Origin of the sequence: Trebonia sp. (assembly GCF_030042015.1) — a bacterium.
Classification (GTDB): Bacteria; Actinomycetota; Actinomycetes; order Streptosporangiales; family Streptosporangiaceae; genus Trebonia.
The window spans coordinates 1-41432 of the sequence record NZ_JASIAL010000348.1 but is presented as its reverse complement, the minus strand read 5'-3'; the positions used below and the strand labels follow the sequence as shown (position 1 = coordinate 41432).

The window sequence follows — 41432 nt, the reverse complement described above, 5'->3', positions numbered from 1 at the left end:
CACACGGGCACGAGTCCCGGCGGGACGAGCTCAAGGCCGTCGACGAGGCTGGCGACCTCCGGGCGGGACCGGTGGGTGACCTGCTGGCGCGAGAGGTGGTTCCACCGGCGCGCGGCCGCCCGCATCGCGGGGTGCAGGTCGCTGGCCTGGTGGTAGACGGCGATGTAGCTGCCGGACGGGACCGCAGTCACCAGCGCGGACACCTGGGCGGCGGCCGCCCCGGTGTCGGCGATGAACGACAGCGTGGACGTGGACAGCAGCAAGACCGCGACCGGCTGGCCGAAGTCCAGCGTCCGCCGGGCGCCGGCCACCACCGCTCGGGGGTCGCGAATGTGCGCGTCCACGCAGTCGATGGTGCCAGCCGGCGTGGACTTCGTCAGTGCCCTGGCATGGGTGAGCACCATCGGGTCGCTGCTCGCGTAGACGATGCGGCAGCGCGGGTCCACGGACTGCGCGACCTCGTGCGTGCGCCCCGACGTCGCCAGGCCCGGCCCGACGTCGAGGAACTGCCTGACCCCGGCCTCGTCGGCCAGGTACCGCACCGCGCGCTGGTGGAAGGCGCGCACGGCGGGCACGATCGCAGCGACGACTGGCGCGACCGCGATCATGGCCCGCATCGCCTTCCGGTCGGCCTCGAAGTTGTCCCGGCCGCCGCCCAGGTAGTTGGCGGCCCGCGCGATATTCGGCACCGTGGTGTCGATCAGCTCAGCCTTCGCCCGCCGTGTCGCCTCATCTCGCCAGTCATCGCTCACCTGGGTCCCCTTTGTGCTATGGGCTTTCTCGCGACCACGGCGTGCATCGGGATCACCTCTTCGAAATGCGGGTCGTGCCGTCCGTGGCGCCATTCGCCGATCGGCACCAGGCCGGGCGAGACCAGTTCCAGGCCCGCCACCAGGCTGGCGACCTCATCCTTGGAGCGGAGCGTGATCTGCTGCTCCGACATCTGGTTCCACCGGCGGGCGGCCATCTCAAGCGCGGGGTTCAGCTCGCTCGCTATGTGGTGGATCACCACGTGGCTGCCCGGCGGCAGCGCGCCTGCCAGCGAGGACACGATGCCCGCGGCCGTGGCGGTGTCCTCGATGAAGGCCAGGATGAACATCAGCATGACCGCGACCGGCTGGCCGAAGTCCAGCGTTTCCCTGGCGCCTGCCACGATCGCGCCCGGTTCGCTGACGTCAGCGTCGACGTAGCCGGTGGCGCCGTGTGGGGAGCCGGCGCCGCGGTCGGGCACGGGCCGCATGAGCGCCCGCGCATGAGCGAGCACCAGGGGGTCGTTGTCGGCGAACACGATGCGGCACCGCGGGTCAGCGGACCACACGATCTCGTTCGTGTCGTTCGACGCGGCCAGGCTCACGCCGACGTAGATGAACTGGCGCACGCCAGCCTCGCGTACCAGGTACCGCACCGCCCGCTGGTGAAAAGCGCGCCACGCGGGCGCGATCAGGCCGATGATGGGGGCCGCCGCGACCAGCGACCTGGCGGCCTTCCTGTCGGCCTCGAAGTTGTCCTTGCCGCCATCAAGGTAGTCCGCGACCCGGGCGGCGTTCGGCACCGTCGCGTCGACCAGCGCGGCCTCTTCCCTGCGTGCCTCATCGCGCCGCCAGTCAGCCGTCACGCGAGCGATCCCATCGCTGTCGGAAGGCACGCGCGGCGGGCAGCATCGCGGCGGCGCCGGTCGGCGCCGTGGTCGCCGATCAGCGCCGCCTTCGCCCGGCGCGTCCCGTCCTTCCTCCAGTCGTCTATCACCCGCATCACCCCCCGCATGGCTTCGCGTGCGGCTAGGGCGCAGCACGGGCCACCAGGGCGCCGTACAACGCCGGCACCGCGGCGCCCGCCGTGTTGCCTACGCAATCGCGGCATCACTCACAGATACCGCATGGGACCATTTTTATCACAGATCGGCTCGGGTGACACCGACTGAAGCGCCAGGGCCGTGCTAGCCGTGGAACTGCGCCCCGTTGACCTTGGCCGCGATCCCGGTCCGGTCCAGGTACGGCGTGATGCCGCCCAGGTGGAACGGCCAGCCCGCGCCGAGGATCATGCACAGGTCGATGTCCTCGGCCGCGGCGACCACGCCCTCGTCGAGCATGATCTTGATCTCCTGGGCCAGCCCCTCCAGCGCCCGCGCGAGAACCTCCGGGCCGGCCGACGGGTGCCCGCCGCCGGCGAGCAGTGCGAGCACGTCCGGGTCGACGGAGAAGTCCGGCCGGTAGACCGCGGTCTTGCCGGTCGCCACCAGCGCGCGCAGCTTCGGCGACACGGCGAAACGGTCGGGGAACGCGGCCGCCAGGGTCTCCGCCACGTGCAGCGCGACCGCGGGCCCGACGAGCTGCAGCAGCAGGAACGGGGTCATCGGCAGGCCGAGCGGGTCGGCGGCGTGCTCGGCGACCTCGAACGGGGTCCCCTCGTCGACCGCGGCGATGAACTCGCCGAGGAACCGGGTCAGCAGCCGGTTCACCACGAACGCCGGCCGGTCGGCGACGATCACGCAGTTCTTCTTCAGCGTGGCGCCGACCGCGAGCGCGGTCGCGACGGCCGCGTCGTCGGTCGAGGCGCCGCGGACGACCTCCACCAGCGGCAGCACCGCGACGGGGTTGAAGAAGTGGAAGCCGACCACCCGCCCGGGGTGGGCCAGGCCGGCGGCCATCGCGGTCACCGACAGCGACGACGTGTTGGTGGCGAGCACGCAGTCCGGCCGGACCACGGCCTCGAGTTCGGCGAACACCTGCTTCTTGACCGAAAGCTCCTCAAAGACCGCCTCGATGACGAAGTCGGCGTCGGCGAAGCCGTCCTTCGAGACCGAGCCGGTCACCAGCGCCTTCTGCCGGCTGGCCGCGTCGGGCGAGAGGCGCCCGCGGCTGAGCTGCCTGTCGATCTCCGCGTGCACGTACCCCACGCCGGAGTCCACCCGGGCCTGGTCCAGGTCGGTCAGCACCACGGGAACCTGCAGCCGCCGGACGAAAAGCAGCGCGATCTGCGCGGCCATCAGCCCGGCGCCCGCCACCCCCACCTTGGTGACAGGCCTGGCCAGCGAACGGTCCGGCGCCCCGGCCGGCCGCTTCGCCCGCTTCTGGACGAGGTCGAAGGCGTACAGCCCGGCGCGCAGCTCGTCGCTGAGCAGCAGGTCGGCCAGCGCCTCGTCCTCGGCCGCGAACCCCTCGTCGCGGGTCCTGGTCCGCGCCCCGGCGACCAGCTCAAGCGCCCGGTACGGCGCCGGGGCCGCGCCGTGCAGCTTGCCGTCGGTGAAGAACCGCGCGGCGGCAACCGCCGCGTCCCAGTCCGCCGCGGATGCCGGCGAGGAACGCGGCACCGTCGCCGACCCGGTGAGCACCCCGGCCGCCCAGCGCAGCGACTCCTCGAGGAAGTCCGCGGGCTCGAACATCGCGTCGGCGATGCCGAGCCCGAACGCCTCGGGGCCGCGCAGCATCTTGTTCTGCGACAGCGGGTTCTCGATGATCACCTTCAGCGCGGCGGCGGGCCCGATCAGCCGCGGCAGCAGGTAGGTGCCGCCCCAGCCGGGGACCAGGCCGAGGAAGCACTCGGGCAGGGCGACCATGCCGGCGCCCGAGGAGATCGTCCGGTAGGCGCAGTGCAGCGCGACCTCGAGCCCGCCGCCGAGCGCCACCCCGTTGATGAAGCAGAACGACGGCACGCCGAGCTCGCCGAGCCGGCGGAACACCGCGTGCCCGAGCCGTCCGATGGCCAGCGCCTTCTCCCGGGTGTCGGCCAGCGCCGCGCCGTCCAGGTCCGCGCCGGCGGCGAGGACGAACGGCTTGCCGGTGACGCCGACGGCGGCGATCTCGCCGCGCGCAGCGCGCGCGGCGAGATCGTCCAGGGCCGCGTTCAGCGACAGCAGGCCGCGGACCCCGAACGTGTTCGGCTTGGTGTGGTCGTGCCCGTTATCGAGCGTGACCAGCGCGAGCACGCCGGCGCCGGGCGCGACAGCGCCCAGGTCCACGTCGCGGACGATCGCCCGGGTGACCACCTCATCCGGGTAGTCGTTCTCCAGGAGGAGCAAGCCGGGACCGTTCGGGATCGTGGTCATTTCCTAGCTCCTCTCCCACAGCACCGTGCCGCCCATGCCAAGTCCCACGCACATCGTCGTCAGCCCGTACCTGACATCCGGGTGCTCGGCGAACTCGCGGGCGAGCTGGATCATCAGCCGGACCCCCGAGGAGGCGAGCGGGTGGCCGAGCGCGATCGCCCCGCCCCACGGGTTCACGCGCGGGTCGTCGCCGTCGATCTTGAAGTGGTCGAGGAAGGCGAGCACCTGCACGGCGAACGCCTCGTTGATCTCGATCAGCCCGATGTCGTCCATGGTCAGGTTGTTCCTGGCCAGCAGCGTCTCGGTGGCGGGCACCGGGCCGATGCCCATCACCTCGGGCCCGACGCCCGCGAACGAGAAGTCCACCAGCCGCATCTTCGCGGTCAGGCCAAGCTCACGGGCGACCTCCTCGGCCGCGATCACGCAGCCGGTGGCCCCGTCGTTGATCCCCGAGGAGTTGCCGGCGGTTACCCGGCCGTGGGGCCGGAATGGCGTCTTCAGCCCGGCCAGGGCCTGCGCCGTGGTGTCCGGGCGCGGCGGCTCGTCCGTCGTCGCCCAGCCCCAGCCGAGTTCCTGCTCGCCAGCACCAGCCGGCGTCCTGATCGCCATCGGCACCAGGTCGGGCTGGATCTTGCCCGCCGTGTAGGCCTGCGCGAGCTTGCGCTGGCTCGCGGCGGCGTACTCATCGGCGCGGGCCTTCGTGATCGCGGGGAACCGGTCGTGCAGGTTCTCCGCCGTCATGCCCATCGACAGCGCCGAGGAGTCGACGAGCTGCTCGGAGACGAACCGCGGGTTCGGGTCGACGCCCTCGCCCATCGGGTGCCTGCCCATGTGCTCGACGCCGCCCGCGATCGCGACGTCGACCGCGCCAAGCGCGACCTCCCCCGCCACGGCGGTCACCGCGGTCATCGCGCCCGCGCACATGCGGTCGATCGCGAAGCCGGGCACCGTCTGCGGCAGGCCCGCGAGGATCGCGGCGGTGCGCCCGATCGTCAGCCCCTGGTCGCCGATCTGCGTGGTGGCCGCGATCGCGACCTCGCCGATCCGGTCCTTGGGCAGGGTGGGATTGCGCCGCAGCAGTTCCCTGATCACCCGGACCACCAGGTCGTCGGCCCGTACGTGCGCGTAGATGCCCGTCGGCCCTGACTTGCCGAACGGCGTGCGTACGCCGTCGACGAAGACCACATCGCGTGCCCGCATCGGCTGCTCCTCCTGTGCGCCTGGCCTTATGCTACTCGTCAGTAACTATAACCGGCGCCCCTTGCGCAGGAATTCCAGCAGCCGCTCCAGCGGCCACGCGTTGATCACGTCGTCCGGGGTGAGCCAGCCGCGCTGGGCGGTCCCGACGCCGTACTTCATGTTGTCCAGGTGGGTGACCGAGTGCGCGTCCGTGTCGATCGCGAACTTGCATCCCGCGTCCCGAGCCGCCCTGATGTGCTCGCCTGGCAGGTCGAGCCGCTCCGGCGAGGCGTTGACCTCCAGGGCGGTGCCGGTGCGCGCGCACGCCAGGAACAGCTCGCCCACGTCCACGTCGACGGGCGGCCTGCGGCCGATCTTGCGGGTCAGCGGGTGGCCGATGACGTTCACGTACGGGTTCTCGCAGGCCGCGATCAACCGCCTGGTCATCTCCTTGCGGTCCTGGTCGAAGTGGGAGTGGACCGACGCGACGCAGATGTCGAAGCCCGCCAGGAAATCCGGCCCCCAGTCCACCGAGCCGTCCGGCGCGATATTCAGCTCCGTGCCGTGCAGCAGCGTCATACCTGAGCTGATCGCGGCCAGGCGCGCGCGCTGGGCCAGCATCTTCTCGTCGGTCATCCGCTGCATGACCAGGTTCGGCGCGTGGTCGGTGACCGCGTAATAGTCGTAGCCCTTTTTCTCCGCGGCCGCGATCATCTCTTCCAGGCTCGCCACACCGTCTGTGAGATTGGTGTGCGTGTGCAGGTCCCCGCGAAGATCTTCATCCAGAACGAGCCGTGGCGTCTGTCTTCGCAGCGCGGCTTCGACCTCGCCGGTGTCCTCGCGCATCGGCGGCGGGACCCAGTCCATGCCCAGCGCCGCGTAGATGGCCTCCTCGGTTCCGCTCGCGATGACCGTGTCGTCCTGGAACAGGCCGTACTCGGAGAGCTTGCGGCCCTGTCGCACCGCGATCTGGCGTACGGCGACGTTGTGCGCCTGCGAGCCGGTGAAGTACTGCAGCGCGGCGCCCCAGCACTGCGGCCTGACCACGCGCAGGTCGACCTGGAGGTCGCGGTCTGTCCTGATCGAGGTCTTGGTCGGGCCGGAGACGATGACCTCGGCGCCGCCGAGTGCCCGGAACGCGTCCGTGATCCGCCCGGCGGCCGCCTCGTCGGCCGCGGTCGCGAGGATGTCGACGTCGCCGATCGTCTCCCGCATCCGGCGCAGCGAGCCGGCGTACGCAACCCGCTCGCACCGCGGCGCCAGCGCGGCGACGATCTCGGTCGCCGCGCCCATCGCGACGTTGACCAGCACCCGGCCCTGGGTCAGCACGCTGAGGCCGCGCAGGATGCGCTCCTCGCTCTTGGCGCCGAACCCGCCGAGGTCGCGCAGCCGTCCGGCCGCGACCGCCTCGCGCAGCTCCGCGACCGAACCAACGCCGAGTTCGGCGCTGAGCTGCAGCGCCCGCTTCGGCCCGAGGCCCGGCACCCGGGTGAGGTCGCGGACCCCCGGCGGGATGCGGGCCCGCAGGTCCTCCAGGGCCGCGAACGTGCCATGGCGCTGGTACTCGGCGATCTTGGCCGCGATCGACTTGCCGACGCCGGGGATCGTGGTGAGCGCGGCCTCGCTCATCACGCCGGTGTCCCGCGGGTGGCCGGCGACCGCCTTCGCGGCCTTCTCGTAGTTCCGCGCGCGGAACGGGTCGCCGCCGGTGATCGCCAGCAGTTCGGCGTACTCCCGCAGCAGCGACGCCACGGCCTCGTTAGAACTCGCCATGACAGCCATTGTCCGCCGGTCAGAGCATGAACGACGACCCCCGGGCGCCGCTGAGGGTGGTCCCCTCCCGCGTGTCGGCCAGCGCGCGGATCGCGGAGACGCCGTAGCCGAGGACCAGCGCCGCCGCCGCGGCCGCGACGAGCACGCTGGCCACCCGCGCCCACTGCGGCGCGACGATCAGGTCGTAGCCGAGCACCCAGCCGATGACGCCGATCTCGGCCCCGATCCCGAACACCGTCAGGCACGACGCGGCCAGCATCGACCACATCTGCGCCGCGACGACCTCGTCGCTGCGCGGAATGAGGAACTCGCGCGGATAGTTCTTCGCTGGCTTGCGACGCGCCTTGGCAGGCTCGCCCGCCGGCGTCTCGGCCGCTGCCTCCACGTCGGCGCCTCCCGGCACGCCGACGCTGGCCTGGCCGAGGAACGAGATCGCCGCGCCCGTCGGGACCACGAGGTCGGCCGTGACGCTACCTGACACGCTGAGCATGACCCGCTGGCCGGGGGTCACCGCGATGTCGGTGCCGCCGGGAAAGACGAGCGCCCGCTGGCTGACCCCGCCCGTGCCGGGCGTGCCCGCGGACACGGTGAGCATCGCGCCCGCGGGAGCGGTCAGGCTGGGCTGCCCGGGCACGGCGATGCTCCCGCCGGCGGGCACGCCGATCTTGACGCCGGGGTCGCCGGGGGAGGTTTCTGGCGGCAGGCAGATCGCCACCATCCCCGCGGTGGCCGGGTCCTGCCTGCTGTACCGGTAGTTCAGCACGCCGAACAGCATCGGCGCGACCACCGTGATCCCGCCCGCGAGCGCGATCAGCAGGCTGAACCGGCCGAGTTCGAGCCCGGGCAGCAGTTCGCCGACGGTGCCGGATGCGGTGAGCACGGTGCCGACCACGGCGCCCACCGCGGTGATGTTCGTCGCCCAGCTGTCGCCGAACGTCCAGGCCGACGACGCGTACAGCGGCATCCGCCAGAAGGCGACCCGGTGCATGTGCACCCGCCTGCCGTTCGGCCGCGGTACGCCGAGCAGCATGGTGATCCCGACGAGCGCCGCGGCGAGCCCGACGCCGCAGCCCACGGGAATCCACGCGTACTGGAACGCCGAGACCGCGCGGCGCACGCTGAGCGTGAGCTCGAGCGGCGGGGCGCCCAGGTCCAGCGCGGCAAGCGGCGGCGTGACCGCCAGCGTGGCCGACTCGGGAACCTCCGGCAGCGGGGGATCCGGGGTGAAGCTGAGCACCACTTCGGTGACCGGGTGCGCGGCGACCGCCTTCGCGCCGCACGCCAGCCCGCCGACGTACTGCGGCGCCGTGTCGCGCGTGTCAGTGTCCGGGGTGCCGGTCAGCAGGTCGAAGTCGGTCTTTCCCAGGCACAGCGCCCTGGTGTCCAGGTACACCGTGGTCGTCCAGGTGTCGGCGGCCACCTGGGTGAGTTTCTCCCCTGACGGCCCGCCGAGCGGCGCGGGCGCACTCGGGGACGCCGTCCCCGCGGCCCAGGCCCGCCCGCCGGCAAAGAAAGCCAAGCAGGCAATAGAGGCCAGCAGGAGCGCCATTGCCCCCAGGTAACGCATTCGGACCCCGCCCTTGAACGCCGCATTTAACGCCGTGCGCATTGGCGGAAATCGTCGCAGCGCCCGCGCCGGGCAGTCAAGCGGAATGCCCCTTTTGCCGGGACAGCCGGGCCGGTCCGTTCGGGATAAGAAAACGGATGCGGGCAGGGAGGATGGCTCGGCGGCCGGCGGTGCGGGGGCGGTGCGCCTGAGGCTGAATCCGATGCCGAGCAGGATCAGGAGCAGGGCCATGCCGGACAGGATGTAGGCGTTGCCCCAGAGCAATTGGAAGCCGTGCCAGTGGTATTCGACGTACCACGGCTGATCGCCGTACTTGCTGAACAGGAGGGGAGTGGTATTCGGAGGCGCCCACAGGAAGCCGAGCGAGAACTTGCCGAGGTTTCGCGCGTGCTCCCAGATCGCGTCCGGCCAGGCGGCGAACATGAAGATCATGCCGACGGCCAGCGCGCCGATCCCGCGGGCGCGCCACCGGCCGGCGGCCGAATGCGCGGTCCGCCAGGCCCGGATGGCGTAGTGCCCGGCGACCGCGACGCCCGGGGCGACCCAGACCCAGTGGTGGTCCCAGCTGATCGGCGAGATCAGCAGGCCGGTCAGCGCGGTCGCCAGGATCGCGGGCACGTGGTAGCCGGCCCGCTCGAGCAGGTACGCGGCCAGGATGCCGAGCACGAGCGCCACCGCCGCGGCGGCGAGCCATGGCCTGGTGCCCGCGTCGATGCTCCCGCTCAGCCGGGTGATCAGGGCGCGCAGCGACTGGTTGCCCGCCCAGCCGGTGAACCCGGTCCGGTTGCCGTCGGAGAACATCAATCCCTGCAGCCACCACTTGTCCGAGTCGCCGGGCAGGAACGCCCACCCGACGAGCACGGTGGCCAGGAAAGCGCCCGTTGTCACGGCCGCCTCGCGGAACTTCCTCGTGACCAGCAGGAACGGGACGAAGACCAGCGGGGTGAGCTTGATGCCGGCGGCGACGCCGGTCGCCGCCCCCTTCCACCACCGGCCCTCGCGGGGCTGGCACATGTCCCAGATGATCGCCGCCATCAGGATCAGGTTGATCTGGCCCAGGTAGATCGTGCGCACCACCGGCTGCAGCCAGAACGTGACCGCCGCCGCGACCAGCGTCGCGCCGAGCCGCACCCGGCGGTCGGTGTAGCCGAGGCCGCCGAACGTGAACCACAGCGCCGCCACCAGCGAGACCATGTTCACGATCACAGAGGCCACCCACAGCGGCGCCCACGGGATGTAGGAGACCAGCGCGAACGCGACAGCGGCGAACGGCGGGTAGGTGAACTTGAGCGCGAGCGAGCTGTAGCCGCCCCAGTCGTAGAGCGGCGCGGCGTCGTGCGGGTCGTAGTACGGGCGGATGTGCCTGACGATCAGCCCGCCGTCCCGGTACACGGTCAGGTCCACCGTGTCGAGCGCGCCGCCCTTCCCGCTGATCACCGCGTAGGCGACCCAGCTGATCACCACGGCGAGGAAGGCGATGGCGCCGGCCCGCACCAGCCGGCTACCCGGGGGCCTGACAGCGACCGAATTCACACCGGTAACCATATCGGTTCAGCCGGAGGCGTTCGGCGCGTGCGGTCCGATGTCGGTCATACTTGTGCCATGTCAACGCCGACCGCCGGCAAGCCGCGGGGATGAGCATCCAACACCTGGTGACGTCCGGGCCGCTGATCCTGGCGATGCCGGTCGCCGCCGCGGCGGGCGCGGTGACGTTCCTTTCCCCGTGCTGCCTGCCGCTCGTCCCCGGCTACCTGGCGTACATCACGGGAATGTCCGGGGCGGGCGCCGGGGTTGGGGCGGCCGGCGCCGGCGCGGACGGGGCTGCCGAAGGCGCCGTCGCCGTCGCGGGCATCGGCACGGGCTCGGGGTCGGGCTCGGGCTCGGCTGGCGGTGGCGGGGTCACCACCACCCAGACCAGGACCGCCGCGGCCGGGCCGGCGGCGCCGTCCAGGGGCCGGGCGGTCGCCGGGACCGCCCTGTTCGTGCTCGGGTTCTCGCTCGTCTTCGCCTCGTACGGCATGGCGGTCGGCTGGCTCGGTCACATGCTCCGCGCCCATGAGACGGGCCTGACCCAGGTGCTCGGGGGCATCACGATCCTGCTCGGCCTGCTGTTCGCGGGCGCGTTCGACCGCTTCAGCCTCGCGGGGCGGATCGTCCGCCCGTCGTTCCGGCCGCAGGCGGGGCTGGCCGGCGCGCCGCTGCTCGGCGTGCTGTTCGGCATCGGCTGGTCGCCGTGCATCGGCCCGACGCTGACCGCCGTCCTGGCGCTGTCCGCTTCGTCGGGCACCGCGGCCCGCGGCGCGTTCCTCGCGTTCATCTACGGGCTCGGCCTCGGCATCCCGTTCCTCATCGTCGCCGTGGCGTTCCAGCGGGTGGTGAACGTGCTCGGGTTCTTCCGCCGCAACGCGCGGACGGTCAGCCGCATCGGCGGCGCCCTGCTGATCGTCGTCGGGGTCCTCGAGGTGACCGGGGCGTGGACGTCGGCGATCAACTGGGTGCGCGCGCACTGGTTCAGCGGCTACGAGCTGCCGCTCTAGCCTTCTGCTGCGGCTGTTTTTGCTGCTGGTGCTTTCCCTGCTGGGCCTGTCCCTGCGGCTGTGCCGGCGGTGCGGCGCGCTGGCTCGCCGCCTCGACGAGCGCGGCCATCAGGCGCGGGTCGTCGCCCTCTTCTGGGTGCCAGTGGACGCCGACGCCGAACGGATGGCCCGCCACCTCAAGCGCCTCGACCACCTCGTCGTCCGGTGACCACCCGGCCACGACCAGCCCCTCGCCGATCCGGCTCGGCGCCTGGTGGTGCGCGGCGGGCACCTCGCCCTGCGTGCCGAGCAGGCGGCCGAGCAGGCTGTCATCGGACAGCCGCACCTGGTGCGGCAGGTAGCGCGCCCGGTCGGGGCGGTGGTCGGGCAGGTGCTGGGTCAGCGCGCCGCCGCGCGCCACGGCAAGCACGTGCAGGCCGCGGCCGATCGCTAGGAACGGCAGCCCGGCCTCGATCGCCGTGCGCATCAGCACGAGCTCGAACCGGTCCCTGCGGTGCTCGGGCAGGTCGGTCTCGTCCAGCCGCTGCTGCTGGTACAGCGCGGGGTCAAGATCCCTGCCCCCGGCGAAGACCAGCCCGTGCAGCCCGGCCACGAAGTCGCGGACCGAGTCCGGGGGCACCGGCGGCAGCACGACGGGCGCCCCTCCCGCCCGCTCGACGGCGCGCGTATAGCTGACAGGCGAGATCACGGCCTCCCGTATCCAGTCTCCCCAGTGAGCCGCTTCGAGCTCGCTCGTGATACCGATGATCGGACGGCCCATCTCGCCCTCCTCGCCAATCACGCTATGCCTATCCCGTCATGCCGGATTCTCTTGTGACACTCTGCCGTGGGTGCAACACTGAGCGCTGTGACGCAACAGTCCGACGGGTCAGGGACCCCCGCCCCGGGCACACCGCCATTCTTCCTGAACGAGGCTGTCTGCGATGCGGCGATGGGTTATTTCTATGCACATCTGTTTTCCGCAGAACCAGAGATCAGTGCCATGTTTCCGGCCGATATGCACACTCAGCGACAGCGTCTTTACGCAGCGCTACGCCAGATCGCGGCAATGCCTCCGGAAATGGTCAGCGGGACGGCGGATGACGACGACGGGCTGACCGCTTATCTCAGCGCGCTCGGCCGCGCGCACCGCAAGTTCGGGGTGCGCAAAGACCACTACCCGGCGGTCCGGTCCGCGCTGCGGGTAACGGCGGACAGGTTCACGCCCCCCGGCAAGGACGCGGGCAACCAGGACTGGGAGGCCGCGGTCGACCGCGCCGCCGAGATCATGATCGCCGCGGCCGAGGAGGACGCCGCGCACGCACCCGCCTGGTGGACCGCCGAGGTCACCGGCCACCAGCTGCGCACCCCGCAGGTCGCCGTGCTGACCGTGCAGCCGTCGGAACCGTTCCCTTACCTGGCCGGCCAGCACCTTTCCGTGCAGACGCCGCGCTGGCCGCGGCTGTGGCGCAACTACTCGATCGCCAACGCGCCCCGCCCGGACGGCTCGCTCACGCTGCACGTGCGCGCGATCGCCGGGGGGCTCGTCAGCACCACGCTGGTACACCACCTGCGCACGGGCGACATCCTGCTGCTCGGCCGGGCCGAAGGCCAGATGACCGCGGACACCGAATCGCAGCGCCCCGTGCTCTGCCTGGCCGGCGGCACGGGGCTCGCCCCGCTGAAGGCCATCGCCGAGGCCGTCACAGGCACCCGCCAGCGGCGGGACATCGTGCTCTACCACGGCGCCAGGACCGAGTCCGAGTTGTACGACCTGCCCGCGCTGCGCCAGATGGAGCTGGATTTCCCGTGGCTGCAGGTGATCCCGGCGACGTCACAGGAAAGGGCCGGGGGCACCAGGCACGGCGCGATCCCCCTGCTGGCGGCGCACGCCGACTGGAAGGACCGGGAGGTGTACGTCAGCGGCCCGGACCAGATGATCGTCGAGACGGTCGCGGCGCTGCGCGCGCTTGGCGTGCCAGCCGGGCTGCTGCACTACGACCTGCCGGACGAGCCGCTCCCGTGACCGGCCGCCCAGGGCGCCCCGGCCGCCCCGATCGAGCGTCCTAGACCTTCCGCCAGCCGGGCACCCAGGCGCCGTCCGTGACCTGGTAATCGCCGAACAGCGCCGGCGCCTCCGCGCGCATTATCTCCCCGATTTTCCCGAACACCAGGCGGATTTCCTCCTCGGCCCCTGGGTCGGTGCGCATTTCAATCGTGTGCCGAAGCGCCCGGATGTTCGCGGTCCATACCAGGCCTGTCGCCACCCCGTCGGGGGCGAAGCGGCGCATGAACGAGGTCTTGTGCTTTTTCTCGTGCATCGGCACGCCGTCGTCATCCAGCCCGAAGTGCTCGGACATCCATTGCTGGAATGCCTCCATTTCCGCGAGCAGCGCCGTGGCCCGCTTCATGAGCTCCGGGTCCTCCCTGGCCCAGGCGGGGAACCAGAAAGGCAATTCATCGAGCCGAACGAACCGCAGCGACTCTTGCGAGATGGCCGTTCCCGGACGGTGCCTGATCACCTCATGGGTGAAGACCCTGCTCACGTTGTGCAGCACGAACGTGAAGCTGACGTGCTCAAGGACGGACCCGTGGCCGCTGCGCAGGATGTTCTCCAGGTACCTGACCTGGTCGTCGCGGACGCGGCGGACGTTCGGGTTCAGGCCCGGCTCCCAGGAGCGGTAGCAGATCTTGCCGGCGAACTCGACGAGGTTCTGCGCGTCGTTGCCGAGCTGGTCGCGGTCCAGCCGCTCCAGCCAGCTTTCCCCGCCGACCTCGCGCAGGTAGGCGGCGAGCGCCTCGTAGTCGACCTGCGGCCGCGCGACCAGGAACACCTCGGGCTCAACGTTGCGCATACCCGGCACCCTACCTGCTGAGCACGGAGAATTCCCGGCAAGAGCCCGCGCCGCGCGTGGCACGCGCGCCGCGCGGTCTGACCTGTTGTCTCACTATCCGGACGCCCCGGCGCAAGATAGGACCCGAGCGGCAGACAGAAATGTGTATAAAACGGACAATAAACCTGCGGCTCGGGTCCTAAGTCATCCCGGAGGCGCGCGAGGATGCGGCCGGGCGCGAGCTGCCGGGCTAGGGGCTCAGCGGGTGCGGCGGCGGAGGGTGAGCGCCCCGCCGACCAGCGCGACGGCGGTGAACGCGAGGATGACGGCGACGTCCGCGCTGACCGCGGCGCTCCACGCGGCGCTGGCGCCGATGCGCTGCATGGCGTCGACCGCGTAGGACAGCGGCAGCACGTCCGACAGCCAGCGCAGCACGGGGGTCATCGCGCTCCTGGCCACGACGAGGCCGCACAGCAGCGCCTGCGGCAGCACGAGCGCCGGCATGAACTGCACCGCCTGGAATTCCGAGCGGGCGAAGGCGCTGGCGAACAGGCCAAGCGACATGCCGAGGACCGCGTCGAGGACGGCGATGACCGCCATCGGCACGGCCGAGCCGGGCGTGCTCACCCCGAGCCAGGTCAGCGAGATGACCAGCACCACGGTCACCTGGACGCACGCGACCAGGCCGAACGCGATCGCATAGCCGGCCAGCAGGTCGAGCTTGCCGAGCGGCATGGCCATCAGGCGTTCCAGCGTGCCGCGGGCGCGCTCGCGCTGCGTGGTGATGGCCGCGACGATGAACATGATGACGAACGGGAACACGCCGATGTAGACGGGCGCGAAGCGGTCGAGCGCCACCGGGTTGTTGAGCACATACCGCAGCAGGATCATCAGCACGCTGGGAACCGCGAGCATCATCGCCACCGTCCGCGGATCGTGCCGCAGCTGCGCGAGGACGCGCAGCGCTGTCGCCCGGGTGAGCGTCCAGCTGATCGCGAACTCGCCGTTCATCGCCGCGCGGCCTCCTGCCCGGTGCCCGTGGCGAGCTGCAGGAACGCCGCCTCGAGGTCGGCCGCGCCCGTTTGCTGGCGGATCTGCGCCGATGTCGCCTCGGCGAGGAACCTGCCGTCGCGCATGAACAGCAGGTAGTCGCACCTGGCCGCCTCGTCCATCACGTGGCTGGAAACCAGCAGGGTCGTCCCCGAGTCGGCGAGGCGGTGGAACATCTGCCACAGGTCGTGGCGGAGCACCGGGTCAAGGCCCACCGTCGGCTCGTCGAGGACGAGCAGGTCGGGGGTGCCGAGCAGGGCGACCGCGAGGCCGACCCGGGCAAGCTGGCCGCCGGAGAACGTGCCGACCAGCCTGTCTTCCATGCCCTTGAGGTCGAGCTCCCCGATCGTCTTGCTCGTGGCCGCCTTCAGCCGGTCCCGCCGCAGGCCGAGCACCGTGCCGAAATAGCGCAGGTTCTCGGCCAGCGTGAGATCGGGGTAGACGGCAGGGTCCTGTGTCGAGTACCCGACGCGGTCCCGCAGCCGCGGGTGCCCGGCGGGCAGGCCGAGCACCGTCACGTCTCCCGCGGTGATCGCCTGGACCCCGACGAGCGTGCGCATCAGCGTGGTCTTCCCGCATCCGCTCGGCCCGAGCAGCCCGGTGACCTGGCCGGGCGCGATGCTGAACGTCAGGTCATCCAGGATCGTGTGGCTGCTTCTGCGGACGACCAGGCCGTGGGCCTGCACGACGGCTTTAGCCGCGGACGGCTGCGGTGACACGTGCCCATTGACCCATATTCCGCGCCGGGAAGCCAGGGACGGACGTCACCGTCCCCGGGTGCGGCCCCGGGCTGGCGGGCGCGTGAGGGGTACGGACGCCGCCGATGAGGAAAGAAACTTCATAAGCATCAATAACACCAAAGACATCGGCAGCAACAGAAGGGCAACTCCATGTCGCATCATCTTGACACGCCGCTAGCGAGCCAGAACGGCCAGCTGTACATCGACGACCTGTATGTCTTCCCCGGCGAGGGCAGCACGGTGTTCGTCATGGACGTCAACTCCGACATCACCGGCGCCCGTGCCGAGCCGGGCTTCCACCCGGAGGCACGGTACGAGTTCAAGGTGCACTTCGACGAGTCAGACTTCGAGAACGTGACCTACCGGGTGTCGTTCGGCGAGCCGGGGCCAGACGGCCGCCAGCCCTTGCGGCTGCATTTCCTCGCGGCCGGCGAGGCGCGCGAGGACGCCGCGACCGGCGGCCTGCTGCTGCAGGGCCGCACCGGCGAGCCCGCCATCGGCGACGGAACGCGGATCTGGGCCGGGCGCGCCGCCGACTCCTTCTACATCGACCTGTCGCTGCTGGACATCGTCAACGGGGCCGTGGCCAAGGGCGCCGCGGTGGACCTGTCGGCGTGGCGCCCGCAAGAGGCGAAGAACAGCTTCGCCGGCACGACCGTCGAATCGATCGTGCTTGAGGTCTCCCACGAGCACTCGCGGCTGCGGCCCGGGGCCCGCGCCGGCGTATGGTGCGCCACCAAGCTCGCGACCGACGCCGGCGGCTGGCGGCAGATCAACCGGGCCGGGCACCCGATGATGTGGCCGATCTTCTGGCCCGCCGACACCGACTTCTCCAACCCGGCCAATGCCCGGCACCCCGCCGGGGACTTCGACGCCGACGGCAGGCACATCGCCGGCCAGGTCGCCGCCGTCGTGGCGGCCAGCGGCACCAGCGACGATCCGCACGGCTACGGCCAGACCGTGGCCCGCGAACTGTTCCCCGACGTGCTGGCCTACGTGGTCGGGACGCCCGCGACCTATGGGTTCGCCGGCCGTAACGGCAGGACGCTGGCCGACAACGCGCCCGAGGTCATGCTGTCCCTGGTCGCCGGCACGGCCGTGCCCTCCGGGCTGAAGCCATCGGTGGCCAGGGACATGCGGGACGGCAACTTCCCGTACGTCGTGCCTGCCTGATCATCCGGGTTCGGCCGCCGCCAGCACCGCGTCCAGGGTGCGGCGCGACCTGTCGGCACGCGGTGCGCGCGAATCGGTTGCCCCGCTATTGTGCGGCTGATGCATAGCTTTACCGTTGCCGACTGGCAGCCGTTCTTCACCGCCGTAGTCAGCGCCGCCGCGGCGCTGACCGGCCTGCTGTTCGTCGCGGTGTCGATCAACCTCGAGCACATACTCAAGGGCCCCTCGATGCTGCCCTCCCGGGCGGCCGAGACGCTGGCATCCCTGCTGTTCGTCGTGATCAGCTCCGCGCTGGCCCTGGTCCCCCAGAACGTCCGGCTGCTTGGCGCGGAGATCTTGGTCATCGTGGTGCCGTTGCTGGTCATCACGCTGCGAATTCAGCTGCGGTTCCGGCGGCAGCACCCGGACTCGCCGCTGCTGTGGTCGGCGTCCCGGATCACGATCAGCGCGGCGGCGACGATCCCGGGCACCCTGGCGGGCCTGTCGTTCCTGGCGCACTGGGGCGGCGGCTTCTACTGGCTGGTGCCGGCCTCGCTGCTCGGCATCGCGGGCGCCGGCTACGGCGCCTGGGTGCTGCTCGTCGAGATCGTCCGCTGAGCTCGAGCCTCAGCCCCGGCTCTGGACCTCCCGGCTTGCTTCACGTCTCCAGGGTGGCGAGCTCCTCCTGCACCCGGCGCTCGTGCTCGTCGGCGTCCTTGCGGGCGCGGCGCGAACTCCAGCGGCCGGCCATCAGCAGGATCAGCGGCAGGAACAGCACCTGGCCGCCGACGCAGACCCACCACCAGTTCCTCCACTCACCGGGCGCCGCCGCCGCGGCGGTGACGACCTGCGATCCGTGCGCCTTCATATACGCCAGGTCCGATGTGGGCACGGTCCCGAGCGCGGTGAACCGGGCGGTCGCGGCGGCCGGGCCGATGTGGAAGGCCGTCGCGATCTCCGCGACGGCCGCGGGGGCCGCCGCGGTCGGGTTCGCCGCCAGCGCGGCCTGCGTCTTGGGAGAGATCGCCGCGAGCGTGGCCAGTTCCGGCGCGTACTTGACCGACAGCGTGGTGACCGTCGGGCCGTAGGTGACAAGCGGCGTCATCGAGCCGACCACGGCCGGCAGGATGAGGAGCGAGATGGCGATCACCGCCCGGATGATCCACCCCCAGATGGCCAGGCCGGTCGCGGTGAGCGCGGGGTTGTGCTTTTCGACGGTCTCGGTGTAGCCCGCCATCCACGGCGCGTACGCGATCGCGAGGAAGACGGCAAGGAAGCTGATCACGATCGCGAACGTGCTGTACCCCGTGCCGCTGCCCAGGTTGAGGAAGATGATCGTCATCACGATCGCGCCCACGGCGCCGCACGCCATGAACGGCTTGCGCACCCGGACGATGTCCGAGAGGATCCCGACCACTATCAGCGCTCCCGCGTCGAACGCCCAGAACCAGTTCCCGAGGCTGTTGGCCGTCGACAGCGAGTAACCGTGCAGCGCGGCGAAGTAGACGGTGAAGAAGCCGACCGCCGTGTAGTAGAAGATCAGGAACACCGCGATCGCGAACGCCGAGCCGATGACGTCCAGGTGCAGCATCTGGCGCCACGGGCGGTGCAGCAGCTCATCGACCTTCAGTCCGCGGGCCTTGGCCTCGATCAGCGCGCGGTCCCTGATGGACACCATGAGCTGGTCCCGCAGCGGCGGGGAGAGCTCGCGCAGCCCGACGACCGCGATCGCCGCGACGACGAGACCGACGATGCCGCAGATGATGAACTGGTCCTGCCACGCCACCAGGTGGCTGAGCGTGTTGCTGGACACGACGGCGACCACCAGGCTGCCGACGACAGGCCCGAGGGTCCAGAACCCCATGGCAGAGGCCCGGCCGAGCTGCGGGGAGAAGTCCCGCACCAGCGCCGGCGTCGCGACCAGGATGATGCCCTCGACGACGCCGACCGCCGCGAACAGGATCGCGTAGGTCAGCTCGTTGGGCGCGTTCGGCACACCGAACAGAATCAGCGCACCGGTGATGACCAGCCCGTACGCGACGAGGTTGGCGCGGCCCCACCGGTCGGCGAGGCCCGCCGCGAGAGACCCGAAGGCACCCACCGCGTTGGCGACAACGATGATGTACACGTAGTAGTTAAACGTCATCCCGAAGTGCGCGATGATCGCCGGGGACACCGCGCCAGGGATGTAGAACTGGTAGTAGAGCACGATCGTCGCGAGCACCACGATCGCCAGGTAGGTTATCCGCGGCCCTGTGTTCGGGTAGTGGTGGAGCTGACGCCGCCAGAGGCCCTGCACCGGCCTGGCCGCCGGACTGCCCTGCACCGTTGCTGTCATCCTGCGACCCCTTTTCGCACCACGTCGTCACTGACGTGCGCACAGCTAAAGTACGTTTTCGTACTTTAGGAATTTTCCCGTTACTCTAGGCCCATGCCGGACGCCACGCAAGCGGGCACGCTCGCCCGCACGCACGAGGGGAAACCTGGCCTGCCGCGAGGCCGCAGCCGCCTCCCGGCGCCGGATGTCCGGGCGTCCCAGCTGCAGCGGCTGCGCCGGGCCGCGATCGCCGCTGTCGCCGAATCCGGGTACGCGGCCGTCACGGTCGCCGACATCGTGCGCCGCGCGCGGGTGTCGCGGGCCGCCTTCTACGTCCACTTCGCGGACAAGGAGGACTGCTTCCTCGCGGCCACCGGCGAGGGCCGGCAGCTGATGGCCGGCCGGGTGGTCACCGCGACCCGCGCGCTGCCCGCGGGCACCGCCGATGAGACCGTGCTAGAGGCCGGGTTCCGCGCGTTCCTTGAGTTTCTCGCCGACGAGCCGGCCTTCGCCCGGGTCTTCTACGTGGATATGCCGGCCGCCGGGCCGCGGGCGATCGAACGGCTCGACGCGGCGGCCCGCCGGTTCGCCGACATGACCGCGAGGTGGCACCACCGGGCGCGCGCCCGCCACCCGGAATGGCCCGCTGTTCCCGACGAGGCTTACCTCGGGCTCGCCGGGGCGACCGCCGAGCTGGTGCGGTTCGGGGTGCACGGCGGCCAGACGCACGCGCTGCCGCGGCTGGAGGGAACGCTCGTGTCGCTGCACCTGGCGGTGCTCGCCGCCCGCCCCTGGCCGGTCGCCCCGCCCGCCCCGGTCGCCCCGGTCGCCCCCACCCCGTAGGCCGGCCGGGGCCGGCCTACGGGGTACCGCGTGAGCCTAGCCGTTGAGCGCGTACTCGACCATGGTCGCGGCGCCGCTGTGCGTGGTGGCAGTGATCGCCGAGGCGGCGGCGAACAGCGACAGGCCGATAAGAATTGCGAAAATGATCTTCCGGGCAGTTTTCACGGTGAGCCTCCGAGAAGGATCGTGGCGGATCGTGTGAATTACAGTAATTCACGCCAATTCGCCCGGACTAGCTTGGGGTCCCGGTAGCACTGAAGAAATTTCCAACGGATATAGCACTGACCTGCGATAACGAGAGTTTCACTGACAGTCCCTGACCTTCACGGCTACGTTCTGTTCCTATTCGGTTCGGTACGGGCGCGAGGTGGCCTTTGTCAGAGAAGATGTTCTCCGAGGATCAGCTGGAGCAGCTTCGCTCGTTTCCGGAGATCAGCAGGGACGAGCTGGTCCGGTACTTCACGCCGACGCCGGGGGATGTCGCGTTCGTCGATACAGGGCGAGGGCGGGGTGCGGCGGACAGGCTGGGCATGTTGGTTCAGTTGTGCACGCTGCCGTGGCTGGGGTTCGTGCCTAATGACGTGCGCTCGGCGCCGCCGGCGACCGTGGCCCGGCTGGCGGACCGGCTGGGCGTTGACCCGGCGGCGCTGTCGTCGTACGGGCGGCGCGCGCAGACCCGCTCGGATCACCTGGCGATGGTCGCGGAGTACCTGGGGTGGAAGACCGCCCCGGTCGGCAGCGAGGAGATGAAGGAGCTGGAGCAGTTCCTCCTCGACCGGGCCATGGAGCACGACTCGCCGACGCTGCTGTTCAACCTGGCCCGCGAGTACCTGGCGTCGGCCAAGGTGATCCGGCCCGGCGCGATCGTGCTGGCGAAGATGATCGGGACGGCCCGCAAGGGGCGGGTGACCTGACGGCACAGCTCGTCGGGCACCTTCTGACCGGCGAGGTGCGTGCTGACCTGGACCGGATGCTTCGGGTCGACGCGGGGCTGGGAATGACCCGCCTGGAGTGGCTGAACAGCCCGGCCAGGGACGCCTCGGCGTCGTCGGTGAAGACCGCGATCGAGAAGCTGGCCTGGTTCCGCGGCATCGATGCCCCGCAGATGGACCTGTCGGCGCTGCCGAACGAGCGGCGCAGGTTCCTGGCCCAGGTGGCACGCCGGTCGACCAACCAGGGGCTGGAACGGCGGAAGGAGCGCAAGTACCCGATCCTGCTGGCGTTCGTGGCGCAGGCCGCGGTGGACCAGCTGGACGAGGTCGTGGCGCTGTTCGACCAGGCGGTGTCGGCCCGGGAGTCCCGGGCCAAGTCCAGGACGGAGGAGGCGCTGGCCGAGCGGGCCAGGAAGGGCGAGGCCCGGCAGCTGCTGATGGACGTGATCCTGCCGGTGCTGGCCGACCCGTCGGTTCCGGACGAGCAGGTCGGCGGCAGGCTGCGGGACCAGATCGGGATGCAGCGGCTGCGGGAGATCACCTCCGATTCCTGGAAACCGCTGCCGAAAGACCACGGCCGGCTGTCGGAGCTGGACTCCTCCTACTCCTACCTGCGCCAGTTCACCCCGAACGTGCTGGCCGTGATCGACTTCCAGGGCGGCCCGGGCACCGCAGAGCTGATGGAGGCCGTGGCCATCCTGAAGGAGATGAACCGGCTCGGCGGCCGGAAAGTCCCCGCAGGCGCGCCGACCGGGTTCGTGCCCGCGAAGTACGCCGGCTACCTGGAGAAGGCCCGCAAGAGCGGGGAGGACACCGCCTACCGGCACTACTGGGAACTGTGCGTGACCCTGTGCCTGCGGGACGGGCTGCGCTCCGGCGACGTGTTCGTGCCCGGATCGCGCCGGTACGCCGACCCCTCGACCTATCTGTACACGGCCCGGCAGTGGGCACCCAGGCACGAGGAGTACTGCCGACTGGTCGGCAAGCCCGCAGACGCCGCGCGCGCCCTGGAGCAGGGAAAAGAGGAACTGCACGCGGCGCTCGCCGAGATGGAGTCGGCCCTCGCCGGCTCCCTGCCCGGTGACCGCGGGGCGGTCCGCCTGGACGGCGACGGCCACCTGGTGGTGCCGCCTCTGCCGGCCGAGGACATCCCGGCGGAGGCCAGGGAACTGAAGGACGAGCTGGCCGGCATGCTGCCGTTCGCGCCGATCGCCTCGCTGCTGATCGAGCTCGACGCCCGGACGGGATTCCTGGACTGCTTCACCCACGCGGGCGGCCGGAAGCTGGCCAGGTCCGCGGAGACCAAGCGGAACATCCTGGCCGTGCTGATCGCAATGGCCACCAACCTGGGGCTGGCCCGCATGTCGGAGGCCTGCGGGGTGTCCTACGACGTGCTCGCGTGGACAACAGAGTGGTACGTCCGCGAGGACACGCTCCGTGACGCCAACACCGTGATCGTCAACCACCACTACAGCCTGGAGCTGTCTAAAGCGTTCGGCGGCGGCGTCATGTCGTCCTCCGACGGCCAGCGGTTCCCTGTGCGGGGCAAGTCCGTCACGGCCCGGAACATGGTGATCCACGGCGGGCAGGTCCTGTCGACCTACACCCACGTGTCCGACCAGTGGTCCACCTACGGGACGAAGGTCATCGTCCCGACCGCGCGGGAGGCGCACTTCGTGCTGGACGACTTCCTCGGCAACGCCACCGACCTGCCGGTCGCCGAGCACGCGACCGACACCCACGGCGCCACGCTGATCAACTTCGCGCTGTTCGACCTGGTGGGCAAGGCCCTCACCCCCAGGATGCGGGACCTGGCGCGCGTCACCCTGGTGCGCGATGACACCCCGACGGAGGTAAGAAAGGCATACCCGCACGCCGGGCCGCTGCTGGGCGCCCGCTGGAACGAGGCCCTCATCGAAGAGTGCTGGCCGGACCTGCTGCGGATGGCGGGCTCGCTGAAGTACGGGCAGGCCACGGCGTCGCTGATCGTCGGCAAGTGGTCTGCGTCCTCCCGCCAGAACACCCTGGCGGCGGCGCTCAAGGAGTGGGGGATGCTGCGCCGGACGATCCACACGGCGAGGTACCTGTCGGATCCGGTGTACCGCAGGAAGATCTCCCGGCAGCTCAACAAGGGCGAGTCCCTGCACTCGCTGCGCCGCGACCTGCACTACGCCCAGCAGGGCACCATCACCCGGGCGCACCCGGCCGAGCAGACCGAGCAGGCATGGTGTCTGACCGTGCTGACCAACGCCGTCGTCGCCTGGACCACCGAGTACTACTCCCGCGCCGTCCTGGAACTGCGCTCGCAGGGCCGGTCAGTCCCCGACGAAGTCCTAGCTCACATCTCGCCCGGCCACAGCGACAACGTCAACTTCTTCGGCGTGATCAACGTGGACGTCGAGGCGGAACTGGCCAAGCTGGACGGCGGAGGCTGGCGCCCGCTCCGGGCCGCTCAGCTACAAGACCTCGGCCTCGCCTGACACGCCATGGCCCGCGGTCCGGTGGTCATGTACGTGATAACGGGCTGTTATCCGGTAGGTTGACCCGTGAAGAGGAGCGGCGACCAGCGGCACCGTAACCCCGCCGGACGCGCGACTCGTGCACGTTATCCGGTAGGTCTGCGGAGAGGGGTCACGGTGGCGGCGACCGTAGCGAAACTGGATGCCCAGCGAGGCAGGCAGCGGCCGGCGGAGGCTGGGGGCCCGACCGTGCGCGCCGCGATCGACGGCTTCCTGGACGCCCCGGACGTCAGGGCGAACCAGAACACCCTGCGCGCCTACACCAGCGTGCTTGACCGCGTCGGCGAGGAAATCGGCGCCAGCCGGAGGCTGGCCGAGGTACCGGATGACGAGATCGCCGGCGCGCTGACCATGCTCTGGGGCGGTGCGAAGCCGGCGACCTGGAACCGCAACCGCGCTGCGGTCGGGTCGTGGCTGACCTGGTGCGCTGACACGCAGCACTGGACCGCGCCGGCGCTCCCGGCCGCGGCGAAGCGGCGCCGGGAGAACAATGACTACACGAAAGCCGTGTCCCGGTCGAGGATCGACCGGCTCTGCCGCCGCCGGGACGTGCCGCTGCGGGAGAAGACGCTGTGGCGGCTGCTCTACGAGTCCGCCAGCCGCGCCAGCGCGGTCCTGGCGCTCAACGTCGAGGACCTGGACCTGCCCAACAAGCAAGCCCGGGTCACCGTCAAGGGCGGCGACACCATGTGGATCACCTGGGGCACCGACACCGCGCACCTGCTGCCCCGCCTGATCGCCGGGCGCGAACGGCCCGCTGTTCCTGTCCGAGCACCGGCCAGGCCCGCACCGCACCGCCACCACCGACCCCCGCGACATCTGCCCCGAGACCGGCCGCGCCCGGCTGGGCTACGACCGCGCCCGCATCCTGCTCGCCCGCTACGCCGACGGACTGCGGCTCCACCAGCTCAGGCACTCCTCGGCCACCCACCTCGGCGAGGCCAACGTCTCCGCCAGCGTGATCATGGCCAAGACCGGGCACAAGAGCCTGCGGTCGGTCCAGCGCTACGTCAAGCCAGGCCTCGCCGCCGTCCACGCGGCCACCGAAACGCTATCGAGCCCCCGCCGCCGCAGCTGATCCGCGCCCACATCGCGAGTACCGCAGAAAGCCCAGCTCGCCCGGGGTTGAACACCCCCGTTTAGCCCGGGTGACACGTTTGTTAAGGGCACCCCAACCGGAAAAATTCGGGGACACCCAGGCAGGGCCGGTGAGCATCCCGAGCACGGATTGTGAGTGCTGACGAGGCCGCAGGCGCGGGAGGCAGCCCCGTGATTCCGTGATTCAATGTCCGCCGTTGCCAACGGCCGCGTTACGCTCGCTGGGTGGCTGATCTGACGCAGGATGAGGCGCTTGACCGGGCCCGGGCTATCGATGTCGAGTCGTATGACGTTTTCCTCGACCTGACGGCCGAGCCGGTGCTCTCCAGGACCGAAGTGCGGTTCCGGTGGCTGCGGCCAGACGCGAGCACGTTCGCTGAGCTGCGCACCCAGGGCGTGCGCAGCGTGACGCTCGACGGGGTGCCATTGCCGCCACCGCAGGACGGCCGGCTGCGGCTGAGCCGGGCCGACGGCGGCGACCAGGCGGTCCTGGTGGCGGAGGCCGAGGCCGACTACTCGCAGGAGGGGCGAGGGCTAGGCCGGTTCACCGACCCTGCGGACGGTGCGAGCTACGTGACGGCGTTCTCCTACCCGGACTGCGGGCCGGAGGTGTTCTGCTGCTTTGACCAGCCGGACCTGACCGCGACGTTCCGGTTCTCGGTGCGCGTCCCCGACGGCTGGGAGTGCGTAGCCAACGGCCAGCTCGCCCGGCGCGAGGGCGACGTGTGCACGTTCACGCCGGTCAGCGGGATGCGACCGTACGACCTGACGTTCTGCGCCGGGCCGTTCTCGACCGCCGCGCGCACCGAGGCGGCCCGGACGGAAGTGACCGTCCGGCACCGGCACTCGCTGCTCGGCCGGACAGCAGTGGCTCCCCTGCCCCGGTTCGCCGGCTATGCCCGTGATGCCGTCGCATGGTACGCCGGAAGACTCGGCGTACCATGCCCTTACCCCGCGTACGACATCGTGTTCATGCCGGACCTGGCCGCCACGGCGCTGTCGGTTCCCGGCCTGATGGTGGTGAACGAGAAGCTGCTCGGGCGGCCCGACGACGCCGGCGACCAGTTCAGCGCGATGGTCTGCGCGCACGAGGTGGCTCACCTGTGGTTCGGTGCGCTGGTGGGGCCGCAGTGGTGGGACGACGTATGGCTGGACGAGGCACTTGCGAGCTACCTGTCGTACGCCGCGCTGGCCGCGGTCGCCGGGGTCAGCGAATCGCTGTCGTGGACCGGGTTCGCCTACACGGACAAGCCGGCGGCGTACAAGGCGGACGAGCTGCCGAGCCGGCAGCCGGTATCGTCTCCGGTGAGCACGGCGGCGCGGGGCCGGGACAAGCCGTTCGGCATCCTGTACGTGAAGGGAGCCAGCGTCATCCGCGCCCTCGCCGCGCTGATCGGCGACGACGCGCTGCTCCGGGGGCTGACCGACTACCTGACCAGGTTCGCCTTCGGCAGTGCGACGCTGGACGACCTGGTCGGCTGCTGGTCCCGGGCCAGCGGGCAGGACCTGGCCGGCTGGGCGGACCAGTGGCTGCGCGCCGAGGGCACGACCACGGTCCGGCTGGACGAAGACGGCGCCGTGGTCCAGGACGTACCGCGCCGGCAGCGAATCGGCATCGGGCTCTACGACCTGGACGGCGACGGCAAGCTGCATCGCCGCACCCTGGTGCACGCGGAACTCGAAGCGGAACGGACCGTAGTGCCCGGGCTAGCCGACGCGGACGCGGTGGTGCTCAACGACCAGGACCTCTCCTACACGCGGACCGGGTTCGACGCCCAGACCGCGCGGGTACTCACAGCGGCCGCCTGCCAGGTGGGCGACCCGCTCAGCGAGGCGGTCTGCTGGAACGGCTTCTGGCTGCTGGTCACCAGCGGGGAGCTGCCGGCCGCGCAGTTCACCGACATGGCCTGCCGGCGCCTGCAGGCCGGCGGCCTGCCCGAGGCGGGCGTCGAGGCGCTGCTCAGCCGCGCGGCCGAGGCCGCCGACGCGTGGGCCCCGCCGGGCCAGCGAGCGGCCCTGAGGGAACAGATCGCCGACGCGACCCGGACCGCAGCCGGAGACGCGCGCAAGCTCGCGATCGGCTTCGCCGCCAGCGCGCAGGCCGACGAGCAGCTCGCCGTCCTCGGCGCCTGGCTGACCGGAAAGGACCTCCCGGACGGGCTCGCCCTCGACGCCGAACTGCGGGCCCGGATCCTGTTCACGCTCGCGGCCCGCGGACTGGCCCGAGCGCAGGACATCGACGCCCTGCCGCGCCTAGACCCCGTCACTGGCGAGGTGAACCGCGCAACCTGCCTAGCCATGCAACCGGACCCGGCAGCGAAGCAAGCCGCCTGGGCCGCGGCCCTCTCCCCCGGCGAGCCGGCCAGGATCGCGCGCGCATGCGCCACAGGCATCTGGGTGCCGGGCCAGGAGGAACTGATGGCCGGCTACCGCGGCAGGTACCTCACCGAGGCCCTCCCCGCGCTCGTCACCAGAAAGCAGCAGTCAAAGTCACGGCTGAGCCGCCTGCTGTTTCCCGCAACGCTCATTTCCGAGGCAACCATCGAGGCGGCGAACGCCGCAAAGCCGTCAGATGACATCCTGCGGCTCGCCGTGGCCGAACAGGCCACGATCATGCGCCGTCGTCTCGACGCCCGCCGACAGCGTTAGCCGGCACCGCCATGTGAGCGCTGTCCAGCCGCCTCCATCCAGGTGACCTCTTACCCGTATCAGTGAAATCTTTAGTTATCGCAGGTCAGTGCTATATCCGTTGGAAATTTCTTCAGTGCTACCAGGACCCCAGCTTTCGCCGCCCCCGCCGCGCGAGCCGCGCGGGCCGCGCGCTAGCCGGCGAGGCGGGCGCGGCAGAGCGCCAGCACGTTGGCGATCACCTGGTGGCCGGACCGGCCCGCCGCGGTCAGGATCGACTCAGGGTGGAACTGGACCGCCCAGCGGCCCGCCGCGTCGTCCTCGATCGCCATCACGACCCCGTCCGGAGTCGTCGCGGTCACCGCGAACCCGCCCCGCACGGCCGCCTCTTGCGCGTACAGCGAGTGGTAGCGGGCCGCGGTGAACTCCGGCGGCAGCCCCGCGAGCAGCGACGTGCGGGCGCGGACCATGATCTGCCCCGGCTTGCCGTGCTGCGGCTCGGCCAGCAGCGAGAGCTCGCCGCCTGCGTGCTCCACCATGGCCTGCAGCCCCAGGCACACGCCGAACGCGGGCAGGCCCCGCGCGTCAAGCTCGGCCAGCAGCTCGCCGCACTTGAAGTCCGACGGGCGGCCCGGCCCCGGCGACAGCACGACCAGGTCCGGCTGGCGCGAGTCGAGGATCGAGGCGGGGAACCCGGCGCGCAGCGTCGTCACGTCAGCGTCGTGCTGGCGGAAGTAGTCGGCGAGCGTGTGCACGAACGAATCCTGGTGGTCGACGAGCAGCACCCGGACAGGGCGCTCGGCGAAGACGGGCGGAGCGGAGGGCTGGACAGGCGGGAGGGATCGTTCTGAATCATGGAGGGTTTCGATGAGAGCGCGCGCCTTGATGTGAGTCTCGCTCTCTTCGGCGGCGGGGTCGGAGTCGTACAGCAGCGTCGCGCCGGCGCGGACCGCCGCGACACCGCCGGTGATGTGAGCGGTCCGCAGGGTCAGCCCGGTGTTCATCGAGCCGTCGAAGCCGATCTTGCCGACCGCCCCGCCGTACCAGCGCCGCGGGGCGTCCTCGTTGTCCTCGATGAACTGCATCGCCCACGTCTTCGGCGCGCCGGTCACCGTGACGGCCCACATGTGGGTCAAGAACGCGTCCAGGGAGTCGAAGCCGGGCCGCAGCCGCCCCTCGATGTGGTCGACCGTGTGGATGAGCCGGCTGTACATCTCGATCTGCCGCCGCCCGATCACGTTGACGCTGCCGGGCACGCACACACGGGACTTGTCGTTGCGGTCCACGTCCGTGCACATGGTCAGCTCGGACTCCTCCTTCGCCGACCGCAGCAGCGCGACGATGTTCGCCGCGTCCTCGAGCGGGTCCGCGCCGCGCGCGATCGTGCCGGAGATCGGGCATGTCTCCACCCGGTCCCCGGTCACCCGGACGTACATTTCCGGCGAGGCGCCGACCAGGTGCTCCCCGCCGCCCAGGTTGAACAGGAACTCGTACGGCGCCGGGTTCCGCTCCCGCAGCCGCTCGTAGAAGCCGGCGGGCGAGGCGCACCGCGCGCGGAACACGTGGCTCGGCACGACCTCGAACAGGTCGCCGCACTTGAAGCGCTCCTTCGCGCGCTCGACGATCGCCGCGTACCTGCCCGGGGTCGGATTTTCAATGACAATGTCCCGAACGGTCCCGGGCGGCTGCTCCGTGTCAGGGGTCTCCCGCAGGTGGTTGTCCGTGGAAACCCCGCCGACGGTGAACTCGTACCGGTACCTGATCGCCTCCTCGCGGCGGCGGTCCAGCGCGTAGATCTCGTCAGGCAGGTGCAGCACGAGGTCACGCTGCCCGGGCGGCCGGTCCATGCGCAGCCGCACCGGCTCGAACTGGAACGCCAGGTCGTAGCCGAACGCGCCGTACAGTCCCAGGTGCGGATCCGGGCAGCTGAACGCGGCGGCGATCTCCCGCAGCGCCGTGAACACCGTCGGCCGGCGGCTGCGTTCCTCCTCGGTGAACGTCCCTTCGCCCTCCGGGATAGCGACGGCCCGCTTGTTGCTGTTATCAGTCGGCTGCTCGTAGCCCGCCTTGCGCATCGCCTCCGCGACCGCCGGCAGGATGACCCGGCCGCGCTCGTTGAGCGCGCGGGCCGTGACGTACCTGCCGTGCGCGGCGATCTCGATCGGCGGGTCCACGTAGGCCAGGTGCCAGCGGCTGTACCTGCCCGGGTACTCCATGCCCGAGCTCAGCACCCCGCCGCGGCGCCGGTCGACGGCCTGGGCGAGCCGCGCGAGTTCGGCCGGGTCAAACGATTGCGCGGTGCGCGTGATCGTGACCCCGCCGCCGGTCACGAGAGTCGTGGTGTCCACCTGTGGGCCCCTCTATCTGGCCCGGTCAGCGGCGGGAGATACGAAAGCGACCGCCGTCTCCGGGCGGTCGCTTCAGACACAGCAGCGGGCACCGCCTACGGACGGCGCCACCACTGGAGGTCACGGGAAGTTCGCATCGAGGCCGAGCGTACCACTTCATCCGGGGCACGCGGAGCTGGTGTCTGGCATCCGCCACGCGGTGGCCGCCCCGGTGATGACCTCGGCGGCGATGCGCAGCGTGTCCTGGTCCTGACCCTGGCTTTGCTCGGTCGCCGGGCGGCCGGACAGGAACGCGGCGACCATCGGCAGCACACGACCGTCCCCGAGCAGGCCGCCGTGGAACGCGGGCACGACGACCACGTCGGCGGGCAGGGTGCAGACCGGAAGGGTGAGCGCGTCGGCGAGCGGGATCACGGCCAGCCAGCGCAGCGATGTGCCGCTGGACGTGACGACGTCGCGGAAGTACGTGGCGCCGAACTCGCTAACCGAGCTGAGCAGGTGCTGCGCGCCGCCGGGGCCGTAGGGCGACATGCCGCCGACCAGGCGGTTCAGCTCGTCCAGGGCATCCTCAGACACCGAGGCGGGATCGGACGCCGGCGGATAGCTCAGCTGGCCTGGCTCGACGATCGGGCTGAGCAGCACCACCGAGCCGACCGGCAGGCCCGGGTGCCTGTCGAGCATCGCGTAGACGCCAAGCGTGCCCTCGCTCTCCGCGACGACGTCCACCGGGCGGTGCGTCTGGTCGTACAGCGCCATCAGCTCGGCGGCCATCCGGTCGCCGAGCACGGGCAGCGGCAGGTCGTCCGCGGCGGGGCCGCTGGGCAGCGGCATGCCGTCGGCGGACAGCCCCGCGTAGGAGAACTGGCGGATGGTCGCCCCGGGCATCGCGGCACGCAGGCCGTTCGCCGCGTTGCAGCAGGAGGAGCCCCAGCCGCCGACCACGAGCACGACGGCGGTGGACGTGGGCTGCGCTCCGGCTCCGGTCCCTGCTCCGGTTCCTGCTCCGGTCCCTGCCGCGGTTCCGGTTCCGGCCTGGCCGGACGCTCCGGCGGGCCCGCCTGTCCCGCCGATCAGGTTCGCGGCGACAGGCGTGCTCGCGACCGAGCCCCTCGGCAGCTGGATCGTTCCTGTGAACATCAGCCGGGCGACGCCGACGGCCAGGGCGAGCACCATGACCGCGGCCAGCGGGGCCAGCGGCAGGCCGAACAGGAGCCTGGCAGGCACCGACTCGTGGGTGCGCGGGTGCAGCCGGGAAGCCAGTCCCGCGAGCCCGTACCAGGCGCGGGCGTTGATCAGGCCGGTGATGGCCGTGACGCCGAGCGCGGCGGCGGTGCCCAGGTGCGCGATGACCGCGGCGGCTGCCGAGAGCGCGACGAAGCTGGCCAGCAGCCACAAGATGGCGCGCACCGGCGGCAGCCGGTGCCACCAGGCGACGATGACTCCGCCGTGGCTCAGCGCGGCCGCGATGCCCAGCATGATCGGCAGCGCGGCGATGAACGGCCAGGAGAACGGGAGCACCGCGACCCCGAACGCGAGCGTGACCGCGGGCGAGAGCAGCAGCCACGCCACCGCGGTCAGCGCCATGCAGGACCAGAAGGCGCGGCTGAGGCGCGGCGCGCGCAGCTCCCGCGGCCAGGCCAGGCGCAGCAGCACCGTGTCCAGGGCCGACCTGACCAGCAGCACCGCGGTGAGAATGGCGGCGAACCCGAGCCAGGACTGCCTGTCGGCGAACAGCCAGCGCAGGTCGTGGTAGGCCGCGAGCGCCGGAAGCGCGGTGGCCTGCGGCGCGACCGGCCGGGCGGCCGGCGCCAAGAGCGTGAGCAACCCCGCCTCGGCCGCGGCGCCGCCCGCCGCGACGAGGATCAGTGCCCTATGCCGAAGGAACCCCTCGGCAGCAAATCCCGCGCCCATCGTTGCTATCCCGCCTACCCGTGCGAACACCCCGCCAGGAGAGCGCATTCCGTGCTTCCATCACAATCCGGAGTATCCCTCCGGTCAACCCCTGTCGCCTTGTTCTCCCCCGCGGGAACGCTTATCGTAACGTCGCACCCGCGATAAGGAGATGAACGCATGAGCACCACGGTCTCGCTCGCCGAACTTCCGTCCCTCAAGGGGTCCGTGCTCGGCACCAGCGAGTGGTTCGAGATCACCCAGCAGCGGGTGAACACGTTCGCCGACGCCACCGATGATCACCAGTGGATCCACGTGGACGTGGCGCGGGCGAAGAAGGAAAGCCCGTTCGGCGGCCCGATCGGGCACGGTTTTCTCACCCTGTCGCTATTCGTCCCGATGTGGTCGCAGGTGCTCACCGTCACCGGCACGACAATGGCGGTGAATTACGGCCTGAACAGGGTTCGCTTCCCCGCTCCGGTGCCCGTCGGCTCGAAGATCCGGCTGACCGCCACACTGGTCGACGTGGAAGAGGTGACGGGCGGGCTGCAGCTCATTGTCGGCGGCGTCGTCGAGCGCGAGGGCGGCGACAAGCCGGTCTGCGTCCTTGAGGCCGTCATGCGCTTCTACGCCTGAGCCGGCCGGCTGTAGCCTGGCCCGGTGGGCGAGGCGCTTGATCACGAGTGGTTCTGCGAGCGGGCCGGGGCAGAGATCTCCCGGATGGCTCTGGTCGTCGCCGGGGCCGACCCGGCATCCGCGGTGCCGACCTGCCCCGGGTGGACGCTCGCGCGGCTGGTCAGGCACACGGGGATCATCCACCGGTGGGCCACGGAGATCGTGGCGACCCGCTCCGGCGCGCGGCTCGACCCGCGTGACCTTGACGTCGGCCTGCCCGCCGCGGAAGCCGCCTACGCTGACTGGCTCGCGGCCGGCGCGGCGCGGCTGACGTCGGTGCTGCGCTCGGCCGGGCCGGACGCGGCGGTCTGGACCTGGGGGCCGCCGCGGCTGTCCGGCTGGTGGGCGCGGCGGATGCTGCACGAGACGACCGTGCACAGGGCGGACGCGCAGATCGCCCTCGGCGCGGTTCCCTCCGTCGACCCGGTGGTCGCGGCGGACGGGATCGAGGAGTTCCTGGCGAACCTGCCGGCCGCCAGCAGGCCGGCGGAGCACCTGGCTTCGCTGCCGGCCGGGCAGTCGCTGCACCTGCACGCCAGCGACTGGGCCGGTGAATGGCTGGTCCGTTTCGATCCTTCCGCTGGCGGGGTTACGTGGTCGCGGGGTCACGCGAAGGCGACCGCGGCGGTCCGCGGCCCGGTAGCGGAGCTGCTGCTGTTCACCTACGGCCGGATTCCGCCGTCGGATCCGCGCCTGACGGTCTTCGGAGATTCCTCGCTGCTCGACGCCTGGCAGGAGAAGACCGCCTTGTGACCGCTGTGATCCCTGTGGTCACGGTGGCCTGCCGCGGGGCCTTGGACCCGGCGCCCACCCCGCCGCCTGGCAAGAGGCATGCCAGTTTGCGGCCTACGCCGCTTTTCGTGACACTGTGTATTTATGCCGAAACGTAGAGTATTCGACGAGCTTCAGCTGCGGCGCATCCTCGCCGCACAACATCAGGTGATCACTCGCGGCCAGGCGCTGGCGAGCGGGATTGCGGACAGCACGGTAACGGTGTGGTGCAGATCCGGCGGGAAGTGGCAGAAGCTTCTCCCAGGGGTCTATCTGACGGTGACCGGGAAGCCGACCGCTGAGCAGCGGCACGTGGCGGCGCTGCTGTACGCGGGGGCAGACAGCGTGATCACCGGGCCCGCGGCGCTGCGGCTGCACCGGCTGCGCTCCCCCGGGCCGGACGTGATCGACGTCCTTATACCCTGGGCCGTCAAACGGCAGAGCACCGGGTTCGTGCGCATCCACCGGACCAGGCACATGCCGCGGACCTATCAGACTGGCCAGATCCGGTTCGCTCATGCCGCCCGGGCGGTCGCCGACGCCGCGCACGGGTTCACCGCACTGGACGACGTCCGCGCCGCGGTGGCCGAGGCGGTCCAGAAGCAGGCCTGCTCGATCGCGGAGATCGGCCTTGAGTTGGAGCGGGGATCCGCCCGCGACAGCGCTCACCTGCGCGCCGCCCTGGCCGAGGTCAGTGACGGGGTCCGGTCAGTCGCCGAAGTGCGCTTCCGCAAGCGCATCCAGCGGTCGGATCTGCCGCCGCCGGCGTACAACGCGTTCCTGCGCGCGGCCGACGGCACCGACATCGGCGAGGTCGACGCCTGGTGGGCAGACGCCGGCGTGGCCGCGGAGATCGACTCCCAGGAGTACCACTTCTACCGCGCGGGCTGGCTCAGGACCGACGCCAAACACAGCCGGATGCTCAAGCACGGCATCCTTCCGCACCATTTCGCGCCCAGCCGCATCGACGACGACTGGCCCGCCGTCTACGACGAGCTCAGGTCCTCCATCGAGAAGGGCCGGGAGCGCCCCCGCCTCCCGATCGTCGCGTTCGCGGCCCTCGGCTAGTCCCGCCAGGAGCCGGTCATGGTGCCGGTACGGCGATGCCCCCGAGGTGCCGGCCGCCGCCAGCCGGGACGGGTGGCTGGCGGTACCTGCTAAGACCAGGGGAAGCCGCCCAGCGGCCCGGGGATGTTGACGTACCAGAGCCCGTCCACCTCCAGGCACGGCAGCGGGCTGAAGTTCGAGCCCGGGCTGGTCATGGTCGATATCGTCTGCGCGTAGGCGGTCGTGAACGCGCTGCCATACCCAGACGGGAAGTCAATGTTTGCGGGGGTCGAGTAGTCGCAGCTACTTGAGCAGAGGCTTCCCGCCGCCCCCACGATTGCCTCAGCGCCCTGGATCATCTCGGCGCCGACCGCGAGGTTCCCGGTCAACGGACCGATGTCCGCCGAGCTCGCGGCCTGCTGGCAGGCGCCCTGGCCGCTCGGCACGACATACGCGCAAGTCTGCGTCCAGTTGCCGGCCAGCTGGCTCTGGAAGTAGCCGTCCGCGGCCTGTTCCGGGGTGCAGTTGCCGGGCACGATCGCCGTGTTGCCCAGGCATGACGGCGCGACGTCCGGCGCGGACGATCCGGTCGCGGCCTGTTGCGGGAGGGTGCCAGACGCGCCGCAGCCCGCGACGGCCGCCCCTGCCAGCAGCACCGCGGCCAGCACGACAGCCGCTGCCGCGCCCCGCGTCATCCTCATGCCGCGACCACCGACGGCGATGAGTCGCTTCACGCCAGGCCGTCCGATTGCTTCGCACCAGGCGGCGGCCCCGCGCCGTCTGCCGGATCCGGCGTCGGTCAGCGCGGCGAACCGGTACCGCAGGATCGCCCCGCCGCGCAGCAGCCTGGAGATCGCCGTGCGCCGCCAGTACGTGCCCGCCTCCACTGCGTGGATCTCGCAGCGCTCCCGTTCCCCGCTGAGCGGGTAGACGTCTCCCGAGGCTTCGTCCTGCCAGCCCGTGCCGTCGTCAAGGTAACGGCCGAGCCTCTCGGCGTCCTCCCGGGCGCGCCGACCGCCACGGAACAGGAACACCACCCCGGCCCCGATCCACAGCAGCAGGAAGACGCTCAGCCACCAGGCGATCCGGAGGAAGAACCACACGATCTTGCAGGCGAGAACGAAGATCCCGCCGATGACCCGCCCGATCAGGAAGCCGTAGATGAAGTCGCCCATGACCAGTTCCCACGCGCTAACCGCCGCCACCGCAGACGGTCACCCAGGTCAGCGCTCGGATTTCAGCATCGGCGGCCGGACCCGCCGGACGCATGACCGCTATGCGGGGATCACAGCGCAGAGGTCGTGGTCCGTGACGGTATGGGCCGAGAAGTCGCCTTGACGCGGATTATCGAGTGTTCGCGCCCGCGGCATAGATGCCCATCGACACGCAGTTCCCCGTCTGCGTGCAGGCCACGTCGTAGAGGGCCCCGATCTGGTCCTTCGTCCCGGCGTCCGCAGGCAGCGCCCCGGGCGTCGCCGTCCAGATTCCGCCCGCCGGCGTGTCGATCTGGGGCTGACTCGCATCTGCGGCCGGGCCAGTGTGGGTGTAGTAGCCGCCAACGGTTACGCATGAGCCAGGTGCCGGGCACGCCACCCACGCAAGAAACCCGCCGAACGGGCCAGGAGAGCCAGCCGGCTGCGGTGTCACGGCCGGGTGCCAGGTTCCGTTCACCAGGGTTTCGATCACGTCGCGAACTGTGCTGGTATCGAGGTCGTCACTGCCGGTGGCGTACTGCCCGACCGCCCCGCAGGAGCCGGCCGCAGGGCAGGCGGCATCGAGAAGCTGCAACGACTTCGCGCCACGGGGCATCGGTGCGGCAGCTGGTTTCCAAGCCCCGTTCGCGAGCGTCTCGATGAGCCCCGCAACAGCACCAGATGCCGTCATGTATCCGCCGACGGCGACGCACGAGCCGGCTCCTCTGCTGTCGATCGGGTGTGGGCGATCACGAGACGGTCATCGTGCCTGTGACCTGATTGTGCGCAGTGCCCTCGCTCGACAGGACTGTGGCAGTCACCTGTTGCGAACCGATGGTTCCTGACAGCGTTGTCGTGGTGGTCGTGCCGTCAGCGCTTATCGCGGACGTCGCGGTCACGCTGATCGGCTGCCCGCCCCATTCGCCGGTGAACGTCTGGACATAAGGACCTTCGCCGCCGGCACCTGCGCCGCAGGCCAGCGTGACATCGAAGGAAATGCCGCCGAGCGTGCCGGTCGCCGTGCTGCCGTTGTTCCCGAAGCAGAAGTCGCTCCAGTCGTCGCTCAGGATTCCCCTCGCGGTCAACGGCAGGCCGTCCACCGTCCCGGTGACTATCTGTCCGGCGTCGGGCCCCCCGGTGGGGCCAACGGTCCCATAGGTCTGGAGTGATATCTGGCCCTGCCCGGAAGGCAATTTCGCTGCTGCATTGGCCGATTCCTGGCCCTGCGGCACGGACCCCGCCGAAGACGATGTTGCGAATGGCGGTGAAGATGACGACCCGCACCCCGCGAGGGCGGCCGCGAGAATTACCGCGAAGGCAGCTATTACGGTCTTGACCGTTTTCATGTTTAGCAGCATGAGGCGATCGGGTTGGCCGCGCATGACCGCTGTGCGGGGATCACACTGCGGGGGACGTACCGGCGACGATTGGGGCTCAGAAGTCGCCGGGGCGGTAGTCGTCGATCTCTTCGGGACGGATCAGGCCCAGTTCCATGCAGCGGGCGAGCAGCGCGAACTGGGAGCGGCACGGGTGGCCGGCCGCGGCGAACTTCGCGCGGGAGCGTTCGATGTACTGCTTGACGGTGGCGGCGCTGATCGGGTCGCCGCTGGTCTTCTTCAGCCGCCGGGCGATCGAGGCGTGGTCCATGCCCTGGAACAGGTACTGCAGGGCTTCCCGCTCCCGCTGCGAGAGCCGGACCGCGTGCAGCAGGCCGCCGGCCATCGACGGGGTGACGAACGGCAGGTCGCGGGCCACGGCGGCGATCGTGTCGACGAACTGCGCGCGCTCGGTTCTCTTGTCGAGGAACGCACAGGCGCCGGCCTGCAGCACGGTCCGGACGATCAGCGGCTCGACGTGCACGGAGAACACCACGACCCGGTAGCCCGCGTCGCACAGGCCGGCCACCCGGCCGGTGACCAGCCCGCCGCCGGTCTCCCCGCCGAGCTCGAGGTCGAGGACCACCACGTCGGCGTCCCGGCCCGGGCCGGCCAGGGCCTTTTCAATCGTCTTGCCGTCCGCGATCACCACCGCCCGTTTTGCCGGGTCGGCCGCGATCCAGGCCCGCACCCCCTCGACGACCACGTCCTGGTCTTCTACGAGAGCGACGCGGACTGCACCGTCCACCGGGCTTGCGCCCATAGCTGTCCCCCCTCCTCGTCCACGTCGCAGTGGACCGAATCGCCCGCGGAAGCGATCGGCGCCGCCAGCCGGGCGTCCGCGACGATCGCGACCGCCACCTCCGCCGCCGAGGCGACCACGGTGATCCGGGCGCGGGAGGCCGTGGCCGCGAGCACCGCGATGACCGGCTCGGTGAGCGCGCGGCGGGTGCCGACCGGGAGCATCGGGATCGTGCCGGCGGCGGCGATCAGGTCCACGGCCACGCCGCGGCGTTCGGCGGCGTCGGCGCAGGCCCGCAGCTCGTGCGAGAGCGGGTCGGGCACGTCGTCTGACTCGACGAGGAACCGGCGCAGCCGGGTCACCGCGACCGCGATCTCCTGCCGGGTCTGGTCGGCGGCGAGGTCGAGCGAGCCCGCGGCCAGGCCGTCGAGCAGCCGGACCACGGTCGCCCGGATCGTCTCGTACCGGGCCCGCCGGGCGGCCTGCACGGCCTCGGCGGCCAGCCGCGCGTTCCTGGACCGGGCGGCGGCGTCCTCGGCCTCGGCGGCGCGCCGCGCCGTCGCGGCCACCGCCCTGACGCCGACGTAGATCGCGATCGGCAGCGCGCCGCCCCCGGCGCAGACCACGATCAGGCCGGCCAGATGCGCGCGCGTGGCCTCCCCCAGCAGGATCAGCACGGCGAGGGCGACGAGCGCGTCGGCGACAAGGAACGCGAGGTACTCGGCGAAGGGCCGGCGCCACAGCACGACCAGGCCGAACAAGCCCGCCGAGGTGAAGCCGAAGTCGTGATTGCCGAAAAACCCGCCTGGCGCGACCAGGGTGTCGGCCAGCTCTCCGGCCAGCAGGACGATACAGATCGCCCACGGCAGCGCCACGCGCGGCCCGATGCCGCGCAGCAGGGTCACCGCGCTGACCGTCCCGGCGGCCGCGAATGCCAGCCAGATCAGCGCACCTGACCGGAGGAGGCCGTAGGCCAGCCAGGCCTCGATAACGACCGGCGCGGTCGCGGCGACATGCCAGCCGGCCATGACGATGATCGCTATCCAGAGCCCGCCGCGGGTGTAGTGCTCCTCGACGTCCGCTGCCGAGGAGCTAGCCACGGCGCCACTCCAGGTCGACGGCCGTCCCCGCGCCGGGGCTTGACCGCACCACGGCCGTGCCGCCGACGGCGGCCATCCGGCCGGCCAGGTCCTCGCGCACGCCGAAGCCGTACCCGGACTGCCGGGCCGGGTCGAAACCCCGGCCGGCGTCGCTGACCCCGACCCGGACCGTGCCGTGTTCCTCGGCCAGCGTGAGCACCGCCCGGTCCGTCCCCGCGTAGCGCACCACGTTCTCCAGGGCTTCTGACACCGCGCCGGTGAACGCGTCCGCGACTGCGGCTGGCACCAGGCAGGGGTGCAGGCCGGCCGCGATCCGCAGCGGCGGCTCATACCAGACGACCACCTGGGAGAGCCGCTCGTCGAGCCGCACGCCGGTGTCCCCGGCCGCCGCGGCGTCGTGGCCGGCCGCGAGCGCGGGCAGCGCCTCGAGCGCTGCGGCGGCACGCCGCCGCAGCGTGCCGCCCGGCGCCTGCCCGGCACTGTGCAGCGCCATCGTCAGCGTGGTCAGCGGACCGTTGTGCACCAGGCGCAGCTGGGCGCGCTCGTCCTCCCGCCTGGCCGCCTCCAGCGCCGCGAAGGCCCGGGTGTCCTGGAGCCGCTCGAACGCGCCGACCGCAGTCCGCTCGGTGCGCATCGCGGCGGCCGTGACCGCCGCCGCCACCAGTACCTGGGCCGTCTGTGTCAGCAGTGCCATCAGGCCGCCGTCGGGGCTGTGCGCGATCCGCTGGCCGGCGACCAGGCTCGCCACCACCAGCAGGCCGGCCGGAACGGACAGCACCGGGGTGCCGGTCAGCTGCGCGCACACCACCGTCATCGAACCGATGACGGCGACCCAGCTCGATGTCCCCGCCAGCGTCGCGGCGGGAACCAGGTGGCCGACCGCCAGCGCCAGCGCCGCCGCGACGCACAAGTCGGCGCCGATCAGCCAGGGCCGCAGGCCCCGGGTCCACGCGACCGCCGCGTAAACCGGCGTCCAGGCGAACAGCAGCACCAGCGCGGGCCCGAGCCATGCCCAGGACACCGGCGCCACCGCGCCGAGGACCGCCGCGATCCCGGCCGCGGCCGCGACCGCGCAGCGCAGCACCGCGGCTATCCGTGCCAGCGCGGCACGCGTGGGCCGCAGCGTCGTCGCCGGCTGGCCGGGCGCCGGTCGCGGTAGTCGCATGCCACTGCCTCCCAGGTGAGGCCAGCCACGTGCAGGGGGGACATGGCGGTCCGGGAGTCAGCCGGGACCGTTCGGGATAATTATTTCAAAAAAAACCCGCCTGGGCGGGAGTTGCGGTCGGCGATCAGCCCCGCGAGCGTCGCGATCGCGATTTCCGGCGGGGTGCGGGAACCGATGTTCAGGCCGATCGGGCGGTGTACCCGGGCGATGTCGCCAGGCGCGACGCCGAGGGCCTCGAGCGCGGGGATGTGCGGGGCGGGATGGCGCGGGTTGCCCATCACGCCGATCCAGCGGGCCTTGGTGGCGAGGGCGTCGCGCAGCACCGCGCCGAGCTCTTCGCGGTGGTGGTCGGTGACCACGACGTCGGCTCCCTCGAGATCTTCCGGCATGTCGCCGAGCACGGTGAAGCCCGCCATCTTGGCCCCGGCCGCGCGGTCCGGGTCGGGTTCGACGAGCATGCCGCCGAACCCGGCATCGGCCCCGTAGCGAAGCAGGAACCCGGAGACCGGCGAGGCGAACACCGCGACCAGCGTGCGCTCGGCTTTCGCCGGCGCCGTTGTCGAGGCGGCCGGGGCCGTCCCGTGTGCCACCGAGCAGGGGTCGATCTCTTCAGCCATACGGCCAGTCTGCAACATCCCTGCGGTCTTGGCCACGCGGGCTGGCGCTAAGGTCAGAGTTCATGGAGTTCCAGGAAGTCGTCCAGCGGCGGCATATGGTGCGCACGTTCACCAGCGAGCCCGTGCCCCAGCAGGCTGTCGACCGCATCCTCGGCAACGCGGTGCGCGGGCCGTCGGCCGGATTCTCCCAGGGGCAGTCGTTCCTGGTGCTGACCGGCGACGACCTGCCGAAGTTCTGGGCGGTGGCCGGCGAGGCGGTCGACCCGTCGGCCCAGACGGCGCCGCTGGTGATCGTCCCGATGTCGTGCAAGCGCGTCTACCTGGACCGCTACGCGCTCCCCGACAAGGGCTGGACGGACCGGGACGAGGCGCGCTGGCCAGTGCCGTTCTGGCACATCGACACGGCGATGGCGGCGCTGCTGATCCTGCTCACCGTGACGGACGAGAAGCTGGGCGCGGTGTACTTCGGGATCGTTCCGCCGGCGGTGCCGCAGTTCCGCGCGGCGTTCGGGGTGCCCGACGACCAGGAGCCGATCGGCGCGATCGCGGTCGGCTACGACGCCGAGCCGAAGGCGCGCGACCTGCGGTCCCGGCGAAGGCGGCTCGACGAGATGGTCCGCTACGGCCACTGGTGATGCGACCGCGCCGGGCGGCGGCCGCGTCAGGCGTCTCGCCGCTAACCGGACGACGCCTGACTGTCGCAGTCCTCCGAGCCGTAGACCGTGCCGCCGATGTGCAGCAGAATGCTGAGTGAGCCGGAGGTGTCGAGCTGGCCTCCCGTGCACACTGCCGGTCCGCTGGCCGTCAGCGTGCTGCTGCCAGCCTCGCTGAAGCCCGGAGTGATCTGCGGTGAGATGCCGGTCAGCCCGATGGCCGCCGGATTACCGTCCGGATAGTCCGGGGAGATCGCGCCATTCAGTACTATCCACGCATCGACTTCGGCGGATGATCCCTGTGTCAGGCTCAAGCTGATCGTAGTGCCGTTGTCGTCGCCTTCACCGGTGCAGATATAACCCTGCGAGGTGTTGTAGACGAATGTCTCGCCCAGCGGCAGCGGCTGGGTGCCGTTGCCTCCCGGAATGATCGAGGAGCCCACAAAATCGAAGCTGGCGTTGGTGTCCACGTCCGAATTCAGCGTGGTCGTTACCGTAACCGGTACTACGAGATTGGCGCTTTCGTTGGTATCGGAGCCGAGCCCTAGTTCGCAGCCGGCGGCCTGCTGGGCGATGTCGGGGAGCTGGCTCTCGGGCACCGGCGTGCCGAAAGAGTACGTTTGCGTCAGCGAGTCGCCGTTGCTGTCGTGATAGCTGAATGT

36 protein-coding genes are annotated in these 41432 nt (G+C 71.1%); 13 read left to right on the top strand and 23 right to left on the bottom strand.

The window, feature by feature from the left end; genetic code table 11:
• The 7 genes from Q1N79_RS18960 to Q1N79_RS18930 all read right to left on the bottom strand — a co-directional run.
• Positions 1–752 (bottom strand): SAM-dependent methyltransferase (locus Q1N79_RS18960; protein WP_300610743.1); only part of this gene is annotated, 752 nt, incomplete at its 3' end.
• Positions 749–1615, bottom strand: a complete 867-nt coding sequence (locus Q1N79_RS18955) for an SAM-dependent methyltransferase (RefSeq protein WP_300610741.1) — start codon at positions 1613–1615, stop codon at positions 749–751. The genes Q1N79_RS18955 and Q1N79_RS18960, both read right to left, overlap by 4 nt.
• Positions 1612–1746 (bottom strand): hypothetical protein, encoded by a 135-nt coding sequence (locus tag Q1N79_RS18950; protein WP_300610739.1) that lies wholly within the window; start codon positions 1744–1746, stop codon positions 1612–1614. The genes Q1N79_RS18955 and Q1N79_RS18950 overlap by 4 nt, the downstream gene beginning before the upstream one ends.
• Positions 1747–1936: 190 nt before the next feature.
• Positions 1937–4045 carry a 3-hydroxyacyl-CoA dehydrogenase NAD-binding domain-containing protein gene (locus Q1N79_RS18945; protein WP_300610736.1) on the bottom strand — a complete coding sequence of 703 codons (2109 nt, stop codon included), beginning with the start codon at positions 4043–4045 and terminating at the stop codon, positions 1937–1939.
• A 3-nt stretch (positions 4046–4048) separates the two neighbouring features.
• Complete coding sequence (locus tag Q1N79_RS18940; protein ID WP_300610734.1) at positions 4049–5245, bottom strand: thiolase family protein; 1197 nt, start codon at positions 5243–5245, stop codon at positions 4049–4051.
• A gap of 45 nt (positions 5246–5290) precedes the next feature.
• Entirely contained in the window at positions 5291–6997 is a 1707-nt protein-coding gene (polX, locus tag Q1N79_RS18935; protein WP_300610733.1) for a DNA polymerase/3'-5' exonuclease PolX, read from the bottom strand.
• A 19-nt stretch (positions 6998–7016) separates the two neighbouring features.
• The gene (locus Q1N79_RS18930) at positions 7017–10097 is read right to left on the bottom strand and encodes a glycosyltransferase 87 family protein (RefSeq protein WP_300610732.1); all 3081 of its coding nucleotides are present in this window, start codon (positions 10095–10097) and stop codon (positions 7017–7019) included.
• 101 nt (positions 10098–10198) lie between these two features.
• Between Q1N79_RS18930 and Q1N79_RS18925 the strand changes: the two genes are divergently transcribed.
• Entirely contained in the window at positions 10199–11101 is a 903-nt protein-coding gene (locus Q1N79_RS18925; RefSeq protein ID WP_300610730.1) for a cytochrome c biogenesis protein CcdA, read from the top strand.
• Here the strand turns inward: Q1N79_RS18925 and Q1N79_RS18920 are convergent.
• The gene (locus Q1N79_RS18920; RefSeq protein WP_300610728.1) at positions 11076–11861 is read right to left on the bottom strand and encodes a gamma-glutamyl-gamma-aminobutyrate hydrolase family protein; all 786 of its coding nucleotides are present in this window, start codon (positions 11859–11861) and stop codon (positions 11076–11078) included. The genes Q1N79_RS18925 and Q1N79_RS18920 overlap by 26 nt on opposite strands.
• A gap of 171 nt (positions 11862–12032) precedes the next feature.
• Here Q1N79_RS18920 and Q1N79_RS18915 point away from each other — a divergent pair, with 171 nt between their 5' ends.
• The gene (locus Q1N79_RS18915) at positions 12033–13106 is read left to right on the top strand and encodes an FAD-binding oxidoreductase (RefSeq protein ID WP_300610726.1); all 1074 of its coding nucleotides are present in this window, start codon (positions 12033–12035) and stop codon (positions 13104–13106) included.
• Between the two features lie 40 nt (positions 13107–13146).
• Here Q1N79_RS18915 and thyX read toward each other — a convergent pair whose 3' ends face one another.
• The 3 genes from thyX to Q1N79_RS18900 all read right to left on the bottom strand — a co-directional run bounded on the left by thyX (position 13147) and on the right by Q1N79_RS18900 (position 15683).
• The gene (gene thyX / locus Q1N79_RS18910; RefSeq protein WP_300610723.1) at positions 13147–13935 is read right to left on the bottom strand and encodes an FAD-dependent thymidylate synthase; all 789 of its coding nucleotides are present in this window, start codon (positions 13933–13935) and stop codon (positions 13147–13149) included.
• Positions 13936–14172: 237 nt separating this feature from the next.
• Positions 14173–14925, bottom strand: a complete 753-nt coding sequence (locus tag Q1N79_RS18905) for an ABC transporter permease (protein WP_300610720.1) — start codon at positions 14923–14925, stop codon at positions 14173–14175.
• Complete coding sequence (locus Q1N79_RS18900; RefSeq protein ID WP_300610718.1) at positions 14922–15683, bottom strand: ABC transporter ATP-binding protein; 762 nt, start codon at positions 15681–15683, stop codon at positions 14922–14924. The genes Q1N79_RS18905 and Q1N79_RS18900 overlap by 4 nt, the downstream gene beginning before the upstream one ends.
• Before the next feature lie 171 nt (positions 15684–15854).
• On the opposite strand from Q1N79_RS18900, the gene Q1N79_RS18895 reads away from it, so the two are divergent.
• A complete protein-coding gene (locus Q1N79_RS18895) occupies positions 15855–16877 on the top strand; it encodes a DUF4331 family protein (RefSeq protein ID WP_300610716.1) in 1023 nt (340 codons plus the stop codon).
• 99 nt (positions 16878–16976) lie between these two features.
• On the top strand, positions 16977–17474 hold the full coding sequence (locus Q1N79_RS18890) for a hypothetical protein (RefSeq protein ID WP_300610714.1): 498 nt from the start codon (positions 16977–16979) through the stop codon (positions 17472–17474).
• A gap of 40 nt (positions 17475–17514) precedes the next feature.
• Here the strand turns inward: Q1N79_RS18890 and Q1N79_RS18885 are convergent, their stop codons facing one another.
• Positions 17515–19194: an MFS transporter gene (locus Q1N79_RS18885; RefSeq protein WP_300610713.1), complete on the bottom strand. Its 1680-nt coding sequence runs from the start codon at positions 19192–19194 to the stop codon at positions 17515–17517.
• Positions 19195–19287: 93 nt separating this feature from the next.
• Here Q1N79_RS18885 and Q1N79_RS18880 point away from each other — a divergent pair, with 93 nt between their 5' ends.
• Positions 19288–20016 carry a TetR/AcrR family transcriptional regulator gene (locus tag Q1N79_RS18880; RefSeq protein WP_300610712.1) on the top strand — a complete coding sequence of 243 codons (729 nt, stop codon included), beginning with the start codon at positions 19288–19290 and terminating at the stop codon, positions 20014–20016.
• 36 nt (positions 20017–20052) lie between these two features.
• Here Q1N79_RS18880 and Q1N79_RS18875 read toward each other — a convergent pair whose 3' ends face one another.
• Positions 20053–20181 carry a hypothetical protein gene (locus Q1N79_RS18875; protein WP_300610711.1) on the bottom strand — a complete coding sequence of 43 codons (129 nt, stop codon included), beginning with the start codon at positions 20179–20181 and terminating at the stop codon, positions 20053–20055.
• Between the two features lie 209 nt (positions 20182–20390).
• Here Q1N79_RS18875 and Q1N79_RS18870 point away from each other — a divergent pair, with 209 nt between their 5' ends.
• From Q1N79_RS18870 to Q1N79_RS18855, 4 genes are all read left to right on the top strand, one after another.
• On the top strand, positions 20391–20930 hold the full coding sequence (locus Q1N79_RS18870; RefSeq protein WP_300610709.1) for a DUF4158 domain-containing protein: 540 nt from the start codon (positions 20391–20393) through the stop codon (positions 20928–20930).
• The gene (locus Q1N79_RS18865; protein WP_300610745.1) at positions 20927–23428 is read left to right on the top strand and encodes a Tn3 family transposase; all 2502 of its coding nucleotides are present in this window, start codon (positions 20927–20929) and stop codon (positions 23426–23428) included. Before Q1N79_RS18870 ends, Q1N79_RS18865 begins: the two co-directional genes overlap by 4 nt.
• Positions 23429–24224: 796 nt before the next feature.
• A complete protein-coding gene (locus Q1N79_RS30740) occupies positions 24225–24545 on the top strand; it encodes a tyrosine-type recombinase/integrase (RefSeq protein ID WP_367185100.1) in 321 nt (106 codons plus the stop codon).
• A 245-nt stretch (positions 24546–24790) separates the two neighbouring features.
• Positions 24791–27214 carry a M1 family aminopeptidase gene (locus tag Q1N79_RS18855; RefSeq protein ID WP_300610705.1) on the top strand — a complete coding sequence of 808 codons (2424 nt, stop codon included), beginning with the start codon at positions 24791–24793 and terminating at the stop codon, positions 27212–27214.
• 173 nt (positions 27215–27387) lie between these two features.
• Here the strand turns inward: Q1N79_RS18855 and Q1N79_RS18850 are convergent, their stop codons facing one another.
• Positions 27388–29541, bottom strand: a complete 2154-nt coding sequence (locus Q1N79_RS18850) for an anthranilate synthase component I (protein WP_300610704.1) — start codon at positions 29539–29541, stop codon at positions 27388–27390.
• A 156-nt stretch (positions 29542–29697) separates the two neighbouring features.
• On the bottom strand, positions 29698–31482 hold the full coding sequence (locus tag Q1N79_RS18845) for a hypothetical protein (RefSeq protein ID WP_300610702.1): 1785 nt from the start codon (positions 31480–31482) through the stop codon (positions 29698–29700).
• Between the two features lie 129 nt (positions 31483–31611).
• On the opposite strand from Q1N79_RS18845, the gene Q1N79_RS18840 reads away from it, so the two are divergent.
• The 3 genes from Q1N79_RS18840 (at position 31612) to Q1N79_RS18830 (ending at position 33945) form a co-directional block, all read left to right on the top strand.
• Positions 31612–32067, top strand: a complete 456-nt coding sequence (locus tag Q1N79_RS18840) for a MaoC family dehydratase (RefSeq protein ID WP_300610700.1) — start codon at positions 31612–31614, stop codon at positions 32065–32067.
• 24 nt (positions 32068–32091) lie between these two features.
• Complete coding sequence (locus Q1N79_RS18835) at positions 32092–32859, top strand: maleylpyruvate isomerase family mycothiol-dependent enzyme (protein WP_300610698.1); 768 nt, start codon at positions 32092–32094, stop codon at positions 32857–32859.
• Positions 32860–32982: 123 nt separating this feature from the next.
• A complete protein-coding gene (locus Q1N79_RS18830; RefSeq protein WP_300610696.1) occupies positions 32983–33945 on the top strand; it encodes a hypothetical protein in 963 nt (320 codons plus the stop codon).
• A gap of 89 nt (positions 33946–34034) precedes the next feature.
• Here the strand turns inward: Q1N79_RS18830 and Q1N79_RS18825 are convergent, their stop codons facing one another.
• The 7 genes from Q1N79_RS18825 to Q1N79_RS18795 form a co-directional block, all read right to left on the bottom strand.
• Positions 34035–35129, bottom strand: coding sequence for a hypothetical protein (locus tag Q1N79_RS18825; protein ID WP_300610694.1), 1095 nt, complete (start codon positions 35127–35129; stop codon positions 34035–34037).
• Positions 35130–35268: 139 nt separating this feature from the next.
• On the bottom strand, positions 35269–35610 hold the full coding sequence (locus tag Q1N79_RS18820) for a hypothetical protein (protein ID WP_300610692.1): 342 nt from the start codon (positions 35608–35610) through the stop codon (positions 35269–35271).
• A gap of 256 nt (positions 35611–35866) precedes the next feature.
• Positions 35867–36463: a hypothetical protein gene (locus Q1N79_RS18815; protein ID WP_300610690.1), complete on the bottom strand. Its 597-nt coding sequence runs from the start codon at positions 36461–36463 to the stop codon at positions 35867–35869.
• Positions 36464–36551: 88 nt separating this feature from the next.
• Positions 36552–37241 (bottom strand): response regulator, encoded by a 690-nt coding sequence (locus Q1N79_RS18810; RefSeq protein ID WP_300610688.1) that lies wholly within the window; start codon positions 37239–37241, stop codon positions 36552–36554.
• Positions 37211–38335 carry a hypothetical protein gene (locus tag Q1N79_RS18805; RefSeq protein ID WP_300610686.1) on the bottom strand — a complete coding sequence of 375 codons (1125 nt, stop codon included), beginning with the start codon at positions 38333–38335 and terminating at the stop codon, positions 37211–37213. The genes Q1N79_RS18810 and Q1N79_RS18805 overlap by 31 nt, the downstream gene beginning before the upstream one ends.
• Entirely contained in the window at positions 38328–39500 is a 1173-nt protein-coding gene (locus Q1N79_RS18800) for an ATP-binding protein (RefSeq protein ID WP_300610684.1), read from the bottom strand. The genes Q1N79_RS18805 and Q1N79_RS18800 overlap by 8 nt, the downstream gene beginning before the upstream one ends.
• Positions 39501–39580: 80 nt before the next feature.
• Positions 39581–40117, bottom strand: coding sequence for an XdhC family protein (locus Q1N79_RS18795; RefSeq protein ID WP_300610683.1), 537 nt, complete (start codon positions 40115–40117; stop codon positions 39581–39583).
• Positions 40118–40179: 62 nt separating this feature from the next.
• On the opposite strand from Q1N79_RS18795, the gene Q1N79_RS18790 reads away from it, so the two are divergent.
• A complete protein-coding gene (locus Q1N79_RS18790; RefSeq protein WP_300610682.1) occupies positions 40180–40752 on the top strand; it encodes a nitroreductase family protein in 573 nt (190 codons plus the stop codon).
• A 41-nt stretch (positions 40753–40793) separates the two neighbouring features.
• Here the strand turns inward: Q1N79_RS18790 and Q1N79_RS18785 are convergent.
• The coding region (locus Q1N79_RS18785; protein WP_300610681.1) for a hypothetical protein at positions 40794–41432 on the bottom strand (639 nt) is incomplete at its 5' end.

What these genes read in the sequence shown, in the direction of transcription:
- Q1N79_RS18940 (WP_300610734.1), bottom strand. Translation starts at nt 5,245, where the DNA reads ATGCGGGCACGCGATGTGGTCTTCGTCGACGGCGTACGCACGCCGTTC.
- Q1N79_RS18815 (WP_300610690.1), bottom strand. Translation starts at nt 36,463, where the DNA reads ATGAAAACGGTCAAGACCGTAATAGCTGCCTTCGCGGTAATTCTCGCG.
- Q1N79_RS18830 (WP_300610696.1), top strand. Translation starts at nt 32,983, where the DNA reads ATGCCGAAACGTAGAGTATTCGACGAGCTTCAGCTGCGGCGCATCCTC.
- Q1N79_RS18885 (WP_300610713.1), bottom strand. Translation starts at nt 19,194, where the DNA reads ATGACAGCAACGGTGCAGGGCAGTCCGGCGGCCAGGCCGGTGCAGGGC.
- Q1N79_RS18800 (WP_300610684.1), bottom strand. Translation starts at nt 39,500, where the DNA reads ATGCGACTACCGCGACCGGCGCCCGGCCAGCCGGCGACGACGCTGCGG.
- Q1N79_RS18790 (WP_300610682.1), top strand. Translation starts at nt 40,180, where the DNA reads ATGGAGTTCCAGGAAGTCGTCCAGCGGCGGCATATGGTGCGCACGTTC.
- Q1N79_RS18840 (WP_300610700.1), top strand. Translation starts at nt 31,612, where the DNA reads ATGAGCACCACGGTCTCGCTCGCCGAACTTCCGTCCCTCAAGGGGTCC.
- Q1N79_RS18895 (WP_300610716.1), top strand. Translation starts at nt 15,855, where the DNA reads ATGTCGCATCATCTTGACACGCCGCTAGCGAGCCAGAACGGCCAGCTG.
- Q1N79_RS18945 (WP_300610736.1), bottom strand. Translation starts at nt 4,045, where the DNA reads ATGACCACGATCCCGAACGGTCCCGGCTTGCTCCTCCTGGAGAACGAC.
- Q1N79_RS18890 (WP_300610714.1), top strand. Translation starts at nt 16,977, where the DNA reads ATGCATAGCTTTACCGTTGCCGACTGGCAGCCGTTCTTCACCGCCGTA.
- Q1N79_RS18905 (WP_300610720.1), bottom strand. Translation starts at nt 14,925, where the DNA reads ATGAACGGCGAGTTCGCGATCAGCTGGACGCTCACCCGGGCGACAGCG.
- Q1N79_RS18915 (WP_300610726.1), top strand. Translation starts at nt 12,033, where the DNA reads ATGGGTTATTTCTATGCACATCTGTTTTCCGCAGAACCAGAGATCAGT.
- Q1N79_RS18920 (WP_300610728.1), bottom strand. Translation starts at nt 11,861, where the DNA reads ATGGGCCGTCCGATCATCGGTATCACGAGCGAGCTCGAAGCGGCTCAC.
- Q1N79_RS18880 (WP_300610712.1), top strand. Translation starts at nt 19,288, where the DNA reads ATGCCGGACGCCACGCAAGCGGGCACGCTCGCCCGCACGCACGAGGGG.
- Q1N79_RS18795 (WP_300610683.1), bottom strand. Translation starts at nt 40,117, where the DNA reads ATGGCTGAAGAGATCGACCCCTGCTCGGTGGCACACGGGACGGCCCCG.
- thyX (WP_300610723.1), bottom strand. Translation starts at nt 13,935, where the DNA reads ATGCGCAACGTTGAGCCCGAGGTGTTCCTGGTCGCGCGGCCGCAGGTC.
- Q1N79_RS18925 (WP_300610730.1), top strand. Translation starts at nt 10,199, where the DNA reads ATGAGCATCCAACACCTGGTGACGTCCGGGCCGCTGATCCTGGCGATG.
- polX (WP_300610733.1), bottom strand. Translation starts at nt 6,997, where the DNA reads ATGGCGAGTTCTAACGAGGCCGTGGCGTCGCTGCTGCGGGAGTACGCC.